A 55,812-nucleotide genomic window follows, 5' to 3' on the forward strand; every position below is an offset into this window, starting at 1 on the left:
ATTCGGATCCGGATGGTGGCCGCCGAAATCCGGCAGGGGCACGAAGTTCATCACGCTGCCTTCCGGCGCGCCGAGACGGTGCTCGAAGATTTCCTTGGCGTAAGGCCCGGTCACCGCATGCATGGCATCGAATTTGAGACCGAAACCGCCCTTGATCATGGCGCGGATTGCGTCGAAATTGAACAGGCTTTCCATCAGCTCGGCATAATCGGCGACAGGATCGAAGATGACGACTTCGGTGTCGCCGATCCGGCTCGTGCCGATCGTGTCGATATCAATATCGGCCACATTGGCAATCTTGTACTGGTCGATCACTTTCGAGCGGGCGAAGATCGCCTCGGTGATCTTTTCCGGTGCCGGTCCGCCGTTGCCGATATTGTATTTGATGCCGAAATCTTCATTCGGGCCGCCGGGATTGTGGCTTGCCGAAAGTATCATGCCGCCGAAAGCCTTGTATTTGCGGATCATGTTGGAGGCGGCAGGCGTCGAAAGAATACCGCCCTGACCTACCATGATGCGCCCGAAGCCATTGGCGGCGGCCATCTTGATGAGCTTCTGGATCACTTCGCGATTATAGAAGCGTCCGTCGCCGCCCACCACAAGCGTCTTGCCTTCAAACCCCTCCAGCACATCGAAAACCGACTGGATGAAGTTTTCGGCATAATTGGGCTGCTGGAATACAGGAACCTTCTTGCGCAGGCCTGAAGTGCCCGGTTGCTGGTCCTGAAAAGGTTTGGTCGCGATCGTCTTGACGGTCATATCTTTCCCGTTCGATTCAATGAATTAAGCAGTCAATGTGTTGGCATTTGCGGTCATTGCAAGACAACATAGATCAAACTTATTGATTGAAAATAACAAAGCGTGTGTTTGTGCAGCGATGTGCTACAAATTTATCCGATGACCGACACGAACCACCATGGCCATGACGCCCGCGACATCATGCGCCTGAAACGCGACGATGCCACCGGCCTCGAAGCCGTTGCCGCGCGTTTCCACAGCCATGCCTATGACATGCATTTCCATGACGAATGGCTCGTCGGGGTGACCCATGAGGGCGTACAGGACTTTTTCTGTCGCGGAAAACGGCGGCAGAGCACGCCAGGGCGAGTGATTCTCATCGAGCCGGGCGAACGCCACGACGGGCAGGCGGTCGCGGCGGACGGTTTTGCCTATAACATGCTTTATATGCCGCAATCGCTGGTCAGAAGCGCGATGGGTGGCAATGATGCGCATATCGGTTTTCGCGAGACGCTGGCCGATGACGGACAGTTGTTTCATGCGGTCGCCCGCGCCTGCGAGGCAATCTTCCTCGAAGCGCCGCGCCTGATGATTGAAGACTGCCGCGATCAGGTGACGAACCATCTTGCCCGACATCTGGCCCGGCATCTTGGGCAGGACGTGACAGAAAAAGGGTCGGCTCCGCATCCGGTCGCAGCACGCGCGATGGACTATCTGCGGGCGCGCTTCGACGAGGAGTTCGGCCTCGATGAACTGGCGGAAGCGGTCGGGGCCGCCGACCGTTTCCAGCTTTCACGCGGGTTCCGGCGTGAATACGGCACCTCGCCACATGCCTGTCTGGTGCAGTTGCGCCTTGCTGAAGCACGGCGCCTGTTGCGCGAAAAAGTGGCGCCAGCAGAAGCATCCGCGCTCAGCGGATTTGCCGACCAGAGCCATATGGGGCGCTGGTTCCGCCGCGCCTATGGCATGACGCCTGCCGCTTATCGCAAGGGACGCACAAACGTTCCAGAAATTGCAGCGAAAAGCCGTTAGGCCTGTCCTCGAAAAGAGGAAAAGCTCATGATTTTCGATACAAAAGTAGCCATTCTTGTCCTGCATGATCTGCCTGTCTGGCAGAAGCTGAACGTGACTGCCTTTATCGCGACCGGCATATCCGGCGCTGTGCCGCACGCCATGGGCGATCCTTATGAGGATGCGGCAGGCCGCAAGCATACGCGTCTGCTCGGCCAGCCGATGCTGATCTTCTCGGCAACACCGGACGTCCTGCAACGGGCATGGCAGCAATCGATCCAGCGCGATCTTATCCGTGCGCCCTATGTGCGCGCCATGTTCGAGACCGGGCATGACGTCGCCAACCGCGCTGTATTCAAGGCGGAAAATGCCGACGCACCCGATCTGGTCGGCCTTGCGCTTTACGGCCCAAAGAAAGATATCGACAAGGCGATCAAGGGAACTAACCTGCATCCTTGAACAGGACGCTCTGGTCGAACAGATAGCGGTTGGAAAGCGGCAGGCTTGCCGCGCCCATCGCCTTGGCATGCACACCAACCTTGCCCTCGATGATCTTCGGCGCGCGCAGGCCCTGCAAGTCGAGGCATGAAAGCTCCACGCGGGTCGCTTCCACGATGCGGTGACGCACATTACCCGGCAACCAGCCATCGATGACGGCGGCGGGAAAGTCGATCACGGAGGCGGCAGCTACCGTTGCATGGGCCAGCCCGCGTGCGGCAAGCGCTACCCATTCGTCGAGCGGCGTGCCAAAGTTGCGCCAGTTTTCCGGTGAAAGCCACAGATCGTCGGAGGGCAGGTGCCGCTCCTGCAACATGCGTTCGAGGACGAACAGCGAAGCCGTATCGATGAGCTGCAAGGTTTCGCCGCGCTCCCACGTGCCGCGCATCCGCATCGGCATGGAGCCGAGCGCGCCCGCATTGCCCGTGCGGCCCGGATAGAGTGTGTTGTTCAGCACCACACCGCCGCCGATGAACGAGCCGATGAAGAAATAGACGAAGTCGGTGAATTCAGGCCCGCGACCAAAGGTCAGTTCCGCACCACAAGCTGCCGTTCCGTCATTCTGCACGAAGACCGGAAACGAAAACGCCTTGGCGAAATCGCCGACGAGATCGGCGCCGAGCCATGCATCCAGATCTTCGGCAGGTGCACCCACTTCCTCGACCCAGTTCCACAATTCGAAGGGTAATGCGATGCCGAGCCCTGCAATGCGGTCGCGCTTGGCCGGTTCGAGGGCTGCCGTGAAAGCGGCGACGCTCTCGACGGCGAAGCGACGGATTTCACCCGGTACAGGCCAGCGATAGGTAATGTGCCGCCGTTCGCGGATCGCTCCCAGAAAATCCATCAGGATGATTTCCGCGCTGCGCCGCCCGATCTTGAGACCGAAGGAGAAAACCCCATCGGCGGCAAGGCGCATCGGCATGGAAGGTTGGCCGACACGACCGCGCACCCGTTCGCCCTGCGTAATGAGGCCGTCTTTTTCCAGCGCACGAATGATGACGGAAACCGTTTGTGCCGAAAGTCCGGTCAGGCGCGCAATTTCGGCGCGGGCCAAAGCGCCATGCCGGCGCACGAGCGCCAGAACCAGCCGCTCATTATAGGCGCGCACGCCGATCTGGTTTGAACCGCGATTGACGCTCGCGCCCGGCCCGGCGAATTGCAGCATGGCAGGACCCGGAGTGCCGGAAAGGGTGCTGGAAAGCGTATCGGCAGACCCGTTGTCTGGTTCGCCTTCAACTTTATGCCTGACCATAGCCTCTCCCAGATTCCGTGCCATGGAATGCAATCTCGAAATGCAGCCATGGAATGCCGGAATTCCTAAACCAACCATCGGAGGAGAAAAAGCCCTCATTGTGAGGGATATAAAATAAAAACAAACGCTTAAGATGGACCACGTAATGAAACGACCAGCCTGCCGTTCGCTTTGCCGGTCCTCTCTCCTCCGTCTCCCAGAGTGACACAGCATATTAATAAATCAAGTGGATTTATTAATTGACTCTGTTTTGAAGCCGTGTTTTGCTTCTCTTCTGCCGGGGGAAGAGGACCGGTTTCAATCTGGGAGGAGTCCATGAAGAAGACAGTTCTGTCGGCAGCCTTTGCTGCCTTAGCGCTTGGCGCTGCCGCGTTGCCTGTTGCTGGGCCAGCGAATGCCGCCGATGTCGGCGCGTGCCTCATCACAAAGACCGATACCAATCCGTTCTTCGTCAAGATGAAGGAAGGCGCTATCGCCAAGGCGAAGGAGCTGGGCGTCAATCTCAAGACCTATGCGGGCAAGATCGACGGCGATTCCGAAAGCCAGGTTGCAGCTATCGAAACCTGCATTGCTGATGGCGCCAAGGGCATTCTCATCACGGCTTCCGACACCAAGGGCATCGTGCCATCGCTGCAGAAGGCACGCGATGCGGGCCAGCTCATCATCGCGCTCGATACGCCGCTTGAGCCTGCCGATGCGGCGGACGCAACCTTTGCAACCGACAATTTCCTGGCCGGTGAGTTGGTCGGCAAATGGGCAGCGGCAACACTCGGTGACAAGGCCAAGGATGCGCGGGTTGCCTTTCTCAACCTCACCGCGTCGCAGCCGAGCGTCGACGTTCTGCGGGATCAGGGTTTTGCCACCGGTTTCGGCATCGACCCGAAAGACAAGACCAAGCTCGGTGACGAGGATGATCCGCGCATTGCCGGTCGCGACCTGACCGATGGCAACGAAGAAGGCGGACGTCGCGCGATGGAAAACCTTCTCCAGAAGGATCCGAACATCAATGTCGTCCACACCATCAACGAACCTGCCGCCGCCGGTGCCTATGAGGCGCTGAAGGCCGTCGGTCGCGAAAAAGACGTGCTGATCGTTTCCATCGATGGCGGCTGCCCCGGCGTGAAGAATGTCGAGGCCGGTGTGATCGGCGCGACCTCGCAGCAATATCCGCTGCAGATGGCCGCACTCGGCATCGAGGCGATCAAGAAGTTTGCCGATACGGGTGAAAAGCCGAAGCCGACCGAAGGCAAGGACTTCGTCGATACCGGCGTGTCGCTTGTCACCGACAAGCCGGTGGAGGGCGTTCCGTCCATCGACACGAAGACCGCACTCGACAAGTGCTGGGGCTGATCCCCTTTCTGAAACTCGGACCCGGCAGATCGGAAGATTTGCCGGACCTTTCTGCAGGTGAAGGCAGGAGACAGACATGAGTGAGCCACAGGCGGCTTCCGCTGCACAAAAACCGTCTATGCAGGACTATGAAAAGACGCTGGCGCAGAGCGCGGCTGATGTCGCCTCTTTCGATGCGGGCGACCAGTCGCTGCTTTATCGGATGCGGAATTTCCTGCATCACAATCCCGCTGCCGTGCCGCTGATCGTGCTCGTCCTGTCGCTGCTGGTGTTCGGCATCACGCTTGGCGGCAAGTTCTTCTCCGCCTTCGCACTGACCCTCATTTTGCAACAGGTCGCCATCACCGGCATCATTGCCGTGGCGCAGACGCTTGTGATCCTGACCGCAGGTATCGATCTTTCGGTCGGCGCCATCATGGTCCTGTCGTCGGTGGTGATGGGCCAGTTCACCTTTCGCTATGGGCTTCCCGCCGAACTGTCCATTCTTTGTGGCTTTGCCACGGGCGCGCTGTGCGGCTTCATCAACGGCTTTCTCGTGGCCTATGTCCGCCTTCCGCCCTTCATCGTGACGCTTGGCATGTGGCAGGTTATCCTTGCCACCAACTTCCTCTATTCCGCCAACGAGACGATCCGCGCGCAGGAAATCACGGCTGAGGCACCCATCCTGCAATTCTTCGGCGAGAGCATCCGCTTTGGCGGCGCGGTCTTTACCTATGGCGTCATTGCGATGGTGCTTCTGGTTCTGCTGTTCTGGTATGTGCTGAACCACACCGCCTGGGGACGGCACGTCTATGCCATTGGCGACGATCCCGAAGCGGCACAGCTTTCCGGTGTCTCGGTCAAGCCGATCCTCATGTCGGTCTATGTGCTGGCCGGTATCATCTGCGCGCTTGCAGGCTGGGCGATGATCGGCCGTCTCGGTTCGGTATCGCCGACCGCAGGCCAGTTCGCCAATATCGAATCCATCACCGCAGTGGTGATCGGCGGCATTTCGCTGTTCGGCGGACGCGGTTCCATTCTGGGCACCATGTTCGGTGCGCTGATCGTCGGCGTGTTTTCGCTGGGGCTGCGCCTGTGGGGCACCGATCCGCAATGGACCTATCTCCTGATCGGTGTTCTCATCATTGCCGCCGTCGCCATCGACCAGTGGATCAGAAAGGCTGCCGCATGAAAACGAACACCACGCCTGTTCTGTCTGGCAAAGGTCTGGTCAAGCGCTATGGTCGCGTCACCGCACTCGATCATGCCGACTTCGATCTCTATCCCGGCGAAATCCTCGCGGTCATCGGCGACAATGGCGCGGGCAAGTCCTCGCTCATCAAGGCGCTGTCCGGCGCGATCAAGCCGGATGAAGGGGAAATCCTGCTCGACGGCAAGCCGGTCAGCTTTCATTCACCGATGGAAGCGCGACAGGCGGGCATAGAGACGGTCTATCAGAACCTTGCCCTGTCGCCCGCGCTTTCCATCGCCGACAATCTGTTTCTGGGCCGCGAAATCCGCCGCAAGGGACCGCTTGGCTCGCTGTTCCGCATGCTGGATCGCGGTGCGATGGAAAAGATCGCGCGCGAAAAACTGTCCGAACTGGGCCTGATGACGATTCAGAACATCGGACAGGCGGTGGAAACCCTTTCGGGTGGCCAGCGTCAGGGCGTTGCGGTGGCGCGCGCCGCTGCCTTTGGCTCCAAGGTGGTCATCATGGACGAGCCGACTGCCGCGCTTGGCGTCAAGGAATCGCGCCGCGTGCTGGAACTCATTCAGGACGTGAAGCGGCGCGGCATGCCCATCGTGCTCATCTCGCACAACATGCCGCATGTGTTCGAGGTTGCTGACCGCATCCACATTCACCGGCTCGGACGCCGCCTGACGGTCATCGACCCGAAGGAATATTCCATGTCGGATGCCGTGGCGCTGATGACCGGGGCGATGAGACCGAAGGAAGCGGCTTGACCACTTGCGCTTGAACAGGGTTGCTGCGCCTTTAACACGGTGACAGGACGAATCACGGAAACCGGACATGACGCCTATTGAGCGCGAAGCCCTGCCTTCGGAAATTCTTGCACGGCTGGCGGAAACCGACGGGCGTCTGATCGTGGCCATTGCTGGCCCGCCGGGAGCCGGAAAATCCACCATTTCCGACTATCTGCTCCATGCCATCAACAAGGGCGGCGAAACGCCGTCCATCGTCGTGCCCATGGACGGGTTTCATCTTGATGACGGGATTCTCGATCAGCGTGGATTGCTGAGCCGCAAGGGCTCGCCGCCCACTTTCGACTGCGCCGGATTTGCGGTGTTGCTGCAGCGACTGAAACAGGCAGAGGGCGAAATCTTCATTCCGGTTTTCGACCGTTCTCTGGAGCTGTCCCGCGCTGCGGCATCCGTGGTCGGCCCGGAGCATCGCGTGCTTCTGGTCGAAGGCAATTATCTGCTGCTCGATCAGCAACCATGGGCGCAGATTGCTCCCTTTTTCGACATGACGCTCTATCTGGATGTGCCCTTTGCAGAGCTGGAGCGCCGCCTGAACGAGCGCTGGCTCAGCTTCGGCTTCGACGCCGAAACCGCCCGAAACCGCGCCCTTTCCAACGACATTCCCAATGCCGAACTCGTGGTAGCGCAGTCGCGCAAGGCGGATTTTGTCGTGGTCTCGGACGGGCGATAACAGGGAATTGCACCTTTCAAGGGTTGCGGCGATGCGCTTGCGTCTGCATGATGGGAAAAATCGCTTCATCAGTTTCCGACCGGAATAGTTCCCCATGACGACTTATGTTTTTGCGCCGCCCCCGCAGCCTTTTTTGCCTGTGAAGGGAACGGACGCGCGCTTTCCCGTGCACCGCATCTATTGCGTCGGCCAGAACTATGCCGATCACGCCATCGAAATGGGCGGTGATCCGACTCGCAACCCGCCTTTCTTCTTCCAGAAGAACCCGGACAGCCTCGTGATCGAAGGCGGTGATTTCCCTTATCCGCCGAAGACCGAGGACGTGCATCACGAGATCGAACTTGTGGTGGCGCTGAAGGCCGGCGGTACCGACATTGCTGTCGAAAAGGCGCTGGACCATGTTTATGGCTACGCCGTTGGCATCGACATGACACGTCGCGACCTGCAGGCCGTGGCCAAGAAGGCCGGGCGCCCGTGGGAAGTCGCAAAAGCTTTCGAGCACTCTGCACCCTGTTCGGCCATCGTGCCGGTGTCGGAAATCGGCCACCCGGAAAAGGCTGCGATTTCGCTCGCCATCAATGGCGAAACCCGCCAGTCGGGCGACCTCAACCAGATGATCTGGAAGGTGGCGGAAACCATTTCCTACCTGTCTTCGCTCTTTGAGCTGCAACCCGGCGATCTTATCTTTACGGGTACGCCTGCGGGCGTCGGACCGGTGAAGCACGGCGACCGTCTGGAAGGCAAGGTCGACGGCGTGGCAACCCTCACCGTTACCGTAGTCTGATTCTCTTCACGTGGAGGAGCCTGAATGAGCATCTATCTTCCTGATGACGTGCACGACGCTCTGGAGCGCTTCATCGCCGAAAAGCATCCTGGTCTCAACCAGACCGAGGCGATGACCCTTATCCTGCGCAAATGGCTGGTGCGTGAGGGCTATCTGTCGGCGGAGCCCGAACACGGCACACCGCCGGATGAACTGAACGCGACCAATGACGATTGAACAAGGCAGCAATTGACTATGGCCAAACAGCCGCCGGAAGGAGCGGGTCGCAAGACCGCGCTCGGGCGACGCCTTTTGATTCTCATGATTCTGGCAATTGTGCTCGTGATCGCGCTCGTCTGGATGAGCATTTATCTCTTCGATCCAAACGGCGGTCTGGACTTCGATGATCTCGGTATTTTTGCTTTTGATTTCAATGTGGTAGATGCAGTGTCGTCGCGCATTTTGTGAGTGCGTTAATCTTTTTGTTACCATTTGAAATATTCATTTTGGCAGAGCCCCGACGTTTAGCGCTTCCGTTTGCCGTCTTTTGCATGGTACATGATCCTCATCGACCGAAAGAATATTGACTGAAACGGGCGCTTTCCGATGTCCGTAAAGCCAAGAGGATCTGGATGGCATTCGAGGACATCAAGGCGGAAATTGCGCTGCTTTTCGAGCAAATGGTGAATCAGCCGCAAGACGCTCATGAAATCCGTGAAACGGTTCGCGAGAAGCTCAATACGCTGCGGGCCAGTGGTTTGCCTCTGCCTGAAGATCTGGTCGAGCTTGAAAAACGCATCGAAAAAGATTTCGATTCCTGAGAACGGATCCGGTCATGCGTTACGCGCTTTCCTCTTCTTCCTCCGCTGGTCTGGTCCGCAAGGGCCTCATGCTTCTTGGTTGTGCCGTGGCGCTCAGCGCCTGCAACACCACCAATGACGGCAAGCCCGTGAAAACGGCGCTGATCACGCAGACCGATACTTCCAGCCAGACCGCTCCCGCAGCGGGCAGCGCTGCCCGTGCCACGGCCAATACCGCAGGCACGGCGACTGCCGATGCGGGCGCTGCTGCCGGAACGCAGACTGTCGCAGCCGTGACCGATCCTTCCGATCCGGTCCTGCCTGCCGTTGTTCCCATTCCCGGCATTCGTGGCCAGTCCGAACCGATGATGGCCTATGCCGGTGCGCAGGCTGCCGCTTCGCCGGCATCCGTTGCTGCCAATATGGCGTTTGAGACGCCGGATCATGCGCCGGAAGAACTCGATGCGCTGATCACCAAATATTCCGTCGCCTATGACGTGCCGGAACGCCTTGTGCGCCGGGTCGTGCATCGCGAAAGCCGGTTCAATCCGGGCGCCCGCAACGGACCTTATTGGGGGTTGATGCAGATCAGCCATCCGACTGCGCGCGGCATGGGCTATACGGGCGCGGCCAAGGGTCTGCTCGATGCGGAAACCAATCTGAAATATGCGGTTCGCTATCTGTCCGGTGCCTATAAGGTCGCCGGCGGTGACGAAAGCCAGGCAGTCCGCTATTATGCGCGGGGCTATTATTACGATGCCAAGCGCAAGGGACTGTTGCAGGAAACCGGCCTCGACGGAAGCTGGAAGCGCAACGGCCCGACCCGTGACGCAGCCGCCTCCATCCAACCGGCATCCTTGCCGGAAGGCGGGGCAGCACCGCTCCCCGGCGTCGCTCCCATTCAGGCTTCCTACGCATCGGCGGGGCAATAAACTAACTGTCATCTTGACGCTGCAAAGTGATGGCAGTTTCCTGTCCTGAACCGACGACAGGGAAATTTCATGAATGTAAGACTGCCTCATCCAGTCAAATGGAAATATGACCGGGCCGAATTGTGGGCCGATGGCGTCATCCATGTTCTGGGTGTCGGGCTGGCGCTTGCAGGCGCCATTGCCATGCTGATCTATTTCCTGCCGAACATGCCTGCAGCGACCTCGATTTCGTCGGGTGTCTATCTCGCAAGCCTTCTGGCAGCGCTCGGCATTTCGGCTGTCTACAATATCTGGCCGGTTTCGCCGACCAAATGGTTCCTGCGCCGTTTTGACCACTCGGCGATCTATCTTCTGATCGCCGGAACATACACGCCTTTTGCCATGCATATGGGCGGCCGCGCTCTGCCGCTGCTTCTTTTCGTCTGGAGCGTGGCTTTCGTCGGCATCATGCTGAAACTGTTCATGCCGGGTCGTTTCGACCGGCTGTCGATCCTGCTTTATCTGGCGCTCGGCTGGAGCGGCGTCATGGTCTACGACACCATGGTGCAATCGCTGCCGCCAGCCGTTTTCTGGCTGATTGCAGCCGGTGGCATGGTCTATTCGTTGGGGGTGATCTTCCATGTCTGGGAGCGCCTGCGGTTTCAGAATGCCATCTGGCACGGCTTTGTCGTGGTGGGCGCGGCACTGCATTATTGTGCGGTGTTTTTCGTTGGCGCATGGAACTGAAGCCCGCTCTATTTCGGCTCTGACGGTCTGCAAATGGCGCACTTCTGCGCTTCCGGTGCTCATGTACCTTAATGTACATTCCGCTCCGGTTCTCGAATTGCACCATTTTCGTCGCGTCATAGCCAAAATAGCGAACGGGCTTCGGAGCGCGTGATTGTTCAATGAAAGTCTCGCGAGTTCGGCATGATTTTTACATTCCGCGGATGATGCGCCATCTGGGATGGAGCGACGAGGCGCTGCGCTTCGCGTCCGCTCATTTCGATCAATGCTGTCGAACGGTCCTGCAGCTTTGACGCCACCAGATGCACGACCCCTTCGGGGCTGCGCTGGAGGCGACCTTCGATATGGATCAGCCGCGCACCCATCACTTCGCGGCGAAATGCTTTCATGATCTTCGGCCAGACGACAATATTGGCGATGCCGGTTTCATCCTCGATGGTGAGGAACACCACACCCTTGGCGCTGCCGGGGCGCTGGCGGACGGTGACGACGCCCGCCACTTTCATGCGGCGTCCGTCGGCACCTTCCTGCACTGCGCGACAGGTTGAAACGCCTTCCGCTGCCAGACCCTCGCGCAGATATTGCAGCGGGTGCCCTTTCAGCGAGAGCCGCGTCGTCTCGTAATCGGCAATCACATGTTCGGATGCAGTCATTTCAGGAAGCTTTGTGCGCGGTTCCTCCGCCAGTTCGCTGGTTGCGGCGGCGCGGAACAGCGGCAGTGTTTCGTTATTGGGCAGACGGCGCACGGCCCACAGTGCTGCGCGGCGGTCGATGTCAAGCGAGCCGAAGGCATCGGCATCAGCCAAAAGCGTGAAGGCGCGCCGGTCGAGCCGGAGCCGTCGATGCATGTCCTCGATGGTACGGTAAGGCTCCTGCCGGTCGACAATCAGGAGTTCGGTGTCCCGTTTGGAAAACCCGTCGATCTGGCGGAAACCGAGCCGGAGCGCCGGTCGGATATCGAGCGTATCCTCCAGCATATTATCCCAGTGACTGAAGTTCACATCGACGGGCAGCACCATCACGCCATGTTCGCGGGCATCGCGCACAATCTGGGCGGGGGCATAAAAACCCATGGGCTGGGAATTCAGAAGTGCGGCGGCGAATACTTCCGGATGGTGGCACTTGATCCACGCGGAAATATAGACCAGATGGGCAAAGCTTGCCGCATGACTTTCGGGAAAACCATATTCGCCGAAACCCTTGATCTGGTTGAAGCAGTTTTCGGCAAAGGTCCGGTCGTAGCCACGATTGACCATGCCTTCGATCATCTTTGTCTCCATCGTATGGATGGTGCCCATCTTGCGGAAAGTGGCCATGGCGCGGCGCAACTGGTTGGCCTCATCCGGTGTGAATTTTGCAGCCTCCATGGCAATGCGCATCGCCTGTTCCTGAAACAGCGGCACGCCCTTGGTCTTGCCGAGAATTTGTAGCAACTCGTCGGGCGGCCCGTACTCCGGCGCTGGCGATGGCAAGGTGCAGGGTTCCTGTCCGTTTCGCCGCCGCAGATAAGGATGCACCATATCGCCCTGAATGGGACCGGGCCGTACGATGGCAACCTCGATGACAAGGTCATAGAATTTACGCGGGCGCAGCCGCGGCAGCATGTTCATCTGGGCGCGGCTTTCCACCTGAAACACGCCGAGTGAATCCCCCTTGCACAGCATGTCGTAGACGACTGCATCTTCGCGCGGCAGATTGGCCAGCGTCAGCTTTTCGCCGCCATAAAGCTGCGGCTTGTGCTGGTGAATGAGGTCGAAAGCCTTGCGGATGCAGGTGAGCATGCCGAGCGACAGCACATCCACCTTCATCAGCCCCACCTCGTCGATATCGTCCTTGTCCCATTCGATGAAAGATCGCTTGTCCATTACCGCCGGGCCGATGGGCACGGTCTCGTCCAGACGGTCGCGGGTGAGCACAAAGCCGCCGACATGCTGCGACAGATGACGCGGAAAGCCGATCAGCGTGATGGCCAGTTCCACCGCGCGCCGGATGATGGGATTGTCGGGGTCGAGACCCGCCTGTCTGATATGCTGCTTGTCGATGCCGCCGCCCGATATGCCCCAGACCGTATTGGCGAGCGCTGCCGTTACATCCTCAGTCAGCCCCAGCGCCTTGCCGACATCGCGAATGGCGCTGCGGGACCGATAGCTGATGACGGTTGCGACAATGGCCGCGCGATCTCTAGTGTAGCGGTCATAGACATATTGCATCACCTCTTCGCGCCGCTCATGCTCGAAATCGACGTCGATATCCGGCGGTTCCTTTCGCTCGACCGAAAGAAAGCGTTCGAACAGGAGGTCAACCTGTGTCGGGTCTACACCGGTGACGCCAAGGCAGAAGCAGACAACGGAATTGGCCGCCGAACCGCGCCCCTGACACAGAATGCCTTTCGAGCGGGCATAGCTCACAATGTCATAAACCGTGAGAAAGTAAGCCGCATATTGCAGCTTTTCGATCAGCGCCAGTTCCTTGTGGATCAGCGCCTGCACCTTCGGCGGGACGCTGTTAGCGCCGTAATGACGGGCGGCACCTTCCCAGGTGAGATCATGCAGATGCTGCTGCGGCGTCTTGCCGGGCGGCACCGGCTCGTCGGGATAATCATATTTTAGCTCATCAAGCTGGAAGGTGATGGGCGCGACGAAATCAGCGGTGGCCTCGACGGCCTCAGTGTAGTCGCGGAACAGCCGCATCATTTCCTTGGGCGGCTTCAGATGGCGTTCGGCATTCTTTTCGAGAAGTCGTCCGGCTGCGAAAACAGTCGTGTGGTGGCGGGTTGCCGTCAGCACATCCTGAAGCGCGCGGCGGTCAGGATGATGATAAAGCACGTCATTGGTGGCGAGCAGCGGCACATTGGCTTCGGCTGCAAAGCGGGCGATGCGTTCGGCCCGGCGCCCGTCATGGCCCTGATGCGGCATGGTGAGCGTCAGCCAGACCGAGCCGGGGGCAGCTTGCGCAATCTCGGTCAGGCGCGCGGCAAAATCCGGCTCGTGGTCTTCAGGCGCAAAGACCGCGATCTGGAACTGCCGGGCGCGAAACAGCAGATCACTCCATTCGAGGTGGCATTCGCCCTTGATGGCGGCGCGTGCCTTGCCCTCCGTCAGCAGGCGGCACAATTGCCCATAGGCCGGACGATCACGCGGATAAATGACCATATCCGGCGTGCCGTCGGTGAAGGACAGGCGGCAGCCGATGAAAAGCCGGAAATCACTTTTCTTGCGAAAATCCTTCCATGCCGCATGTGCCCGCACCACACCGGCCAGCGTGTTGCGGTCGGCAATGCCGATACCGGACAGGCCGAGCTCATGCGCACGCGCTACCAGTTCCTGCGGATGCGAAGCGCCGCACAGGAAGGAAAAATTGCTGGCAGCAGCCATTTCAAAATAGGGTGTCATCACGCGAACAGTCCGTGTAAAAACCAGCGCGGATGATTGGCGCCGTCATAAAGGCCTTCGCGGAAAATCCAGAAGCGCTGGCCGTTCTCGTCTTCCACCCGGTAATAATCGCGCAGTTCCGGAACCGTGTGACCGATTGCGAGCCACCATTCCGGTTCGATCCTTTCCGGCCCCTCGGCAAGGCGCACATGATGGCGCACCCGCCGCCACAGGAAAAACGAAGGCGGACTGTCGGGCACTTCCGCCACGCTTTCGATCAACTGCGGCGGGCGAAACAGTTTTATGGGGCGCGCAGGCGGGTCACCGGGAAGCATTGGTGCACTCTCATAATCGGCTTCGCCCTTGCCATCCGTGTATAGGGCAGGGCGCAGGCCGAAGGCCCGTTCGGGAATATGCGTGTTGCGCGAAAAGGAGACGAGAACGCGGTTCTGTCCAAGCCGCGCTGAAAGCCGGTCGACAAGCTGACTAAACCCCGCTTCATCTTCCTCATGCTGGTCGAGCCCCGTCTGGCGCTGGGCGATTGGCGCGCTGCGCAGTGCTGCCAGCCGGATCATGTCGAAGCCGAAACCGGCGTCGAGCGGGTCGGTCAAGGCGTTGAGCCTTTCACGCGCAAGACGCAGGAAAACTTTGTCGCTGCGCAAGGGCTGGCCGGTCTCGATGTGGATATGACGCACTTCGCCATCGACACGGAAGAAGGAGGCTTCAATCAGAAGCGCGCCTTTGCCCTCCGGTTCAAGCTGTGTAAAAAGCTCCTGCGCCAGTTCCTGCAAGATGCGTTCGACCAGTTCCATTGCGGTAACCGGCTCTGACAGGCGGCGCTCGACGGTACTGAGCGGCATGATGCGCATGGGGGAAATCGGCGCGCGCTCCTGCCGCGCCAGCCGGTCGAGTTTGGTGGCAAGATCGGTGCCGAAGCGGGCGGTGAGTGCGGCACGCGGAAGCCCCATCACATCGCCGATGTGTTTCAATCCGGCGCGCTTGAGGCCGGTTTCGGCAGCTTGCGTCAGTTCAAGCGCGGAGAGCGGCAGGCGGGGAAGCAGCCGGTCGGCCTCCGCCCTGCTGAAAACACCGCCCTTCGTTCCCCGTGCCAGAAGCCGCGCGGCAAAACTGTTATCGGCAATCGCCGCCTGAACGCCAAGCCCGGTCCGTTCCAGACGCCGGATTGCATCCACACGCATGGCGTCGAGCCCGCCAAAAAGATGCGCGCAGCCGGTTATGTCGAGCATAAGCCCATGCGGCTCATCGAAGGCGACAAGCGGCGTGTAGCGTTCGCACCAATGGGCAAGACGCTTGAGCAATGCCGCATCATGTTCCGGTGCTGTCGTTGCCACTTCAAGCCGTTCCACGCGGGCGCGCGCATCCGTCAGTGCCATACCGGGAAAAAGGCCGAGCTTTGCCGCTCCGGCATCCACTGCTGTCAGGCGCAGCGCATTGGCCGTGCGTTCGGTGACGACAAGTGGCAGTTTCTGTTTGTCCTCATGCGGAGCGGAGCGGCGAAGCCGGTCGGTCGGCAGAAACGGAAACCAGAGGGCGAGAAACAGACGTTCTGCCATCCCGTTCTCTTGTACCAAATTCAAGGGTTTCATTGTTCCATTCCATGATCCATTGCCCGCATGTGCCGTGGCGATTGCGCTCCAGAACCGCCGAAAAGACAGGCTTGCCGGGTGCATTTGCTCCACTTGAACGGGACGGCGCGGGCGCTACCCGCCAGCGGCTGACGGCAGCGCTCTGCACGCCTGTCCGGTGGCTCCTGAGCAGAATGACGGGCAGCTGCGCGGTTTCGGTTGCCAGAAGCAGACGACGCGAAGCGGTTAGGTCGAGGCATTTCGGCTGGCCTGTCACCGAGGCGACGACACCGGAAACAAGATGCGAAGCCTTGCCGCCGGTTCCGGCTTCCAGCGCATCGTTTGCCGCCTTCAGGACATCCTGTGCCGTGGGGCAGCGCACGATCAGAAGTCGCGACGGATCGATCCCGAAGGCATGAAGTCCCGGCGGATAAAGCCCGCCATATTCACTTGCAGCACTTTCTTCCTCGATCCAGATAATCGGGCGACGAGGCTCTATGGCGCGTTCTGCGGCGCGTTCTGCCGCACGGGCGGCAAAGGCGAGCGCAAAGCCGGTCGCAGCCATATGCACGCCGGGGTTTTCGGCAAAAACCTCATGCAGCGCGTCGCCTGCAAGGCCATGCGGAAAGGCAGCATCCGCTCCGGCAAGGCCGAGCGTGAAACTGCGCGCCCGCCCGAAGCCCGTTTGCCCCTGATTTGCAAAACTGCCTTGCGGATCGTTGCCTTCAATGGTCGTAACCATGCGCCGCAGCGCCGCGATGTCGATGCCGCTCACGTCTAGATTCCATCTTTTTGTTCTCTATATGTTCTAGTATTGAATCGAGCGAGGCAAGAGTCAAGCGGGATCAGAAATCAGTCCAGTGGACTGATTTCCTTGCGTAGGCGTTTCACACTTTTCGGGATACGCTCTATCATCGCGATAGTGGTTTTGGATTAGGCGGCGTCCCTGAAAGGCACGCCTGCCAGTTGCGCCAGATGGCCGGGAAGGTCGGTGCCTGCACCCGCTGCATTGATCGTGTTGAAATAATCATGCCAGCCGGTGGCGGTGATCCCGGCAATCAGCATGTCGAGAGCTGCTTCATCCGGGAAACGCCAGATGGCGAAGAAACTCTGGCTGGGCGCAAAAGACTTTGTCGCGTCAACGGGACCCAATGCCAAAGCCTCGATACCGAGCGCGCCAAGCCCGCCCATACCCGCGTCGACTTTCTCAAAAAAGGCCTGCCTGCCTTCAGCATCAAGCGTGTGCCAGCTCGATTTCGGGGAATAAAGCTCGGCGAGGTAATAGGTCATGTCATATCCCTTAGGGTTTCATTGATCTTGAAAGAGCGACCGGCATCGGTGCGGCTCCAGATGCGGCGCAGCAAGGTGCTGAGAAGCTGCTGTTCACCTGATGAGAGATCGCTCATCAGGCTTGCAATCCATGCGGTATGTTGTTCGAAAAGCTGTTGCGCCAGCAGCCCCCCTTCGGATGTCAGCCGGACAGTCAGCTTGCGGCGATCCTGCGTGTCTGCATGGCGCTTGAGGAAACCATCACGCTCCAGCCCATCGAGCAGGCCGGTGATGGTGGCGCGCGTGACACCTGCGCGTTCTGAAAGCTCGTGCGGCGAGAGGCCGTCGGGCGCATTGTGCAGCAGAAACAGCAGGACGAACTTGCCTTCCGAAAGCTTGTGCGGTGCAAGCCGGTTGGCGCAATCCCGGTCAATGGCCGCAGCAAGTGACAAAACTTCAAAGCAGGCTTTCAGCGCGTCGGTGGACGGGCTGTGCCGGCGTTCCATTTCGCTCAGAAGGGCGTGGTGCTTTTGCTCGATTATTTCCATACGGCGACTTATAGTATGGCACCATACTAAATGCAAGTGACTTTGATTGCTTGAGCAGGAACAGTGGAGAGCTTGATCGATAGATATATACGGTTTATATATGATCCGTATATGAACTATATGGTCTGGACAATGCTATGGGTATCGTGAAAATCGGCGATGAACTGCATGAGGAACTGCGCAAGGCGAGTGACGTCATGTGCCGTTCGATCAATGCGCAGGCTGAATACTGGATGAAGATCGGCATGCTGGCACAAGCCCATCCCGACCTGTCGTTCAACGAGATCGTGCAGATGCAGTTGCGCGCAGCACAGGTCGAGCTGCCCGTTCTTACTGTGCAGTCGTCATGACCAAAACCCCTACCGAAGTGGAAAAGATGGCGGCATCCGGCGCGCTGCTCGCCTCCGTTTTTACGCTTCTCGACCGCACGCCGCTGGCGGGCATGACCACGATGCAGGTCAACGATCTGGTCGAGGATTATATTACCCGCGAATTGCAGGCACGGCCTGCCAGCAAGGGGCAATATGATTTTCCCTATGTGCTGAACAGTTCCAAGAACGAAGTCGTCTGCCATGGCATGCCGTCGAATGACGAGATCATTGAAAACGGCGAGATTATCAACTTCGATATCACGCTGGAAAAGGACGGCTATATCGCCGATTCCAGCAAGACCTACATGGTCGGTGACGTTGCTCCCTTTGCCTCGCGGCTGGTCCGTGTGACCTATGAGGCCTTGTGGAAGGGGATTGCTGCCGTGCGACCCGGCGCGACGCTGGGCGATATCGGCCATGCCATCGAGCGTCACGCCAAGCGGCATGATTACAGCATCGTGCGGGAATATTGCGGCCACGGTATCGGCCGCGAGATGCATGAGGAACCGCAGGTTTTGCATTTCGGCAAGCCGGGCACCGGCGTTCGTCTCCGCGAAGGCATGGTGTTCACCATCGAGCCGATGCTCAATCAGGGAACGGCCAAGGTGAAGACCGAAAAGGACGGCTGGACGGTGGTGACGCGTGACGGAAAACTGTCAGCGCAGTTTGAGCATACTGTCGCAGTCACCTCAAATGGCGTGCGGGTGCTGACCTTGCGCCCCGGCGAGGAAAAGATGCTCGCGGGTATAAGACACGCCGCTTGATCTCATGCGATCCTGCCGGTCATCCAGAGCACGAAGACAATCGTCCCGCCCACACTCATTCCAGCGGCAAGAATAGTCCCTGCGATGGCGGGCGCGAGTTTCAGGAAAGAAATATGGGGCGTTATTTCCAGCCGGAAATTCGCCTTGATGTTTTCAGGCGTCAGGCAGGTGATTTCGTAGTCGCCGGGTGTCGTGCAGTCGAAATAACCCAAAGCGTGAGAAGCATTGCCGCGCATGTCCGTCCGCCGGACGCTCAACAGAAAACGGCTTGTGGAATGATAGGCAATAAGGGCGCCAGATGCGCGCGCCTTGATCGCGAACTGCGTTGAGAAATAGGCTGTTCCGGTGAGAACGGTAAACGGCGGAAACACGATGCTGATCGCGTAGCGCCCGGCTTTCGGCAAATGAAAGATATGTGGCCGGGCGTTACCCGCAAATTGGTGACGGACATCCGGCACGATCATTTTCCACAGAATGGGTATGCAGCGGATCAGTAGATAGATGCCGAGCAGAATGCAGACAGGCAGGGCCGGATAGAAAGACAAAATTCACGTCCCGCTCTAAAAACAAAAGCCCGCCGGAAGGCGGGCTTTTGTCCGGATTGGATATGCTTATTTGCGATCGCGCGCAGCAAGCGTGCGCAGGCGCAGTGCATTGAGTTTGATGAAGCCTGCGGCGTCCTTCTGGTCGTAAGCACCCTGATCGTCTTCGAAGGTGACGAGCTTGTCGGAATAAAGCGACTTGTCCGATTCACGGCCGATCACCATCACATTGCCCTTGTAGAGCTTGAGCGTGACTTCGCCTTCGACATGGCGCTGGCTGTGATCGATTGCCGCCTGCAGCATTTCGCGTTCCGGCGAGAACCAGAAGCCGTAATAGATCAGTTCCGCATAGCGCGGCATCAGCTCATCTTTCAGGTGCGCCGCACCGCGGTCGAGCGTGATCGATTCGATGGCGCGGTGTGCTGCCAGCAGGATCGTGCCGCCCGGCGTTTCGTAGACGCCGCGCGACTTCATGCCGACGAAGCGGTTTTCCACGAGGTCGAGACGACCGATGCCATTGTCGCGGCCATAGTCGTTGAGCTTGGCAAGAAGCGTCGCAGGCGACAGGCGCTCGCCATTGATTGAAACGGCATCACCTTTTTCAAAGCCGATCTTGATGATCGTTGCCTTGTCGGGCGCAGTTTCCGGCGAAATGGTGCGCATATGTACATATTCCGGTGCCTCGACAGCCGGATCTTCCAGAACCTTGCCCTCGGACGAGGAGTGCAGCAGGTTGGCGTCGACGGAGAACGGCGCTTCGCCCTTCTTGTCTTTCGCAACCGGGATCTGGTGCTGTTCAGCGAATTCGAGCAGATGCGTGCGGCTCTTGAACGACCAGTCGCGCCATGGGGCGATGATCTTGATGTCCGGGTTCAGCGCATAGGCCGAAAGCTCGAAACGAACCTGGTCGTTGCCCTTGCCGGTCGCGCCGTGCGCGATTGCGTCGGCGCCGGTCTTCCTGGCGATTTCGATCAGGTGCTTGGAGATCAGCGGACGGGCAATCGAGGTGCCGAGCAGATAGACGCCTTCATAGACGGCATTGGCGCGGAACATCGGGAAAACGAAATCGCGCACGAATTCTTCGCGCACGTCCTCGATGAAGATTTCCTTGATGCCCAGCATTTCCGCTTTCTTGCGGGCTGGCTCAAGTTCTTCGCCCTGACCGAGATCGGCAGTGAAGGTCACAACTTCTGCGCCGAGTTCCGTCTGAAGCCACTTCAGGATGATCGAGGTGTCGAGGCCGCCCGAATAGGCGAGAACGACTTTCTTAACGTCTTTCCACTTGCTCATAATAAACTTCCGTCTCATCAGGCGCTCCAGAGCGGCGCCCAAAATTTGTCCGTAGTTCTTTTAGCAGTTGCCAAGCCGCGTGCAAGCCGAGACTTATCGCGAAAACTCATGCGGATTATACCAGGGCGCTGAGATGCTAACGCATCACGCCCTGAAAATGCTCAGTCGCCGCACGGGCTTAACCAAAACTCGATGAGTCAAACTCATCGAGTTTTGGTATTACGTGATCTGTGGTTCGCCGACTTCATAAACAACGAGATTGCGGTCGCCAATACCAAGCCCAGGCCAGGCCGCACGCCATTCGGCAATATGGGCGGAGGCAAAATGCCGGTCGAGCGAAGCACGGTCGCGCCACATCTCCTTCACATGGATGAGACCCGGTTCGAGAATATCTGCGGCATAGCCATAGTCCACACAGCCATCCTCCGCCCGACTGGCGGAGATCATGCGCTGCATGGCTTCACGCGCTTTGGCGAGGTTTTCCGGCGGCAGGCGGACGGTCCCCACGATCAGCAGCATTTCTGTCTCCATTCCACTGTTTCATTTGCCCGGAAATTATTCTAGCGTGCGCCATCTCCTGGAGCACATTTCGATGTCTTTTCTGACAAACCTGACCTTCATTCCCGAATGGACGATTTTTGTCCAGTTCGCGATAGCAACCGCGATCCTTTCCATCACGCCCGGCCCCGACATGACGCTTTTCGTCGGGCGCGCCCTGTCCGAAGGCAAGGCCGCAGGTTTTGCCTGCATGGCTGGCGCCAGCACCGGCATCGTCATTCACACAACCATGGTGGCGCTCGGCCTTTCGGCGCTGATTCTGGCGTCTCCCGCAGCCTTTACGGCGCTGAAAGTGGTGGGCGCGGGCTATCTGGTCTGGCTGGCCGTACAGGCGATCCGCAAGGGATCGGCCTTCTCGCCGGAAAAGAATGGCGGCAAGAAGCATACGCTGTTCCAGAACTGGCTGACCGGTCTTGGCATCAACCTTCTGAACCCGAAGATCATCCTGTTCAACATGACTTTCCTGCCGCAGTTCGTCTCCGCGCATGACCCGCATGCCATGGGTAAATTGTTCTTCCTCGGCCTGTCGTTCATTCCGATGGCGCTGCCCTTCACCATTCCGATGGTCGTGGCGGCAGATCGTTTCGCCGGGCTCCTGAAAAAGAACCCGACCGTGACGCGCATCGTGGACTGGATGTTTGCGGGCGTATTCTCGGCCTTCGCGCTGAAGATCATCACAGCACAGGCAAAGTAAATCCTTATTCAGCCGGCCGGGATAAAAGCCGTCCGGCATTGCGCCCTGCCAGCAGCCAGTAGACGAAGCTGCCGACGACGCCGGCACCTGCAATGGCTGCGATCCAGAGCGAGCTTTCCGGCACGCTCCGGCCATCGCTGAATGGAAGCGATGCGCCTGCGGCGGCAAGCCCGATCAGGGCGCCCGCAACGCAATAGAACAGGGACGATTTGTAACCGCGCGCTTCAGCCAGAATGATGAGGATGAGTGCGGGCACAAAGCTGAATCCGCCAGCCATGGCTGCAATGGCAAAACCGCCAACGAAGACGGCGCTCCAGAAGCTGGTGGCTGCAAAGAGCGAACCGGCATCCGCATCGCTTGCCATCATGACGAAATCATTCATGAAGGAACCGATCCCGAGGGTGCGGAAAAGGATGGCGGCGAGAAACCAGCCTGCCGTCAATACACCGCAGCAATAGCCGAATACCACGATGGCGAAGCGCGTTATGTAATCGAAAGTATCGTTCAAGCGCGCTCACTAATCGGTTTATTCACCCCGTTATTCACCATGCCCGGCAATCATCATGGCTTCGAGTGCAAGGCGCTCGCTCTTGCGCATGCGCTCCGATTCCGACTTAAGCTGGCCGCAGGCTGCGAGAATGTCGCGACCGCGCGGGGTGCGGATCGGCGATGCGTAGCCAGCTGCGTTCACATAATCGGCAAATTTCTCGATCTGCTCCCATTCCGAACACTGGTAATTGGTGCCAGGCCACGGGTTGAACGGGATCAGATTGATCTTGGCCGGAATGCCCTGCAAAAGCTTCACCAGCAGCTTGGCATCATCAAGGCTGTCATTGATGTCCTTCAGCATCACATATTCGAAGGTGATGCGCTTGGCGTTGGACAGGCCCGGATATTCGCGGCAGGCCTTGATGAGCTGTTCTAGCGGATACTTCTTGTTGATCGGCACCAGAATGTCACGCAGTTCGTCGCGCACGGCGTGCAGCGAAATGGCGAGCATGACGCCGATCTCGTCACCGGTGCGATAGATTTCCGGCACGACGCCGGAGGTCGAAAGCGTGATGCGGCGCTTGGAGAGAGACAGGCCGTCGCCATCGGAGGCGATCAGCAGAGCCTTCTTCACTTCCTCGAAATTATAGAGCGGCTCGCCCATGCCCATCATCACGATATTGGTGATCTTGCGACCTTCGGCGGGAACCATGGCGCCGTCGGGCGTATCCTTGTCCGGGAAATCGCCGAGCCGGTCGCGGGCGGTCAAAAGCTGCGCCAGAATTTCTTCAGAGGTCAGATTGCGCACCAGCTTCTGCGTGCCGGTATGGCAAAACGAGCAGGTCAGCGTGCAGCCGACCTGAGAGGAAACGCAGAGCGTGCCACGGCCTTCTTCGGGAATGTAGACGCTTTCGATTTCGACCGGACGGCCTGCGCCGCGCGGCGGAAAACGGAACAGCCATTTGCGGGTGCCGTCCTGCGAAATCTGTTCTTCGACCACTTCAGGCCGCGCAATGGTGAAATGCTGCGCCAGCATGGCGCGCAAATCCTTGGAAATATTGCGCATGTCGGCGAAATCGGAAACGCCGCGCACATAGAGCCAATGCCAGAGCTGGCTGATGCGCATCTTCACCTGACGCTCGGGCACACCGGCCTTGATCAGCGCTTCGGCCATTTCCTCGCGCGACATGCCGATGAGCGACGGCTTTGCCTCCAGGCTGGCGCGCGCATGGCGGGCAAGCTGGTCGCGCGTATCATCAATGGTAAGGTCGAACGAAATGGACATCTGTTTTCAACTGTTGGAGACGACGGCTGAAGCGCGTCGATAAGCTTCGCCAGATAATCTGGCCCGAATGCATGGATAAATAGGGTCCGTCACTTGGCTTTGCGACCCCTGTTGCGCGCGCTCTTAGCACACAATATCGCATTCGTCATCCCACATGAAATCCGGCCACATGAAATCCGGTCTGCTATGCATGACGGCGGGGAGCAAGGCTGCAAAAGAAAAAGCCGGGCGCAAGCCCGGCTTTGAAAGTTGTCCGATCGCGAGGATTACTTGCACTTCTGGATGGCTTTCAGCGCATCCGAAATACCCTTCAGCGAATAGGTATAGTTGGTCTTGGTGCCGCGCTTCGACTGTGCCTGCACCTTCATTTCCGAACCGCCGCGCATGGCTGCGATGAGCTGCGGCTCTTCCGCTGCATTTTCCATCCAGCCGGACTTGCCGTTGACGAACATGTTGAAGTTGCGGTTGCCGATGGAGACGACGACCTTGGCATTGGTATTGAGGTCGTAACCGGCCATGAATTGCGGTTCGAACGAGATGTTCTGGCCGGGCTTCTGGCTCACGAGGAAGAAGTTGTCACCGTGATCGACATTGGCCGGAGCCTTCTGGGTCGGTACGGAGAGGACATAGCAGACCTTGCCGTTGCCCGACTGATAGCTGTAGGCGCCCCAGGCATTGAACTGGCTGATCTGGCTCGGGGTCTGGGCGAGTGCCGAACCCGCCATCCCAATCATGAACACAGAAGCCGCGACGATCGATTTTCCAAGCATTGGTTTTTACCGGTTCTCTTTCGTTTGCTTCAAACTTGAATATCGGGATGCCGCCGTTCATCACGCCGTCCCGCTCAGTTGCCGATTAAATTGCCTTAATCTGGGTTACCAAACGGTGAAGTTTCGAAAGAAAACTTGAATGAGCAGCTAAGTCGCCCCGCCATCCCTTGGCTCCACTTGAATTAAAAGAAAGCGGCGAGAGTGTGTTCGTGGGGATAAGGCAATAAGGCAGCAGGGGATTAAGGCAATATGTTGAAGGGGAATAGGATGTCGGAACTAGGGAAATAAGGAAAAAAGCGGGGGCAATTGAAGCAAAGTAGCCAGAATCACATAGCTGTGATCAGCCGCCGCTATTCCCTTGCTCCCTCATCCTCAAGTGCCTGTCGCGCGGCCAGCCGGTGCGCCGGTGTGATATGGGCACGAACGGCTGTCAGCGCTGCCATCAGCACAGCAACGTCATCTGTGAAGCCGATACCGGCCAGAATATCGGGAATGGCGTCGAAGGGCAGGACGAAATAGGCGAGCGCCGCCATCAGGGTCATGCGCACACGGGTTGGGGTCCTCTGGTCGAGCGCGCAGTAATAGGCTGCCACCACCTCATCCATGAATGGCACCATGCGACCGGCGCGGCGCGCGGCCTTCCAGAATCCGTTCTTCACCCGTTCGCTGCGCTTCTTGAATTCGCTCTCGCTGCCGGGTTCGAGGATTTCACCGATTCTGACGTCATCCATTCTCGTTCAACTCCTGTCGTCCCGATTCCAATCGTCGAATGCGGGTTCTGACCGGTAAAAAATGGGGAGTTTGTATCGCTCTTGCAAGGCCAGTTCGATTTCCCCGTAGTCCTATCCTGCAAGAACCATCAGCTACAACGCCCCCGTCAAATCCCCAAAATACAGATTCGACCGGATTGCTCACCAAACGGCTTGGACCGCGCTGGAGCGATGCCGAACGAATGGAGGTTTTGATGCATTTGACCGGCTATGGGGAAAATTTCATCCGCAGCGACCGTTCAACACGGCTGTTTCGCGGCAACCAGCTACTGGCTGCTGGAAGCGAAGATAATTACATCACCGTCGATCTGTCGGAGGCGGGATGCTACGATGCCGCCGTCTATCTGCGGTTTCTCTTCGGAGCCGGAATTTCGCTCAACACTTTGCGCGGCACATCCAGCCAGAACTGGATACCGATCCTGAATTTCAGGGCGGGCGAACAATGGAACGGTTATTCGGCGCTGCCCTTCGGCAGAGCAATCGGCTTCTATGATGTTCAGGCGGGACATATTTTCCATGCCGCCATTTCGCTTGGCGATGTCCATATCCGCGGCGTCCATGGCGGCAAACTCGGGCAGAACTGGCAGGATCGCATCAATCTTACCCGCGTTCTACCCTATTCCAGCCGCAATCCAGATGGCAGCTTTAATTATGATCGCCGGAAGATTTACGTCTATATTTCAATGCTCTAAATTCAGGCTATCGCATTCATCTTGCGCGCAAGCTTGATGTCGAGTTCCGTAATGCCGTTCTCGCTATGGGTGGCGAGCGTAACATCGACGCGGTTGTAGACATTGAACCATTCGGGGTGATGATCGAGCTTTTCCGCATGGAGCGCTGCGCGCGTCATGAAGCCAAAGGCGGCATTGAAATCCTTGAACTTGAAGCTCTTGGCAATCGCCTCGCGTCCGTCGACCTTCTGCCAGCCATCCAGTTCAGTGAGCGCTTCGTTCAGTTCATTTTCTGTCAGCCGGTTGCGTGCCATCGTCTTTTGCCTATGTTGCGGTTCCTGAACTAACTTATCATGAGCGCGAGAGTTCCGTGATCGTATCCGTAGCCGCACAAGCCCCGACCAGCATTCTTTTCGTTTGCGCAGGCAATATCTGCCGTTCTCCGCTTGCCGAAGGCGTGATGGGGCATGTGCTGGAAAAGCGGGGCATCCGCCATGTGCTGGTCGATTCTGCCGGAACCAATGGCTATCATACCGGCGAGGAGCCGGACGAGCGCTCCATCAGCGTTGCAGCGCATCATGGTCTCGATATTTCCGCACAGCGCTGCCGCCAGCTCATCGCCGGTGATTTCAGCCGTTTTGACCTGATCCTTGGGATGGACCGTTACAATATGCGGATGATCGCTGAGCGCAGGCCCGCAAATGCAAGCGCGCATATCGGGCTTTTCACGGAGATTGCAGAAGGACGGGCAGTTGAAATCCCCGATCCCTATTATGGCGGGGTCGGGGACTTCGAAAAGGTTTACCGGATGGTTCTGGCAGCCTCCATCGCGCTTGCCGACCAGTTCTGGCCGGAACGGGCAACCAAAGGCCAGGCTTCCTCCACGATATAAGGTCCGCCACCGACGGAATCGCGTGACGACATCAGCACGAACCGTCCCACCTTGAAGGGCAGCGTCGCGAAGTTGCCACGTGAGGAGAGATAGCGCACCACATCCTCGATGCGGGGATTTCTCAGCCGCGCCAGTGTCACATGGGGCGTGAACTTGCGCGGGTCAGCGGGAATGTGAAGTCGCCGGCAGATCCGTTCGATTTCCGCCTGCAATGCGTTGAGCTCAGGCGAGGGGGATACACCCGCATAGATGCTGTGCGGCTTTTTGGAACCGAAAGCATTGACACCCGACAGGTTGAGCATGAATTCCGGCCGCCGCACGCGATCAAGCGCATTGGCAACCTCGTCGGCCACGTGGCCTTCCACATCTCCGATAAAACGCAGCGTTATGTGGTAGTTTTCGACATCAATCCAACGTGCGCCGGGAAGACCGCCTCGCAACAACGAGAGCGAAAGCGCGGCGTCGCGCGGGATTTCGAGGGCAGTGAAAAGACGCGGCATAAGGCATCCTCCTCGAAGCGTTCCATGCCAGAGCGCCGGGCATCCAAAGGATGCATAAAGGACACTCTAGCCTAGAGAGTCAGTGCATCGTGCCTGCCGAATTGATTCGGTTAAGTTGATGCAACTGCAGCGAATCAAAGTTTGAGTCCGGGAGCAAGCTGTTTATGCTCCCGACCGGCGTCAGCCTCCCGATGTCCCCTTGTTTTGCATATCTGTCAGGCTCTTTTCGATAGTGGGCATAAAGTTAGACACCATCGTTTCGACGCCCTTTTCATTGGGGTGCATTCCGTCCTCGAGCAGAAAGTCCTTCTTGGTTGCTACACCGTCGAGGAAAAACGGGTAGAGCGGCACGCCATATTTCTGTGCCAGCTTCGGATAGATCGGGTTGAACTTGGCGGCATAGTCCTTGCCCATGTTGGGCGGGGCCATCATGCCGGCAAGAATGACCGAAATGCCGCGCTGCTTCAGGCGCGCCAGCATCTCATCGAGGTTCTTTTCGGTAATGTCGGGTTCGATGCCGCGCAGCGCGTCATTCGCTCCCAGTTCAAGGATGACCAGATCGGTGCCATCGGGAACGGACCAGTCGATGCGCGAAAGCCCGCCCGTGGTCGTGTCACCCGACACGCCCGCATTCTCGATCGAAACCTCGACACCCTTGTCGTTGAGTGCCTTTTCAAGCTGCTGCGGAAAGGCGGCATTGGCCGGCAGCAGATAGCCCGCCATGAGGCTGTCGCCGAAACCGACGATCTTGACCTGTGAAAGCTGCTCGGTCGGCAGTGCGTCTTCGAGGCCGGTCGGATCTTCCTGCGCGCTTGCCGCAATGATGGGGCTTGCCGCCATAAAAGACGCCATCATCGCAAAAATCGGGAGCCATGCCGGAATTGAGAGTTTGAAACGCATCGTCGAAAACCCATATTTGAGGGGCTGTGGGCAAATGGCCCGCCGGACTTCTCTTCAATAATTGGCGCAACATAAGTTCAAATTTGTGGCGCGCTGTTTGGTTCTAAAGATTCATATAGGATAAAAACCGCGTGACGGAACAGGTTGTTGGCTCGATTATCGAACTTGAGAACGTTCATCTAACCCTTGGTCACGCCGCCTCATCGGTGCATGTGCTGAAGGGCGTTTCCCTTCATATATCGCAAGGACAGTCGGTTGGCATCGTCGGACCGTCCGGTTCCGGCAAGTCCACGCTGCTGATGGTTCTGGCAGGTCTGGAGCATGTTGATAACGGAACTGTGAAGATTGCCGGTGAGACGATCAGCCAGATGAGCGAAGATCAGGCCGCCGCTTTCCGTGGCGCCAATATCGGCATCGTGTTCCAGTCCTTCCACCTCATTCCCAACATGACCGCGCTTGAAAATGTCGCCGTGCCATTGGAGCTTGCCGGGCGTCGCGATGCTTTCGAGGTGGCGGAACGCGAATTGCGCGCCGTCGGCCTTGGCGAGCGCCTCACCCATTATCCATCGGAGCTTTCCGGCGGTGAACAGCAGCGCGTTGCGATTGCGCGCGCACTTGCGCCAAGCCCGAAAATCCTGATCGCGGATGAGCCGACCGGCAATCTCGACACCACGACGGGGCGCCAGATTGCCGATCTTCTGTTCGCCAAGCAGCGCGAGAATGGTCTGACCATGGTGCTCGTCACGCATGATCCGGCGCTTGCGGCGCGCTGCGACATTGAAATTCCGGTGCGCTCGGGCCGGATCGAAGAGCCTGCACAGGGCGGCTCCGTTCTCGAATCGCTGGCAGCTGGCGCATGAGTGCTGCAAAGTCGTTCTCGCTTGCTCTCCGCTTTGCGCTGCGTGAAATGCGCGGCGGCCTGACCGGTTTCTATATTTTCCTCGCCTGTATCGCGCTTGGCGTTGCCGCCATCGGCGGCGTCAACTCGGTGGCGCGGTCGGTCAGCACCGGCATTGCATCGGAAGGCCAGAGCATTCTGGGCGGTGATGTCAGCTTCGCGCTCAATCAGCGGGAAGCAACGGCGGAAGAGCGCGCCTTCATCGCAAAACAGGGCAGAATGGCGGAAAGCGCCACCATGCGCTCCATGGCGCGCATGCCCGATGGTTCCGACCAGTCGCTGGTCGAGGTGAAGGCTGTCGACGCGGCCTATCCGCTTTATGGCGAACTGAAGGTTCAACCACAGCAATCTTTGGCCGATATGACCGGCGAGAAGGACGGCACCTATGGTGCTGCCGTCAGCCAGGACTTTCTCAATCGCATGGACCTGTCGCTTGGCGCAAAAGTGCTGCTCGGTTCGCAAGTGTTTGAATTGCGTGGCCTGATCGAGAGCGAACCGGACCTGCTTTCTTCGGGTTTCAATTTTGCGCCGCGCTTTCTGGTTTCGCTGGATGGCCTGCGCGCTTCCGGTCTCATTCAGCCCGGAAGCCTTGTCGATCATATCTACAAGGTTGCCCTCACAGATGGTGCGCCGGATGCAGCAATTGCCGAAGTCAGGCGGCAGGCCGCTGCCGATTTCCCCGATGCAGGCTGGAACATCCGTTCCCGCACCAATGCCGCTCCGGCGCTGAGCGCCAATATCGAGCGCTTCTCGCAATTCCTGACACTGGTGGGCCTGACAGCCCTGATCGTCGGCGGTGTCGGCGTCGCCAATGCAGTGCGCGCCTATCTTGACGGCAAGCGCGGCGTGATCGCCACCTTCAAGTCGCTCGGCGCGCCAGCGCGCTTCGCGGTGTTGGTTTATCTCGTGCAGATTATGGTGATCGGCTTCATAGGCATTGTTCTCGGGCTGATACTGGCGGCGATTATCCCCTATGCCGCTGCCATGGCGCTTGCCAATTATCTGCCGGTCGCCGGTGGCGGCGGTTTCTTTCCCGATGCTTTGGCGCTCGCTGCCGTCTTCGGCCTCATCACCACGCTTGCCTTCGCGATTATTCCGCTGGGCCGCGCACGCGATATTCCGGCGACGGCGCTTTTCCGTGAGCAGGGTTTTGAGCAGCGTGGCCTGCCACCGCTGCTTTACCTTGGATTGGCGGTTCTGCTGATTGCAGCTCTCGCCGGGCTGGCGCTTTACGTCGCCTATGATCGACGCATCGCCGCAATCTTCATCGTTTCGGCCATTGCGGCTTTCGGCGTGCTGCGGCTAGTCGCCGACGGCATCCGCTGGCTTGCCCGCCGGGTTCCGCGCGTGCGCTCGACGTCGCTCCGGCTCGCAGTGGGCAACATCCATCGACCCGGCGCGCTCACGCCCTCTGTGGTGCTTTCACTGGGCCTTGGCCTGACGCTGATGGTGGCAATCGCGCTGATCGATGGCAATCTGCGTCGCCAGGTAACGGAAAACATTCCAGCGCAGGCGCCTGACTTCTTCTTCGTCGATATCCAGAACCGTGACATCGGCGATTTCACCAAGCTGGTCAGCGGCATCGTGCCTGATGGCAAATTGACCTCCGGTCCGATGCTGCGGGGGCGTATCGTTGCCTTCAACGGCACCAATGTGCGCGACATGACCATCCCGCCGGAAGCAGCCTGGGTGCTGCGTGGCGACCGTGGCATCACCTTTTCCGATACAGTCCCCGAAAACTCGACACTGACGGAAGGCGAATGGTGGCCGAACGACTATAGTGGCGAACCACTGGTGTCCTTCGCGGAGCGCGAGGGCAAGGAACTGGGCCTGAAGCTCGGCGACACGGTGACGGTCAATGTGCTGGGCCGCAACATCACCGCGAAGATCGCAAGCTTTCGTCAAGTTCAGTGGGAAACGCTTGCGATGAACTTCGTCATGGTGTTTTCGCCCAATACCTTTGCCGGTGCGCCTGCGACTTGGCTGGCGACGCTCACCATTCCCGATAGCCAGAAGAACCTTGCGCCTGATGTGCTGCGGCAGGTCACCAAGACATGGCCCGCCGTCACGACGGTCAGCGTGACCGATGCGCTCAATGTCGCCAATGATCTGATCAGCCAGCTTGCAACCGCCATTCGCGCTGCGGCTTCCATCGCGCTGGCTGCATCGGTTCTGGTGCTGGGCGGAGCGCTGGCTGCGGGCAACCGCGCCCGTGTCCACGATGCCGTGGTGCTGAAGACGCTGGGCGCCACGCGCGGCACGCTGATCACGGCCTATGTGCTTGAATATATGCTGCTCGGGCTTGCAACTGCGGTCTTCGCACTCGTCGCTGGCAGCGTGGCGGGCTGGTATGTCGTGGTGGAAATCATGAAGCTGAAAGCGAGCTTCCTGCCTGATGTCGCGCTGATGACCGTTGCCATCGCGCTGGTGCTGACTGTCGGTTTCGGCCTGGCCGGGACATGGCGCGTTCTCGGCCAAAAGCCTGCCCAGGTACTCAGGACGATATGAACGATTTGTAATCGTCACGGGCAGAAAAACGTAAGTCATTGGATCGTATGGAGAAAGCGTTTGCATTTCCAGACTGCTGCATCACGTTTTTTTACAGGTGGTACTTGTACGCGAAGGCCGAAATCCCCATAATGTCAGACAGGCATGCTGGGGTCCCGCCAGCGGCGCCTGGCGGCGGCTCGACCTTTTGAGCGCCCCCGACACCGGACGGGACATGGCAAGAGGATTTAAGTCATGGCTGACTTTCGCAATATTCAGGCGCAGCAGAGGCCGGTAGGCGGCGCTCGCGCTGATGCAGGCATCGATCAGGGCCTGCGCAGCTATATGCTCGGCGTCTATAACATGATGGCTATCGGCTTGGCCGTTACCGGCCTTGCCGCATTTGCCGTTGCAGCACTCGCAACGACCACGGACCCGTCCGCAGCCGTCGCCCAGCTCGCCAACGGCAAGATGCTCACCGGTCTTGGTGTAGCGCTCTACACGTCTCCGCTTCGCTGGGTCGTGATGCTTGCGCCGCTTGCGGCAGTGTTCTTCCTGAGCTTCCGCATCGAACGTCTTTCGGTCTCGACCGCTAACGCCGTCTTCTGGGGCTATGCAGCTCTCGTCGGCCTGTCGCTGTCGTCGATCTTCCTGGTCTTCACCGGCCAGAGCATCGTTCGCACCTTCTTCGTGACGGCTGCTTCCTTTGGCGCGCTGTCGCTCTACGGTTACACGACCAAGCGCGACCTGTCCGCCATGGGCTCGTTCCTGATCATGGGCCTGTTCGGCCTGATCCTGGCATCGGTCGTCAACATCTTCCTCGGCTCCACCGCGCTGCAGTTCGCTATCTCGGTGATCGGCGTTCTGATCTTCGCAGGCCTCACCGCCTACGACACGCAGTCGATCAAGGAAATGTACTACGAAGGTGATTCTTCGGATGCGCATGGCCGCAAGGTCGTAATGGGCGCGCTGCGTCTCTATCTCGACTTCATCAACATGTTCACCTTCCTGCTGCAGTTCATGGGCAACCGTGAATAGTCGACTGAAGAGTGATGGAACAAAAGGGCAGCGGAAACGCTGCCCTTTTTGCTTTTGTCCATATGAATACTGATGCATGGTAGAAGCCTTATCAAAACACTTTACTCCGGTTCCTCCCATGCCCGTCATCCGTAATTTCCAGCCCGCCGATATCGAAACGATCACCACAATCTATACGGAAGCCGTTCTGACCGGCGCCGGATCTTACGAGATCGAGCCGCCTACAGTGGACGAAATGGTGAAGCGTTTTGAGGCATTCGTAGAGCAGGGCTTTCCGATCCTCGTCGCAGAGGAGGACGGCCAGGTTCTGGGCTATGCCTATGCGAGTTATTTCCGCGTCAGGCCTGCCTACCGCTGGCTTGCGGAGGATTCGATCTATATCGCCCCGGATGCGAAGGGAAAGGGTATCGGCAAGCTTTTGCTGCGGGAACTCATCGACCGTATTGCTGCATTGGGGTTCCGGCAATTGCTGGCGATCATCGGCGATGGCGAACACAATATTGGTTCGGTCAAGCTGCATGAGAGCCTTGGCTTCACCCATTGCGGACGTATCGAGGGTTCCGGCTTCAAGCATGGACGCTGGCTGGATACGGTGTTGATGCAGTTACCGCTCAACGGCGGGCGTTCAATCGAGCCGGGGACGCCGCCGCTTTCATGATCCTGTAGTCGCTGCCGAAATCAGCTTTCGACGAGCTTGAGGCTCTTGTCGAACACGCGCAGCACGCGTTCCAGCTCATGGCCGCGCTTCATGATAAGCCCGCTTGCAGCGATGACCGAGTAAGCGCCCTGTTTCTGCGCCAGCTTCGGATTCTTCTCAATGCGGAAGAGCGGTACTTCGCTTGCGCGGCGAAAGATGGAAAACACCGCACGGTCAGCCAGATGATCAATGGCGTAATCACGCCACGTGCCGGAGGCAACCATGCGGCCATAAATGTTCAGGATTTTGGCGAGTTCATGCCGGTTGAAACTGATGGGAGCCGGTCGCACACGGTCGATAGGCACGACCTTTGGCGAAGCAGACGAGGGAGAAGGGGATGACAAATCCTCATTCGCCACGCTTGACGTATTCATGTCGTTCCTTTCAGCCTTTTGCAGAGCCGGACCGAAGACCGGGCGGGATCAAGAACAAACTGCGCGCAACCGGTTTGGATATTCGGCAATGGCGACGAAGCGAACCGAACCGGCGCATGACAACAGGGTGATGCTTTTGTGAAGCAATTTCAAGGGGAGGCTTTCGCAGGCCGGTTTTCATCGCCAAGTATCTGGCGGGGAAAGCCCCAATAAATAGGGATTATGGGCTCTATATTAGTTATTCACGAAAAGAGAATGCCTGTTTGCAATGGTGATTGTCGGCCACATTTTCGCCTTGTCAGCTTCGCATTCCAGCCTGATTATGGCTTCAGCATCTACACGTTGCCTGAGACGGTTCGGTTCGGGTATGTCCGACCCCAAGCCCCCCGCCCAAAGGACTGCCCGAGCCGAACCAACCTTTTACAGCCCCGCTGAACCAAGTTGCAACACGCGCCCAGATGCCCGACGCTACATCAGCCCAAAATGAGAATCTGTTCGATCTGATCGAAACGCATTTCTTGCTGTAAATCGCGCAAGAGCGATGAGGATCGCAGAAAGCTCAAAGGCCGATCGGCTTCTTCTGCTTGAACATGGCCGCGCCATGGATAGGGCCGAGCGAATTGTCATCGCGCGTTTCCTGCAGCACCACCGCACAGCCTGAAACATCCTTGCGTTTCAGTTCCGACGCCGGGATTTGGATCTTCAGCGGCTTGCCGTCCCACATGCCGATCGTATTGGTATCGCGGACAGTGTTGCGATAGGTGACAGCCTCACCGGCATTCTCACCTTCGGTGATCGGAATGGTCACGGAATCGCGGAAATAGAACAGCACGACATGCACCGGCGCTTCCGGCTTCTTGCCTGCACCGATATCGATGGACAGGCGCCCGTCATCGAGCTGTGTGATCGAAACCGGCACATCCAGCTTGTTGGCCGCAATCTGCGCCTGAATGGCTTCGCTGTCCCGACCATTCACTTCCGTCGTACCATTGATGATGGCTTGCGGCGTATAGATCATGCGCGCATTGAAGGAGTTGCGATAGGCGTTCTGCCGGTCGGTATTTTCCTGGGTGGCAAGCGTGTCGCGCCATCCCATATAATCCCAGTAATTGACATGGAACGACAGCGCCAGAACATTGGGATCGTCGGCATATTTCGCGAAATTCTGGTCAGCCTTGGGGCATGACTTGCAGCCCTGGCTGGTGTAGAGCTCCAGAACGGCGGTCTTCTTGCCGCTGTCTTGTGCCTTGGCCGGCCCCTGCATGGAGATGCAGCCGGTGAATGCCAGCCCCAGAACGGCACAGATGCTACGCCAGCCGGGCAAATGCTCGCCGGTAAGCCATGAACCTGTCCCATAGAAGGGGGCGTGGAGTATCACTTCGTTTCATCCTGCAATAATTGTCGCTGACATCTATTATGTAAGAAGTCCTGCAATCAATAGGAATTCACGTTGCGGTGAGATTCGCAGGCGTTACGTTTCCCATATCTCACCCTTAAGGGGGAATATCACCAAATTAGCCCACAACAGATTGTGCGAGAATGAGACTGGTTGAACATGAGATCGAGCTTGAGAGAAAAAGCCATCGCCATTTGCGATGAGAAGATAGCGAAAAAGGGCGAGCTGGTCGGTATTTCGTTCTATGCTTTCTTTGCCAACAAGAACACGGAGCCGGAATTGCTCATGGAAGCTGCCGAGTGGTGGATCAAGACCCATACCCTTGATCACTTTGAAAAAGCAGTAAAAATCAGAGAAATGATCCGCTCAGGCCGATAGTTCCCGTGTCTAATCTAAAATAAAAAAGCCGCCGGATTTCTCCGGCGGCTTCTGAATTTCAAGCGCGTGCTGATTAAGCAGCGAGATCGCGCAGAACTGTCTGCAGAATGCCGCCGTTCTTCATGTAGTCGAGCTCGTCCAGCGTATCGATGCGGCAGATGAGCGGAACCTTCTTCACTGTGCCATCAGCAAAAGTGATCGAAGCGTCGACTTTCTGGCGCGGACGTACATCGGCAAGACCTTCGATGGTGACCATTTCGTCGCCCTTGAGGCCCAGTGTCTGCCAGCTGGTGCCTTCCTCAAAGACGAAAGGCACAATGCCCATGCCGACGAGGTTGGAGCGGTGGATACGCTCGAAGGACTGCGCGATCACGGCCTTGACGCCGAGCAGGTTGGTGCCCTTGGCAGCCCAGTCACGCGAAGAACCGTTGCCATATTCGACGCCTGCGAAGACGACGAGCGGCACGCCCTCGGCCTTGTACTGCATGGCAGCATCATAGATCGAGGTTTCTTCCTTCGACGGATAGTGGATGGTGTAGCCGCCTTCACGTCCGTTTTCGCCCAGCATGTGGTTGCGAATGCGGATGTTTGCGAAGGTGCCGCGCATCATCACTTCATGGTTGCCGCGACGTGTGCCGTACTGGTTGAAGTCGGCAACGCCGACGCCATGGTCGATGAGGTACTTGCCAGCTGGCGACTGTGCCTTGATGGAACCGGCAGGCGAAATGTGGTCGGTCGTGATCTTGTCGCCGAAGAGACCCAGAATGCGGGCACCCTTGACGTCACCGATCGTGCCGGCCGACTTGCCCATGCCCACGAAGTAAGGCGGGTTCTGCACATAGGTCGAGTTGTCGTCCCATGCATAGGTCTGACCTGCAGGAACCTGAACGGCCTGCCAGTTTTCGTCGCCCTTGAACACGTCCGCATATTTCTCCGAGAAGATCTTGCGGGTGACGTTCTTGGCGATGAATTCCTGGATTTCCTGAGAGGAAGGCCAGATGTCGCGCAGGAATACCGGGTTTCCGTTCTGATCTTCGCCGAGCGGCTCCTTGGTCAGGTCCTTGGTGACCGTACCGGCAAGAGCGTGGGCGACGACGAGCGGCGGCGAAGCCAGGTAGTTTGCCTGCACGTCCGGCGAAACGCGGCCTTCGAAGTTACGGTTGCCGGAAAGAACGGCAGCCGCGATCAGGCCCTTTTCGTTGATCGTCTTGGAGATTGGAGCAGGCAGCGGACCGGAATTGCCGATGCAGGTCGTGCAGCCGAAGCCGACGAGGTTGAAGCCGAGCGCATCGAGATCCTTCTGGAGGCCAGCGGATTCGAGATAGGCGGCAACGACCTGGGAGCCAGGTGCCAGCGAGGTCTTGACCCAAGGCTTGGTCTTGAGACCCTTGGCAACTGCGTTGCGGGCCAGAAGGCCGGCAGCGATCAGCACGCTCGGGTTCGAGGTGTTGGTGCACGACGTGATGGCGGCAATCGCCACATCACCATGACCGAGGTCATAGTCTTCGCCTTCAACGGCATAACGCGCGGTCTGGCCGGTGGTCTTCTTGTACTCGTTTTCGAGCGAGGTTGCGAAACCGGAACCGATGTTTTCCAGCGCGATGCGGCCTTCCGGACGCTTCGGACCGGCCATAGACGGAACGACGTCGCCCATGTCGAGTTCGAGAATGTCGGTGAAGACCGGATCGGCAGCACCCTTGTCGCGCCACATGCCCTGTGCACGGCAATAAGCTTCGACGAGTTCAATGCGATGCTCGTCGCGGCCGGTCGTGTTCATGTAGTTGAGCGTTTCGCGGTCAACCGGGAAGAAGCCGCAGGTCGCGCCATATTCCGGACCCATATTGGCGATGGTTGCGCGATCAGCCAGCGTCATGTTTTCGAGGCCTTCGCCGAAGAACTCGACGAACTTGCCGACGACGCCCTTCTTGCGCAGCATCTGCGTGACGGTCAGAACGAGGTCGGTCGCGGTCACGCCTTCCTTGATCTTGCCGGTCAGGCGGAAGCCGACGACTTCCGGCAGAAGCATGGAAACCGGCTGGCCGAGCATGGCCGCTTCAGCTTCGATGCCGCCAACGCCCCAACCCAGAACGCCAAGGCCGTTGACCATGGTGGTGTGGCTGTCGGTGCCGACGCAGGTGTCGGGATAGGCAACGGTTTGCCCGTCTTCTTCCTTGGTCCAGACAGCCTGGGCCAGATATTCGAGGTTCACCTGATGGCAGATGCCGGTGCCCGGAGGAACGACGCGGAAGTTCTTGAATGCCTGCTGGCCCCACTTGAGGAAGCGGTAGCGTTCGCCATTGCGCTGATATTCGAGGTCCACATTGGCCTTGAATGCGCTTGGATTGCCGAATTCGTCGACGATGACCGAGTGGTCGATGACGAGATCGACGGGAACGAGCGGGTTGATCTTTTCCGGATCGCCGCCGAGAGCCTTGAGGCCGTCGCGCATGGCTGCAAGGTCAACGACGGCAGGAACGCCGGTGAAGTCCTGCATCAGCACGCGGGCCGGGCGGTAGGCGATTTCTGCGCCTGCGGAACCGCGGTCGTTCAGCCACTTGGCAACAGCTTCGATGTCCGACTTCTTGACGGAGCGGTCGTCCTCGAAGCGGAGCAGGTTCTCGAGCAGAACCTTCATGGAGAATGGAAGCTTGGAAACGCCTTCGAGGCCGTTCTTTTCGGCTTCGGTCAGGCTGTAATAAACATAATCCTTACCACCTACGGTAAGGGTTTTGCGGCATTTAAAGCTGTCGATGTGCGACACTGCGTTCGTCCTTCATGCTACTGGCCGGAAAACCAGGACGAACGCCTCTGCTGCGTTTCAAGGACGCGCCAAGGTGCGGGTGCAGTCATTTCCGCTGTCCGTCCCGATGCCTGCGTCCTTGAGGGCAACAGGTTGAGATCGGCCAAAAATGGTTTCCACGCCGACCGCTGGCGTGGTAGCCCTCATATAGAGAGTTTTCTAAAACGATTCCAGACAGAATATCGTGAATTCGGCCCCTTGCGGCGAAATGTTGCGATGCCTTTCCATAGATCTTCCGGGGTTCCGGTTCTATTGGTCTGGCAATTATCTATCGGGGCTTAGAGGGTATAAAATGCGGCTTGAAGCCGAAAATCTGGCGGGCGAGAGAGGCGGGGAAACGATTTTCGCTGGCCTGTCTTTTGCTCTCAGTGAAGGCGAGGCGCTGGTGGTGACTGGCCCGAACGGCTCGGGCAAGTCCACGCTGCTGCGAATCATCTGCGGCCTGCTTCTGCCAGAAGCCGGAAAGGTGGAACTTCGCGAGGATGGCACAGTTTTGCCGGTGCGCGCCGCCTGCCATTATCTCGGCCATCAGAACGCGATGAAACCGGCGCTCAGCGTGCGTGAAAACCTGTCCTTCTGGCAGAAGTTCAATGGTGCTGCGCAAACGGAGATCGATGAGGCGCTGGAAGCCGTCGATCTGCCCGGCGTGGAACATCTGCCGTTCGGCTATCTGTCGACGGGGCAGAAGCGCCGTGTTTCCATCGCCAAGCTTCTGGTCAGTCATCGTCCGCTCTGGATCGTCGATGAACCGACAGCCGGTCTGGACAAGGCGTCGGAAACCCGCTTTGCGGAAATCATGCGCGGACATATGCGGGAGGGCGGCATGATCATCGCTGCAACGCATATTCCTCTTGGCCTTGAAGGTGTCACCTCGCTCGACATGGCTGCCTATTCAGTCGAGGCTGCCTGATGCTGGCGCTTTTCCTGAGAGATTTGCGCCTCAGTTTCCGCGCTGGTGGTGGCGCGCTGATCGGAATCCTATTCTTTCTGGCCGTGATTTCGGTGATGCCCTTCGGCGTCGGGCCTGATCTCAATCTTCTCGCACGCATCGGCCCTGCCATGCTGTGGATCGGCGCGTTGCTGGCAACGCTACTGGGGCTTGACCGGCTGTTTCAGGCTGACCGGGAGGATGGTTCGCTCGACCTGCTGCTGATCGGCGCGGACAGTCACATGCTGGCCTTCACGGTTTTTGTGAAATGCGTGGCCCATTGGGTGGCAAGTGTGCTGCCGCTGGTAATCGCATCGCCAATGCTCGGCCTGTTCATGAACATGGATGCATCGGCAATCGGCGCAACATCGCTGACGCTTCTGGTGGGAACACCCGCCATCGCCTTCATTGGCGCTGTGGGTGCAGCCCTTGCAGTGGCGCTGCCGCGTGGCGGGTTGCTGGTGTCGGTGATCGTTCTGCCGCTCACCATTCCGGTGCTCATTTTCGGTGTATCAGCTTCGCATGGAGCGACCGTAGACAATGCGCCCTTTCTGGCGCCATTCCTTATTCTTGCAGCACTCACCCTGTTCTTTGCCGTCCTCGGGCCTCTGGCCGCGAGCGCGGCACTGAAAAGTTCGGCGGATTGACGCAGTTGATTACGGTCAATTGAACGGCACGGGGGTGGAAGGTAAGTATAGGCCATGGAAAAAGACATGACCAAAGACGCCGTTAAAACCACGAGCTGGCTCGATCTGGCCAATCCCACGCGGTTCCTTGCCTTTGCAGGCAAGGTGTTGCCATGGCTGGCCGTGCTTTCGGTGCTGTTTCTGGCGGCTGGTCTCTTTATGGTCTTTTTCCTGTCGCCGGAAGACTACCAGCAGGGCATGACGGTTCGCATCATGTATATCCATGTGCCTTTCGCATGGCTTTCCATGATGTGCTATTCGATCATGGCTGTTTCGGCGCTGGGCACGCTGGTCTGGCGGCATCCGCTGGCCGATGTGTCGATCCGCGCCGCCGCTCCGCTCGGTGCCGTCTTCACCGCGCTTGCGCTTGCCACCGGTTCGCTCTGGGGCAAGCCGATGTGGGGCACATGGTGGGTGTGGGATGCGCGACTGACTTCGGTTTTCGTGCTGTTCCTGATGTATCTCGGCATTATTGCGCTGTCGCGCTCCATGGACGATCCGGCAAAAAGCGCCAAGCCTGTGGCCGTGCTCACGCTGGTCGGCTTCATCAATATTCCGATCATCAAATTCTCGGTCGACTGGTGGAACACGCTGCATCAGCCAGCCTCTGTTTTCCGCATGGACGGCCCGACCATCGACGCATCCATGCTACGCCCGCTTTTCGTGATGGCCATCGGCTTCTCGCTTCTGTTCTTCACACTGCATATGATGGCCATGCGCAATGAAATCTGGCGCCGCCGCGTGGCGTCGATGAAGAAGCTTGCCGCACGGAATGCCGACCGCAATCGCAAAGCACAGGAGGGTGCAGTATGAACCATCTTGGCTATGTTCTCGCCTCATATGGCATCACGGTCGCGGCACTCGCCGTCACCATCGGCTGGATATTGATCGATCAGCGTATCCAGAAAAACGAACTGAAGCGGCTTGAGGCGCAGGGTGTGCGCCGCCGTTCTGCAAAAGCCCCCGGTAAAGCACAATGACCGAAACGACCGAGAAGCCAGCCGCGCCGAAAAAGCGCTCCACATGGGTTGCCCTGCTGCCGCTGGCGATTTTCGTTGGACTGGCGGCGGTGTTTGCAGTCCAGCTTCTGTCGGGCAAGGACAATACGACGATCCCTTCCGCTTTGATCGGCAAGCAGGCACCGCAGACGAACCTGCCGCCCGTCGAGGGGCTGGTGCGTGATGGCGTGCCTGTGCCCGGCCTCAACAGCGAAGATTTTAAGGGCAAGCTGACACTGGTGAATGTCTGGGGATCGTGGTGCGTTCCCTGCCGTCAGGAGCATCCGCTCCTGATGGAAATCGCCAAGGACGAGCGCGTCCGCGTGGTTGGCCTCAATTACAAGGACCAGCCGGAAAATGCGCGCCGTTTCCTCGGCGATCTCGGCAATCCCTTTGCAGCAGTCGGTGCCGACCGCGCCGGGCGCTCAGCCATCGAATGGGGCGTCTACGGCGTGCCGGAAACCTTCCTCGTCGATGAGACAGGCAAGATCGTCTACAAGCATGTCGGGCCGTTTACGCCGGAGTCAGTGAAGAACGATCTGATGCCAGCGGTGGAGAGGGTGCTGAAAACTGATTAAGAAGGTTTATGGTCGTACAGTTCGCGAAAGAACTCATTATTATCAAATTTCGAGAAAGCTTCTTTTAGTGATGGGATATGATTATTAAAGGTTTCTCTGAATTTAATAGATAAATTGAATGTATCTATCGAGTTCATGCGCTTTTGAATAAATCTTAGGTGTTGATCATTCCTAGCATAAGCGAGTCGTTGACTTGATGAAGCGATCAAACCATTAAATTTGCTTCGGACGGTCTGTGGAGGAGCTGCTCTCAATTGAGTAATTATCTCCTCACTTTGATGTGCAAAGAATAAATGGTGAGGGGAGATCGGGCAGGCCAGCCAACCTTGAGAACTGTTAAAAGGTGCATCGAAAATAACTGGTCTATCTGAGGTTATAAAATCATAGTTACGTACATAAAGTACGAACCATATCATTTTGAGAATTCCATCAATTATTCTTTTGTTGGACATTATCTCTGGCAATTTCAGCATGGCTTCCTGCGGCGCAGATGCAATTATTTCATTGCTAACTTGATCGAATTAATCGTCCGAAGTACGTCGAATACGATCATATAGGGCCTCAAGTGTTGGTATGATTGACTCGTAAAGATCTTTCAACGAGGCCTTAAAAGTCAAAATGTCATCCGGCATTCTCAACATTAAAGTCGCGATATACTGAACCCAAGCATGCCGCTGTGCTGAGGTAAGTGATTGTTCAGACAATAACAGTTTTTGCGCTTCTGCGGCTCGGCTGTCGATAGGAGACAGAAACTCCGTTTCGATTTTTTGCGCAGCGTCATCAGGAAGACCGTCTATAGCATACAAACGATTGATATAGCCCGTTGCTGCTGGGTGAACTCGTCGCGGTTTTACTACGTTACCGTAAGGTCTGCCGAATTCAACGAGAGTATCTGTTTCGCCAGTCCATTGTTTGAGATAAAAAACCGGAAGAAAATGATGCTTCTTTGGGGGTGCCATAGTTTCTATCTAAATCCTAAAAACGGATTTGAATATTCTATTTGAAAGACACTTCCAAAAATAAACCCTTCCCACATGGAGTAGGAAGGGTTTTGTTTTTGTAAACAGATATTTCATCAATCCGGCAATTTTCGCACCGCGCCCTTGGCAGCGCTGGTTGCCATGGAAGCATAGGCCTTCAGCGCGGTCGAAATCTTGCGCTTGCGTGTCTCTGCTGGCTTCCAGCCTGTTTCATTCTGCTCGGCGCGGCGTTCGGCCAGCGTTGCATCATCAACAGCCAGATGGATCTTGCGGTTCGGAATGTCGATATCGATGATATCGCCTTCGCGCACCAGACCGATCGTGCCGCCTTCGGCTGCTTCCGGCGAAACGTGACCAATCGAAAGACCCGATGAGCCTCCCGAGAAACGTCCGTCGGTGATCAGCGCGCAAGCCTTACCCAGACCCTTCGACTTCAGATAGCTGGTTGGATAGAGCATTTCCTGCATGCCGGGGCCGCCGCGCGGGCCTTCATAGCGGATCAGCACAATGTCGCCAGCCTTGATCTTGCCGTTCAGAATGCCGAGCACCGCGGTATCCTGACTTTCAAAGATGCGGGCAGGGCCGGAGAACTTGAGGATGGAATCGTCCACGCCTGCCGTCTTCACGATGCAGCCGTCTTCGGCCAGATTGCCGTAAAGCACGGCCAGACCGCCATCCTGACTGAATGCATGTTCCTTCGAGCGGATGACGCCCTTTTCACGGTCGGTGTCGACGCTGTCGAAACGGCGTTCCTGGCTGAAGGCAACCTGTGTCGGCACGCCGCCGGGCGCAGCCGAATAGAACTTGTGCACCATATCGCTGTTGGTGCGGGTCACGTCCCAATGATCGAGCGCCTTTGCAACCGTTTCGCTGTGCACGGTTGGCAGATCGGTATTGATCAGGCCTGCCTTGTCGAGCTGGCCGAGAATGCCCATGATGCCGCCTGCGCGGTGCACATCTTCCATGTGAACCGTGTTGTTGGCAGGCGCGACCTTGCAGAGCACCGGCACGCGGCGCGACAGGCGGTCGATATCGGCCATGGTGAAATCGATTTCGGCTTCCTGTGCAGCTGCAAGCAGATGCAGAACCGTATTGGTCGAACCGCCCATGGCAATGTCGAGCGTCATGGCGTTTTCAAAAGCCGGGAAGCTCGCAATTGAGCGCGGCAGCACGCTTTCGTCGTCCTGCTCGTAATAACGGCGGGCGAGATCAACAACCAGATGACCGGCTTCGACGAAGAGGCGCTTGCGGTCGGCATGGGTTGCGAGCGTCGAGCCATTGCCCGGCAGCGACAGGCCGAGCGCTTCGGTGAGGCAGTTCATCGAATTCGCGGTGAACATGCCCGAACAGGAACCGCAAGTCGGGCAGGCTGAACGCTCAATCGCCTTGACCTGATCGTCGGTGTAGCTGTCATCAGCGGCTGCAACCATCGCATCGACGAGGTCGAGCTTCTTGACCTGATCGTCCCAGACGACCTTGCCTGCTTCCATCGGACCGCCGGAAACGAACACGACCGGGATATTGAGGCGCAGGGCAGCCATCAGCATGCCGGGGGTGATCTTGTCGCAATTGGAAATGCAGACCATCGCATCGGCGCAGTGCGCATTGACCATATATTCGACCGAGTCGGCGATGAGTTCACGCGACGGCAGCGAATAGAGCATGCCGTCGTGACCCATGGCGATGCCGTCATCGACCGCAATGGTGTTGAATTCTTTTGCCACGCCGCCAGCGCTTTCAATTTCGCGCGCGACGAGCTGGCCGAGGTCCTTCAGGTGCACGTGGCCGGGCACAAACTGGGTAAACGAGTTCACCACGGCAATAATCGGCTTGCCGAAATCCTCATCCTTCATTCCGGTGGCGCGCCATAGGCCGCGCGCGCCGGCCATGTTGCGACCGTGGGTGGTTGTACGCGAACGATAAGGAGGCATTTTCAAACCTTTTAGGAACTATTCCAATGTGTAACGTCGATATGACAGAACCGTTCCCGCTGAGCAAAGCGCAAATTGCCCCATACTATCGGGGCTGAACCATTCGCAGACTTGCGGACAACGGAAAGGGTTCCGGCGTGCGACAGCTTTCGCAGGCACAGACACGGCAATCTAGCACGTTATTGTTATAATGCAAAAGATATTGCGCTGAAAACGTAAGGAAGTTGCTCAACCTTAAGATGGTGCGTCAGCCATGGCGGCATCCAGCAGGGCATTCGCCGTTTTCATCCGCTGTTCCGCGGCAAGGCGAAACTCTTCCGGCAGGCGGTCTGGATGATTGCTGGCGGCAAAGCTGCGCCGCCGCCGTTGCAGTTCGGAGCGTTTCAGGCCGGAATGCAGGTCCAGCTCCTGGCGGATTGCATCCGGCGACTGCTTCTGCATCCGCGCTTCTATCGCCTGTCTTTCCTGTTCAGGCTCGGGCGCAGCCTCCGGCACGCTCTCAATATCGAACAGGCTTTCAAGATCGTCCGGCTGGCGGGGTGTTGCTGGCGTATCGCCGAAACCCACGGAATAGACGGCGGAAGCAAACCCGAATTGCGGCGGGCGGGTGTTTTCCTCGGGGCTTGCGTCGGCCTCGACTTCCTTCAGAACCGTTGCGAAATCCGGGCGGTTCCGCAGCATCAGGCTTGCTGCACCCTATGCGACGAAAAGGCGGAAGCCAGAGCGCGCGTCAGCCGGGATGGCAGCACAGGCTTCTGAAAGACCGGTATTCCGGGATAACGTGCCGCAAGGCGCGCTGGAAGGCCACCGCCGGTATGGATGACCACGAAGACATCGCGGCTCTTCAACCGGTCCAGCACGGCTTCCACATCGCCATCGGCGAGGTTCACATCGAGAATGGCAGCATCAACTTCATTGCGATTGATGATATCTATTGCTTGCCGGACGGTGCCGACCGGACCGAGAACGGTTCCGTTCGCATCCTCGACAGTCGCGGCGACATCGAGGGCGACGAAAATCTCGTCTTCCACCACCAATACCCGCCGCTGTCCAAGATCGTTCATCACTTGTCTCGCTGCCTCCCTTTTTGAGGTAAGCCCTTCACGCAAGAAATGCGCGAGCGCAAGCAGAGGTTCCCTTCGCCGGCATGATAATTCGTTAATGGTGAATCAAACCTTTACCGGTTTTGGAGGCCGCGATGTCAGAAGGCGGTGAAGGTCAGCGTCGTCAGTGAACGGATGATGTTGGGAATGTTGAGAACATTCTCGTTGATGAACTTGCCGATATCCTGATCCTCGGCAATGTAGATCTTGGCCAGAAGGTCGAATTCGCCGCTGGTGGAATAAAGCTCGGAGACGATTTCGCGCTGAAAGAGCGTATCGGCAACTTCGTAGGTCTTGCCGGGGGCACACTGCAGTTGCAGGAAAACGGGCTTCATGTCTCTTCCTTTCGCGACGGGACTGCGTGGCGGATATCACAGCAGTGTTTGCAGGTTACAAACACGGACAGCCCGCCGAAATCAAGAGCGAAAGCATAGCGGATGGCGATGTTTGGCGCAGCAGGTTTGTCCTCCACGCATGGCTGGTTCACGCGGAGGTTTTAATTTACTCAATTGTAATTTTCTTGAGAGGGCGCAATAAGACTTCTCCCAGAAATTGTAATTTGCGCGTCCGATTTATATGAAATTTGTACTTCCCGCCGTTTTGCTGCTGTTCGCGTTCGCCTTTTTCTCGGCGTGGCTTTCCGATCGCGGTCGCCAGTTTCTGGCGTCCTGCGGCGCTTGTTTCCTGCTGATCGGCCTCGCAATGCTGGTCCAGCTTGGTGATTTCCCTTCGGACGACAATCTGAACACGGTGCTTTCTGCCGCATTTTATGTCGGAGGCACGCTGGTTGGCGGCTATGGCATTTTGCAGCGAAGCGGGCTGCGGCTTACATCTGCCTTCTACATATTGAGCTTTGCCCTCATCGTCGGCGGTGTCTGGTATTATTGCTATATTGAGCCCGATCTTATGTCGCGGGTCTATGTGCTCAATCTGGGCATGGCCACGTTGATCCTTTCTTTCGCATGGCAGGCGCGGCGGCTGTTCAAGGGGCCGCTGGTGGACAAGCTGCTGCTGGTCATGCTCGTTCTGGTGGCATTGCAATTCGTGCCGCGCACGCTTCTGACCGCCCGCTCCCTGCTCGGCGATGTCGATGGCAACGATTTCGCAACGACTGTTTTTTGGCAATGGACGGTGTTTTCCACCGCTATAGCAGCGGTTGTCACCGGCTTCGCCTTGCTGGCCGCTGCCGGTTACGACCGTATCGGCGAACTGTCGCATGAACGTGACAGCGATCCCTTGACCGGGCTCCTCAACCGGCGCGGACTGGAAATGCGCTACGATGCGCTTTCACAGACGAAAAAGGGCGTGCCCGGCTGGGTTGCCGTTTGCGATATCGATTACTTCAAGGCGCTGAATGATGCCTATGGCCATGCGGCGGGCGACGCGGTTTTGAAGGAATTCGCTGGAATCCTGCGCAAGCTCATCGGCGAACGGCCACTGATTGCGCGTACTGGCGGCGAGGAGTTCGTGATCTGTGTCGACGACATGCATGCCGATAATGTCTTCCAGCTTATGGAAGGCGTGCGGCAGAACATCGAGAGGCACCGGTTCCAGCGCCTCGCAAAGGAAGCCAGCGTCACATGCAGCATAGGCTGTGTCCGTCTGCCGGAGCAGGGTGATTTCTGGCAGGCGGTCGATAAAGCCGACAAAATCCTCTACGCCGCCAAGAAAGAAGGACGCAACCGCACCTATGTGGAAGGGTTGAACCCGAACAGCGACGGATAGTTCACAGAGCGGACGAATTTTGGGGATGGCGGTTTTTACGGGTGGCCTTCGATAACTTTCCGGTGATGATCCGCACATTGCCGCAAATCATGCTTATTATCGCCGCCGATAATGTGAGTACCGAGGAGTTCCCGAAAGTCCGATGAAATTCAAATCCCTTGTGTTGCCTGTGTCCGCTGTTGTTGGTCTCCTCTCGTTCGGCCCGGCGGTTTCCCCGTCTTTTGCAATGAATGCTTCCGAAAAGGCCCAGCTCGAGAAGCTCGATCCGGCAACCCGCCTTGAACAACGTTGCGACGTGGAAGCAATGGAACGCATCACGCGGGAACAGAAGTTTTCGGTCGACAAGGTTCTGGCATATGCCTTCTCCGATCCCGTGACCACGAAGAATTCGATCGAGGCCGATGGCGCTGCCTTCCGCAGCCGCGAGCACTGGTACAAGCTGTCCTTTGTCTGCAAGACGGATGAGGAACATATCAATATCGTTTCGTTTCGCTACGATATCGGCGATGAAGTGCCCCAGAACCAGTGGGACAAGCACTACCTCGTCCCATAACAGGGTCGTCTATTCTTCCGAGTCGTCCGAACGGCAGGCTGACAGCAGCGTCACTTCCTTGGCGGTGTGATCGGCCTCGAGATGGCTCAGCACAGCCTGACCGTCCTTGTCGCTCCAGCGGTAGCTGTCCTGCTCATCGATGGCGACATATTTCTTGAGACTGTCATGCCATTGCAGCGCGATCATCTTGCCTTCCGCATCGAGAACCGCAAAGCCGGGTGCACTGCCATTGCGGATATAGGTGACAGGCACGACGACCCCACGTTCGCAGATGTAATCGACCCGCTCGATGGGGTTTGCATCCTGAGCCTGCGCCGAAACAGAAGGCGCGAAGAGCATTGCCGGGCCTGCTATAACCGCGAAAAGGGTGCAAATGGAACGCTTGCCATATGCCATGGTGAAAAATCCTCGGGTCAGCCAATCGATACAGGGAAAATAACTCTTCGGCGGCCCGGTTCAAGAGCGATCATATCGCGCGGTAAAGTTGCAACCCGACAGCAAAAAATAATCAGCCTGCGACCGATTTCCTGCAACCGAAACAGGTTTCGCCCGTTATCAGCCTGCCGGTCGCGAGATTGGCGGAGGCCCGGATGAATACTTGCCCCCCGCAACCCCAGTCCGGGCCTCACTTCCGAGGTTGGAAAGATTGTATCTGAAATTATTGGGATTGTTCGTACTCATAGCAGGCACTTATATCGGGTGAGCTTGATTTAGAAATTTATACTGAAGCCTGGTGATCCCATATGACGCTTAATCTGATCGTGGCTTTTGTTGTTACCGGATTGCTCCTTCATTTTTTCAATTGGCGTAAGACCGGAATCGTTCTGATCGGCCTTGCGGCCATCTTTTACGGTGCAATTGCTTCGGCAATTCTTCCCGACACGCTGATGAGCCGCCTGCAATCGGCCTATTCATCGCAATTGCAGACGCAGCTTGAAGACAATACTGCCTTCATCGTCTTCGGCATGGGAACCCAGACAGTCGATGGCGACGGTCAGAAGGTGGTCGAACCACTTGCCGTCTCCTACGGGCCGATTTTGGCGGCGGTCGCCATGAACCGACAATGTGTCGAGAAGGGTTTTCGCTGCAAGTTCATCGCCAGCGGCGCCGATGTAGCCGGAACGGGTGTTTCCGAAGCCGCATCAATCGCCACGCAGCTGGAAAAGGCCGGTGTCGATCCCGCTTCCGTCCTGCTTGACGAGAAAAGCCGCAACAGCTGGCAGAACTCCAGGAACGTGGCAGCAATCCTGCGCGAGATCAGACCGGCGAAAGTTGTTCTGCTACAGGCTGCGCCGATGATGAAGCGCGATCTTCTTTATCTGGCACATTTTGGTGTGAAGCCTGAGCCGGTTGCGGCCGGTTATCTGACCGGGTCGCATACCAACATGTCTTCGCCGGGCCCGTCTTTCCTCATGACCGATCTGGCGCTTCACGAGGAGATCGGAGTCTGGCGCTATACGCTCTACAACTTCATGGGCTGGAATGAGCCGAAGCAGCCTCCGCTCCAACTGGGGCAGGCCACGAGCAGCCTCCCCACCCAAACTTCACCGGCTGCCGGACCGGTGTCGGCTCAATGAGTTAATGATACTATCACCGGCGTGTTTCGACACGCCGGTGGAAAAATTATCTCCGAATTCTCCGACAAAATGAGTAGATTTTTCGAAGTCGTTTCAAATAACGACCGGCTTGTGGCATCCTGTCTTCAAAGAGCTCTGATACTGTCTTGGCCAGTGAAACATGGAGGCGGTCATGAAGATATCGAGATTCTCGCTCACTTTGGCAGCATTGGTGGCTGCGGCTTCGCTGACCGGAACGGTTCAGGCAAGCTTTGCCGATCAGACACTTCTGAACGTGTCCTACGATCCGACGCGTGAACTTTACAAGGATTACAACGCCGCTTTTGCCGCCCACTGGAAGGCAGAAACCGGCGAAACCGTCACCATTCGCGCTTCCCATGGCGGGTCGGGCAAGCAGGCGCGTTCGGTGATCGATGGCATCAAGGCCGATGTGGTGACGCTGGCGCTTGAAAGCGATATCGATGCTATTGCCGCACTTTCAGGCAAGATCGACAAGGACTGGCGCAAGCGCCTGCCCAACAATTCGGCTCCCTATACGTCAACCATCGTCTTCCTTGTGCGCAAGGGCAATCCGAAGGGCATCAAGGACTGGGGTGATCTGGTGAAGGACGGCGTCGAGGTCATCACGCCGAACCCGAAGACCTCTGGCGGTGCCCGCTGGAACTATCTCGCCGCATGGGCCTGGGCCTACAAGCAATACGGTGGCGACGAGCAGAAGATCAAGGATTACATCGGCGAACTGTTCCGCCATGTCCCGGTGCTCGATACTGGTGCGCGCGGCTCGACAACCACTTTCGTGCAGCGTCAGCTCGGCGATGTGTTGCTTGCCTGGGAAAACGAAGCCTATCTCTCAGTGGCTGAATTTGGCGAGGATGCATTCGACATCGTTGTTCCGCCGCAATCCATTCTGGCTGAACCACCGGTCGCGGTGGTGGACAAGAATGCCGAGGAAAACGGCACCACCAAGCTGGCGCAGGCCTATCTTGAATATCTGTATTCGCCGGAAGGTCAGGCGCTTGCCGCCAAACATTTCTACCGTCCGTCGAAGCCTGACATCATCCCTGCCGACAAGCAGCGCAAGTTTCCGGACTTGACGCTGGTGACGATCGATGATCCGATTTTCGGTGGATGGGCCAAGGCACAGCCCTATCATTTTGGCGATGGAGGAACGTTCGACCAGCTCTACAAGCCGGGAAAATAATCCGGAGTTCGAGAGCAATCAGTAACAATAAGTACTGAAGAGGGAACAAACCAACGCATGTCTTCGCTCCCTGCACGGGCCAGAGCAGGGTCGCACTTCAGAAAGCCGAGCGTCATTCCCGGTTTCGGGCTGACGTTCGGCTTCAGTGTTGCCTATCTGACCCTTCTCATTCTCATTCCGCTTGCGGCATTGGTGCTGCGTTCCACCGAAGTCGGGTTTTCCGGCTTCTGGCGCCTCGTCACCGACGAGCGCACATTGAAAGCGCTTGAAACGAGCTTTGGCACCGCCTTCATCGCGGCGCTGGTCAATGTGGTCTTCGGCGTCATCCTCGCCTGGGTTCTGGTGCGTTATCGCTTTCCGGGGCGCCGCTTCGTTGATGCCATCGTCGATATTCCCTTTGCGCTGCCGACGGCAGTGGCCGGTATTGCGCTGGCCGCGATCTATGCGCCGAATGGCTGGATAGGCAGCCTGCTGGCTCCGTTCGGCATTCGCATCGCCTTTTCGCGGGCGGGCATTATCATTGCGCTGATCTTCATCGGTCTGCCGTTCGTGGTGCGCACGGTCCAGCCGATCATGGAGGAAATCAGCCGCGAGGTCGAAGAGGCGGCGGCAACGCTTGGCGCATCCCGGTTTCAGACCATCTGGCGGGTGCTGCTGCCGAGCCTGCAACCCGCCATCCTGACCGGCTTCGCGCTCGCCTTTGCACGCGGCGTCGGCGAATATGGCTCGGTGATCTTCATTGCGGGCAATACGCCTTATGTCTCGGAAATCGCGCCGCTTCTGATCGTGATCAAGCTGGAGGAATATGATTATGCCGGGGCGACGGCGCTCGCCACGGTGATGCTGGCGCTTTCCTTTGCGATGTTGCTTTTCATCAATCTCATCCAGTCGTGGACACGGAGGAAATATGGTCATGGCGAATGAACCTGTCTCTGCCGCTCCTCGCAACAGCCGAAGCGCTGTCACGGAAAGCCCGGCGACGCGCATCACGCTGATCGCTCTGGCGCTGGCATTTCTGGCCCTGTTCCTCATCCTGCCGGTGATAGCGGTTTTCGTGGAAGCCTTCCGCAAGGGGGCAGGCGAATATCTGGCCGCACTGGTCGAGCCGGATGCCTGGGCTGCGATAAGGCTCACCCTCATGGTGGCGGCCATTGCCGTGCCGCTCAATCTGGTCTTCGGCATTGCAGCTGCGTGGGCAATCGCGAAGTTCGAGTTCAAGGGCAAGGCGCTGCTGACGACGCTGATCGATCTGCCGTTTTCCGTGTCGCCGGTCATTTCCGGTCTTGTTTTCGTGCTGCTTTTCTCAAGTCACAGCCTGCTTGGGCCGTGGCTGTCACGGCACGGCATCGAGATATTGTTCGCCGTTCCGGGCATCGTGCTGGCGACGGTGTTCGTCACGTTTCCCTTCGTCGCGCGCGAACTGATCCCGCTTATGCAGGAACAGGGAACCGGCGATGAAGAGGCGGCGATTTCGCTTGGCGCCAATGGCTGGCAGACGTTCCGCTATGTGACGCTGCCCAATATCAAATGGGGGCTGCTTTACGGTGTGCTGCTCTGCAATGCCCGTGCAATGGGCGAGTTCGGCGCTGTTTCCGTTGTCTCTGGACATATTCGCGGTCTCACCAATACGATGCCGCTGCATGTGGAAATCCTCTACAACGAATATAACTTCGTCGGTGCATTTGCGGTGGCGTCGCTGCTGGCTTTCCTGGCGTTGTTGACACTTGCCATCAAGACAGCGCTGGAACTGCGTTATGGCGATGAACTGGCTGGCAGCGGAAACGGGCACTGACATCTAAACGAGCAATTGGCCGCACGGCGGCAGAAGTAAAGCATAGTCCTGCTATGGCAGACGGAAGGATTGGGAATGGAAGTTCGTGTTGCCGGTGTGCGTAAGGAGTTCGCTCGCTTCCCGGCGTTGCATAATGTCTCGCTGGATATTCGTTCCGGCGAGTTGATCGCTTTGCTGGGACCTTCCGGTTCGGGCAAGACCACGCTTTTGCGCCTGATTGCCGGGCTGGAAACGCCGACCGAAGGTACCATCTTCTTCGGCGACGAAGACGCCTCGCAGAAGAGCGTTCAGGAGCGCAATGTCGGCTTCGTCTTTCAGCATTATGCGTTGTTCCGTCATATGACGGTGGCGGACAATATCGGCTTCGGTCTGAAGGTGCGTCCAAGCGCGACACGTCCGTCGAGTGACGATATTCGCAACCGCGCGCTGGAATTGCTCGATCTCGTTCAGCTACAGGGACTGGAGAAGCGTTATCCGGCGCAGCTTTCCGGTGGTCAGCGCCAGCGCGTGGCGCTTGCCCGCGCCATGGCGATTGAACCGAAAGTCCTGCTTCTCGATGAACCGTTTGGCGCGCTTGATGCGCTGGTGCGCAAGGAACTGCGCCGTTGGCTGCGCGAGATTCACGACAAGACCGGCCATACGACCGTTTTCGTGACCCACGATCAGGACGAGGCGCTGGAGCTCGCCGACCGCGTGGTGGTGATGAGCCAGGGGCGTATCGAGCAGGTCGGTACGCCCGACGAAGTCTATGACAATCCGAATTCCCCGGGCGTCTATGGCTTCATCGGCGAGTCCAGCACGCTTCCGGTACGGGTCGAAAAGGGCGAGATCTGGCTGGTGGATCGCAATATCGGCCTGACAGCCCAGGATGTGGCGGATGGCGATGCGCAGCTCTTCTTCCGTCCGCACGATGTTGAATTGCTGGACGGTTGCGGCGGCTGCATCGCAGGCACGGTGGTGGCGAGCCGTCGCTCGGGCGGCAAGCGGCGTGTCGAACTGGAAGTAGGCGGCGCACGCGAGCGGGTGGAGATCGAAATTCCAGCCGAACATCCAGCCGCGGAAAAGAGTCGCATCGCCTTCCGACCGCGTTACTGGAAGCTTTTTCCTGCCAGTGAAACCGGTTCCTGATCGTCACTTTCCGGTGAAGTGAAATACGAGGCCCGGCAGATGCGCGGTGATTCCCGCAGACCTGCCGGGCTTTTCTCTATCGACGGGCGTGGTGGGGCCGCGCTGAAATTTTCCGGCAGGTTACCTGCGGTAGTATTATTTTTATTTTCAATATGTTAGGGTTGCAGGAAACGGGGTGTTCCATAACGCAACATTAATGGGCGGAAAGAATTGTGCGTTGCGATTCAAACGGTTTGAATATCAGCACATTGCGCCGTCGCATTTTGGCCAAATGCGGTCGACATTCAGGGAACCGATCACGGATACTGCCGTTTCCCTGAAATGAAAATTCGGAATAATGTCAGTATCCACCCGCCGCAGATAACTCATTTCCTTCGGAAAGGCTGTTAAGGCAGATGCCGGAATTGTCTTCTTCGCTCTCCAATTCAACCTCTACCGAGAATAAATCGCCGATGCAGAAACCTTCGATGGAACCCAAATCCAGCGAGCCCGATGCATCGGGCCGGATTCCGCCCGAACAACCATCCCCCATCAGGGCCTTGTACAAAACCGAGGAAGAGCTTGGCGCGCTTGCCGCTGCCGTGGCGCGGGGCGAAGACATTCCGCTGCCGGGCTATATCGCCTTCCCGTTCGACCAACGCCTGTCCGAAAACGGCAAGCTGATCCTGCATGCCTATCGCGCCTCCGATGCCGCATCGCGTGCGGGCGAGACCATCACGCCAGCCGCGCAATGGCTGCTCGACAATCATTACCAGATCGACAAGAACGTGCAGCAGGCCCGCCGCGACCTGCCACGCCGCTTCATCCGTCAGCTGCCGCTCTACAAGGCGCCGGTTGAGAAATATGAGGGCATGCCGCGCATTTTCGCGCTGGCCTGGCTTTATGTCGCCCATACGGACAGCAATTTCTCGCTGAAGACGCTGACGGCCATCGTCAAGGGTTTCCAGACTGTCGAGCCCCTGAAGATCGGTGAATTGTGGGCGCTGCCTTCTGCGGTGCGCTATTTCTTGATCGAGAATGCACGCCGTCTGGCGCTGCGCGTCGACCGCGCGCGCATCATGCGCAATCTCGCCAATACGGCCGCCGACCGCATCGTGGTTGCCACCGACGGTGCCGAACTGGATTCGGTTCTGGCGCAATATGCCGATGCTGCCCGCGACAGCACTTTCGCGACCCATCTTCTTTATCGCTTGCGTTCCTCATCGACCGACACCACGGCTGCTGCCAGCTGGCTGGAACGGATTCTGGAGCAGGAAGGCAGCAATCCGGAAGACGCCATCGTTGAGGAACATGCCCGGCAGTCTACCGGCGGCGTCACGATGGGCAATGTCATCCGCAGCCTGAAATCCATCGATGACGTGGACTGGGAAACCTGGTTCGAAACCGTCAACGAGGTCGATGCGATCCTGCGTGACCACAGCGATTTCGAGCTTCTGGATTTCCGTTCTCGCAATGCCTATCGCGTGACCATTGAAAAGCTCGCCCGCTATTCGGACATGAGCGAAATCGACATCACATGGGCAGCGCTGAAACTGGCCGAAGACGGACATCGTGCGGAAAAGGCCGGTCATCCTGAAGCCGAGGGCAAGGGCGCAATCGCCTATTATCTGTCCGGCGAAGGTCGCAAGGAGCTGGAAAAGGTTTGTGGCTACAAGGCGCCGTTCGGCGTCAAGGCGCTGCGCTTCTATCGTGGTCTCGGTCTGTGGGGGCTGTTCATCCCGACGGCGATCTTCACGATCCTGATCCTTCTGCTCGTCAATTACTGCATGATCCGCGCCGGTCTTTCGACTGATCTGCGCACGCTGTTCACGCTTCTGGCGATCTTCCCGGCAATGGACGCCTCCTATTCGCTGTTCAATGCGCTGGTGCCGTGGTTTGTCCAGCCGACGCGGCTCATCGGTTTCGAATATAAGGAAGGCTTGCCGGAGGAGGCGCGCACGCTGGTCGCGGTGCCGACCTTCATCACCTCGCGTGATTCCATCGACGAGCAGATTCGCAATCTGGAAGTTCATTATCTCACCAATCCGCGTGGTGAAATCTACTTTGCGCTGGTCAGTGACTGGACTGATGCGAAGCAGGAAATCACGCCTGCGGATATGGAAACCTATGAATATGCGCGCGAGGAAATCGCCAAGCTCAACGAGCATTATACCGGCGACGACCAGCCACGCTTTTTCCTCATGCATCGTCGTCGCCTCTTCAACGAGAAGCAGAATTGCTGGATGGGCTGGGAGCGTAAGCGCGGCAAGCTGCACGAGCTGAACCTGCTGCTGCGCGGTGATCAGGATACGAGCTTTTTCCCGCCGGACGAACGCCTGCCGAAGGAAATCAAATATGTGATGACGCTGGACGCTGACACGCGTCTGACGCCGGAATCCGTCACGCATCTGGCCGGCAAGCTCAGCCATCCTCTGAACCGTCCGATCATCGACGAAAAGACCGGCAAGGTCGTGCGCGGTTACGGCATCCTCCAGCCGCGCGTAACGCCCTCGCTCACCACCGGTGACGAGGCGTCGTTCCTGCAGCGCGTCTTCTCCGTCAATCGCGGTATCGACCCTTATGTCTTCG

At 57.9% G+C, this 55,812-nt stretch carries 62 protein-coding genes (2 of these 62 running past the window's edge); 35 read left to right on the top strand and 27 right to left on the bottom strand.

What is annotated here, in order from left to right:
* Positions 1-759: the 5' portion of an alpha-D-glucose phosphate-specific phosphoglucomutase gene (locus FG152_RS04770; protein ID WP_375849031.1), read on the bottom strand. The gene continues 873 nt to the left of window position 1, outside the view; 759 of the gene's 1,632 nt are visible here — the first part of the coding sequence; the start codon lies at positions 757-759; the stop codon falls past the left edge of the window.
* A 138-nt stretch (positions 760-897) separates the two neighbouring features.
* Here FG152_RS04770 and FG152_RS04775 point away from each other — a divergent pair, with 138 nt between their 5' ends.
* Complete coding sequence (locus FG152_RS04775; RefSeq protein WP_375849033.1) at positions 898-1,770, top strand: AraC family transcriptional regulator; 873 nt, start codon at positions 898-900, stop codon at positions 1,768-1,770.
* A 27-nt stretch (positions 1,771-1,797) separates the two neighbouring features.
* Positions 1,798-2,208 carry a DUF2000 domain-containing protein gene (locus FG152_RS04780; protein WP_029926057.1) on the top strand — a complete coding sequence of 137 codons (411 nt, stop codon included), beginning with the start codon at positions 1,798-1,800 and terminating at the stop codon, positions 2,206-2,208.
* Here FG152_RS04780 and FG152_RS04785 read toward each other — a convergent pair.
* Entirely contained in the window at positions 2,192-3,412 is a 1,221-nt protein-coding gene (locus tag FG152_RS04785; RefSeq protein WP_036595928.1) for an ROK family transcriptional regulator, read from the bottom strand. The genes FG152_RS04780 and FG152_RS04785 overlap by 17 nt on opposite strands.
* Positions 3,413-3,814: 402 nt before the next feature.
* On the opposite strand from FG152_RS04785, the gene FG152_RS04790 reads away from it, so the two are divergent.
* From FG152_RS04790 to trhA, 10 genes are all read left to right on the top strand, one after another.
* Complete coding sequence (locus FG152_RS04790; RefSeq protein WP_498985384.1) at positions 3,815-4,849, top strand: sugar ABC transporter substrate-binding protein; 1,035 nt, start codon at positions 3,815-3,817, stop codon at positions 4,847-4,849.
* Between the two features lie 76 nt (positions 4,850-4,925).
* Positions 4,926-6,020 (top strand): ABC transporter permease, encoded by a 1,095-nt coding sequence (locus FG152_RS04795; RefSeq protein ID WP_375849035.1) that lies wholly within the window; start codon positions 4,926-4,928, stop codon positions 6,018-6,020.
* Entirely contained in the window at positions 6,017-6,796 is a 780-nt protein-coding gene (locus FG152_RS04800) for an ATP-binding cassette domain-containing protein (protein ID WP_010657875.1), read from the top strand. The genes FG152_RS04795 and FG152_RS04800 overlap by 4 nt, the downstream gene beginning before the upstream one ends.
* A gap of 67 nt (positions 6,797-6,863) precedes the next feature.
* Entirely contained in the window at positions 6,864-7,505 is a 642-nt protein-coding gene (locus FG152_RS04805) for a nucleoside/nucleotide kinase family protein (RefSeq protein ID WP_375849036.1), read from the top strand.
* Positions 7,506-7,599: 94 nt separating this feature from the next.
* Positions 7,600-8,289 carry a fumarylacetoacetate hydrolase family protein gene (locus tag FG152_RS04810; protein ID WP_498985387.1) on the top strand — a complete coding sequence of 230 codons (690 nt, stop codon included), beginning with the start codon at positions 7,600-7,602 and terminating at the stop codon, positions 8,287-8,289.
* Between the two features lie 24 nt (positions 8,290-8,313).
* Positions 8,314-8,505, top strand: coding sequence for a ribbon-helix-helix domain-containing protein (locus FG152_RS04815; protein ID WP_010657878.1), 192 nt, complete (start codon positions 8,314-8,316; stop codon positions 8,503-8,505).
* A gap of 18 nt (positions 8,506-8,523) precedes the next feature.
* Positions 8,524-8,736: a hypothetical protein gene (locus FG152_RS04820; RefSeq protein WP_029926047.1), complete on the top strand. Its 213-nt coding sequence runs from the start codon at positions 8,524-8,526 to the stop codon at positions 8,734-8,736.
* 164 nt (positions 8,737-8,900) lie between these two features.
* On the top strand, positions 8,901-9,089 hold the full coding sequence (locus tag FG152_RS04825) for a hypothetical protein (protein ID WP_010657880.1): 189 nt from the start codon (positions 8,901-8,903) through the stop codon (positions 9,087-9,089).
* A gap of 14 nt (positions 9,090-9,103) precedes the next feature.
* On the top strand, positions 9,104-10,000 hold the full coding sequence (locus FG152_RS04830) for a transglycosylase SLT domain-containing protein (protein ID WP_498985389.1): 897 nt from the start codon (positions 9,104-9,106) through the stop codon (positions 9,998-10,000).
* 69 nt (positions 10,001-10,069) lie between these two features.
* Positions 10,070-10,726, top strand: a complete 657-nt coding sequence (trhA, locus tag FG152_RS04835) for a PAQR family membrane homeostasis protein TrhA (protein ID WP_375849038.1) — start codon at positions 10,070-10,072, stop codon at positions 10,724-10,726.
* Between the two features lie 158 nt (positions 10,727-10,884).
* Here the strand turns inward: trhA and FG152_RS04840 are convergent, their stop codons facing one another.
* From FG152_RS04840 to FG152_RS04860, 5 genes are all read right to left on the bottom strand, one after another.
* Positions 10,885-14,118 (bottom strand): error-prone DNA polymerase, encoded by a 3,234-nt coding sequence (locus FG152_RS04840; RefSeq protein WP_498985390.1) that lies wholly within the window; start codon positions 14,116-14,118, stop codon positions 10,885-10,887.
* Positions 14,118-15,659, bottom strand: coding sequence for a Y-family DNA polymerase (locus FG152_RS04845; RefSeq protein WP_375849173.1), 1,542 nt, complete (start codon positions 15,657-15,659; stop codon positions 14,118-14,120). Before FG152_RS04845 ends, FG152_RS04840 begins: the two co-directional genes overlap by 1 nt.
* Positions 15,595-16,458 (bottom strand): ImuA family protein, encoded by an 864-nt coding sequence (locus tag FG152_RS04850; protein WP_375849041.1) that lies wholly within the window; start codon positions 16,456-16,458, stop codon positions 15,595-15,597. The genes FG152_RS04845 and FG152_RS04850 overlap by 65 nt, the downstream gene beginning before the upstream one ends.
* 158 nt (positions 16,459-16,616) lie before the next feature.
* Positions 16,617-16,973 (bottom strand): DUF6616 family protein, encoded by a 357-nt coding sequence (locus tag FG152_RS04855; protein WP_071632863.1) that lies wholly within the window; start codon positions 16,971-16,973, stop codon positions 16,617-16,619.
* A complete protein-coding gene (locus FG152_RS04860) occupies positions 16,970-17,500 on the bottom strand; it encodes a MarR family winged helix-turn-helix transcriptional regulator (protein WP_071632864.1) in 531 nt (176 codons plus the stop codon). The genes FG152_RS04855 and FG152_RS04860 overlap by 4 nt, the downstream gene beginning before the upstream one ends.
* A gap of 137 nt (positions 17,501-17,637) precedes the next feature.
* On the opposite strand from FG152_RS04860, the gene FG152_RS04865 reads away from it, so the two are divergent.
* A complete protein-coding gene (locus FG152_RS04865) occupies positions 17,638-17,850 on the top strand; it encodes a ParD-like family protein (protein WP_454502815.1) in 213 nt (70 codons plus the stop codon).
* Positions 17,847-18,635, top strand: coding sequence for a type I methionyl aminopeptidase (gene map / locus FG152_RS04870; protein WP_454502816.1), 789 nt, complete (start codon positions 17,847-17,849; stop codon positions 18,633-18,635). Before FG152_RS04865 ends, map begins: the two co-directional genes overlap by 4 nt.
* A 2-nt stretch (positions 18,636-18,637) precedes the next feature.
* Here map and FG152_RS04875 read toward each other — a convergent pair whose 3' ends face one another.
* From FG152_RS04875 to FG152_RS04885, 3 genes are all read right to left on the bottom strand, one after another.
* A complete protein-coding gene (locus FG152_RS04875; protein ID WP_235817683.1) occupies positions 18,638-19,180 on the bottom strand; it encodes a hypothetical protein in 543 nt (180 codons plus the stop codon).
* Positions 19,181-19,246: 66 nt separating this feature from the next.
* A complete protein-coding gene (locus FG152_RS04880) occupies positions 19,247-20,467 on the bottom strand; it encodes an argininosuccinate synthase (protein WP_040129026.1) in 1,221 nt (406 codons plus the stop codon).
* Between the two features lie 219 nt (positions 20,468-20,686).
* Positions 20,687-20,986: a putative quinol monooxygenase gene (locus FG152_RS04885; RefSeq protein WP_342061613.1), complete on the bottom strand. Its 300-nt coding sequence runs from the start codon at positions 20,984-20,986 to the stop codon at positions 20,687-20,689.
* 73 nt (positions 20,987-21,059) lie between these two features.
* Between FG152_RS04885 and FG152_RS04890 the strand changes: the two genes are divergently transcribed.
* Positions 21,060-21,719: a LysE family translocator gene (locus FG152_RS04890; RefSeq protein WP_010657892.1), complete on the top strand. Its 660-nt coding sequence runs from the start codon at positions 21,060-21,062 to the stop codon at positions 21,717-21,719.
* Between the two features lie 4 nt (positions 21,720-21,723).
* Here FG152_RS04890 and FG152_RS04895 read toward each other — a convergent pair whose 3' ends face one another.
* The 4 genes from FG152_RS04895 to FG152_RS04910 form a co-directional block, all read right to left on the bottom strand.
* Entirely contained in the window at positions 21,724-22,227 is a 504-nt protein-coding gene (locus tag FG152_RS04895; protein ID WP_454502817.1) for a hypothetical protein, read from the bottom strand.
* A 30-nt stretch (positions 22,228-22,257) separates the two neighbouring features.
* The gene (rlmN, locus tag FG152_RS04900) at positions 22,258-23,493 is read right to left on the bottom strand and encodes a dual-specificity RNA methyltransferase RlmN (RefSeq protein WP_498985393.1); all 1,236 of its coding nucleotides are present in this window, start codon (positions 23,491-23,493) and stop codon (positions 22,258-22,260) included.
* 266 nt (positions 23,494-23,759) lie between these two features.
* The gene (locus FG152_RS04905; protein WP_010657895.1) at positions 23,760-24,263 is read right to left on the bottom strand and encodes an invasion associated locus B family protein; all 504 of its coding nucleotides are present in this window, start codon (positions 24,261-24,263) and stop codon (positions 23,760-23,762) included.
* 350 nt (positions 24,264-24,613) lie between these two features.
* Positions 24,614-24,994 carry a YkvA family protein gene (locus FG152_RS04910; RefSeq protein ID WP_010657896.1) on the bottom strand — a complete coding sequence of 127 codons (381 nt, stop codon included), beginning with the start codon at positions 24,992-24,994 and terminating at the stop codon, positions 24,614-24,616.
* Between the two features lie 233 nt (positions 24,995-25,227).
* Here FG152_RS04910 and FG152_RS04915 point away from each other — a divergent pair, with 233 nt between their 5' ends.
* Positions 25,228-25,725, top strand: coding sequence for a hypothetical protein (locus tag FG152_RS04915; protein WP_454502818.1), 498 nt, complete (start codon positions 25,228-25,230; stop codon positions 25,723-25,725).
* A gap of 2 nt (positions 25,726-25,727) precedes the next feature.
* Here FG152_RS04915 and FG152_RS04920 read toward each other — a convergent pair whose 3' ends face one another.
* Positions 25,728-26,018: a 4a-hydroxytetrahydrobiopterin dehydratase gene (locus FG152_RS04920; protein WP_010657898.1), complete on the bottom strand. Its 291-nt coding sequence runs from the start codon at positions 26,016-26,018 to the stop codon at positions 25,728-25,730.
* Positions 26,019-26,074: 56 nt separating this feature from the next.
* Between FG152_RS04920 and FG152_RS04925 the strand changes: the two genes are divergently transcribed.
* A complete protein-coding gene (locus FG152_RS04925; RefSeq protein WP_375849044.1) occupies positions 26,075-26,596 on the top strand; it encodes a low molecular weight protein-tyrosine-phosphatase in 522 nt (173 codons plus the stop codon).
* On the opposite strand, the gene thpR is transcribed toward FG152_RS04925, so the two are convergent.
* Together thpR and FG152_RS04935 are read right to left on the bottom strand one after the other, a co-directional pair.
* Entirely contained in the window at positions 26,506-27,096 is a 591-nt protein-coding gene (gene thpR / locus FG152_RS04930) for an RNA 2',3'-cyclic phosphodiesterase (protein ID WP_010657900.1), read from the bottom strand. The genes FG152_RS04925 and thpR overlap by 91 nt on opposite strands.
* 180 nt (positions 27,097-27,276) lie before the next feature.
* Complete coding sequence (locus FG152_RS04935; RefSeq protein WP_071632868.1) at positions 27,277-27,996, bottom strand: arylesterase; 720 nt, start codon at positions 27,994-27,996, stop codon at positions 27,277-27,279.
* Between the two features lie 131 nt (positions 27,997-28,127).
* Here FG152_RS04935 and FG152_RS04940 point away from each other — a divergent pair, with 131 nt between their 5' ends.
* The 4 genes from FG152_RS04940 to FG152_RS04955 all read left to right on the top strand — a co-directional run bounded on the left by FG152_RS04940 (position 28,128) and on the right by FG152_RS04955 (position 33,077).
* Complete coding sequence (locus FG152_RS04940; protein ID WP_454502819.1) at positions 28,128-28,856, top strand: ABC transporter ATP-binding protein; 729 nt, start codon at positions 28,128-28,130, stop codon at positions 28,854-28,856.
* Positions 28,853-31,402 carry an ABC transporter permease gene (locus FG152_RS04945; protein ID WP_498985395.1) on the top strand — a complete coding sequence of 850 codons (2,550 nt, stop codon included), beginning with the start codon at positions 28,853-28,855 and terminating at the stop codon, positions 31,400-31,402. Before FG152_RS04940 ends, FG152_RS04945 begins: the two co-directional genes overlap by 4 nt.
* A gap of 234 nt (positions 31,403-31,636) precedes the next feature.
* Positions 31,637-32,419: a Bax inhibitor-1/YccA family protein gene (locus FG152_RS04950; protein WP_011982324.1), complete on the top strand. Its 783-nt coding sequence runs from the start codon at positions 31,637-31,639 to the stop codon at positions 32,417-32,419.
* 118 nt (positions 32,420-32,537) lie between these two features.
* The gene (locus FG152_RS04955; protein WP_071632870.1) at positions 32,538-33,077 is read left to right on the top strand and encodes a GNAT family N-acetyltransferase; all 540 of its coding nucleotides are present in this window, start codon (positions 32,538-32,540) and stop codon (positions 33,075-33,077) included.
* Positions 33,078-33,097: 20 nt separating this feature from the next.
* Here FG152_RS04955 and FG152_RS04960 read toward each other — a convergent pair whose 3' ends face one another.
* On the bottom strand, positions 33,098-33,490 hold the full coding sequence (locus FG152_RS04960; RefSeq protein WP_010657937.1) for a DUF2794 domain-containing protein: 393 nt from the start codon (positions 33,488-33,490) through the stop codon (positions 33,098-33,100).
* 559 nt (positions 33,491-34,049) lie between these two features.
* On the bottom strand, positions 34,050-34,784 hold the full coding sequence (locus tag FG152_RS04965) for a DUF1223 domain-containing protein (RefSeq protein ID WP_498985429.1): 735 nt from the start codon (positions 34,782-34,784) through the stop codon (positions 34,050-34,052).
* A gap of 261 nt (positions 34,785-35,045) precedes the next feature.
* On the opposite strand from FG152_RS04965, the gene FG152_RS04970 reads away from it, so the two are divergent.
* Positions 35,046-35,264, top strand: coding sequence for a DUF6500 family protein (locus FG152_RS04970; protein WP_010657940.1), 219 nt, complete (start codon positions 35,046-35,048; stop codon positions 35,262-35,264).
* A gap of 73 nt (positions 35,265-35,337) precedes the next feature.
* Here FG152_RS04970 and acnA read toward each other — a convergent pair whose 3' ends face one another.
* Positions 35,338-38,025, bottom strand: a complete 2,688-nt coding sequence (gene acnA, locus FG152_RS04975; RefSeq protein WP_071632872.1) for an aconitate hydratase AcnA — start codon at positions 38,023-38,025, stop codon at positions 35,338-35,340.
* 331 nt (positions 38,026-38,356) lie between these two features.
* Here acnA and ccmA point away from each other — a divergent pair, with 331 nt between their 5' ends.
* From ccmA to FG152_RS05000, 5 genes are all read left to right on the top strand, one after another.
* A complete protein-coding gene (gene ccmA, locus FG152_RS04980) occupies positions 38,357-38,974 on the top strand; it encodes a heme ABC exporter ATP-binding protein CcmA (RefSeq protein WP_071632873.1) in 618 nt (205 codons plus the stop codon).
* Positions 38,974-39,639, top strand: a complete 666-nt coding sequence (ccmB, locus tag FG152_RS04985) for a heme exporter protein CcmB (protein WP_011982329.1) — start codon at positions 38,974-38,976, stop codon at positions 39,637-39,639. Before ccmA ends, ccmB begins: the two co-directional genes overlap by 1 nt.
* 66 nt (positions 39,640-39,705) lie before the next feature.
* On the top strand, positions 39,706-40,491 hold the full coding sequence (locus FG152_RS04990) for a heme ABC transporter permease (protein ID WP_375849048.1): 786 nt from the start codon (positions 39,706-39,708) through the stop codon (positions 40,489-40,491).
* A complete protein-coding gene (gene ccmD, locus FG152_RS04995; RefSeq protein WP_010657945.1) occupies positions 40,488-40,658 on the top strand; it encodes a heme exporter protein CcmD in 171 nt (56 codons plus the stop codon). Before FG152_RS04990 ends, ccmD begins: the two co-directional genes overlap by 4 nt.
* Positions 40,655-41,254, top strand: a complete 600-nt coding sequence (locus FG152_RS05000; protein ID WP_454502821.1) for a DsbE family thiol:disulfide interchange protein — start codon at positions 40,655-40,657, stop codon at positions 41,252-41,254. Before ccmD ends, FG152_RS05000 begins: the two co-directional genes overlap by 4 nt.
* Here FG152_RS05000 and FG152_RS05005 read toward each other — a convergent pair.
* From FG152_RS05005 to FG152_RS05030, 6 genes are all read right to left on the bottom strand, one after another.
* Positions 41,251-41,727 (bottom strand): DUF4238 domain-containing protein, encoded by a 477-nt coding sequence (locus FG152_RS05005; RefSeq protein WP_454502822.1) that lies wholly within the window; start codon positions 41,725-41,727, stop codon positions 41,251-41,253. The two genes, FG152_RS05000 and FG152_RS05005, sit on opposite strands and share 4 nt — an antisense overlap.
* Before the next feature lie 48 nt (positions 41,728-41,775).
* Positions 41,776-42,213, bottom strand: coding sequence for a DUF4238 domain-containing protein (locus FG152_RS05010; protein ID WP_454502823.1), 438 nt, complete (start codon positions 42,211-42,213; stop codon positions 41,776-41,778).
* 116 nt (positions 42,214-42,329) lie between these two features.
* Positions 42,330-44,165, bottom strand: a complete 1,836-nt coding sequence (gene ilvD, locus FG152_RS05015; protein ID WP_071632879.1) for a dihydroxy-acid dehydratase — start codon at positions 44,163-44,165, stop codon at positions 42,330-42,332.
* Positions 44,166-44,399: 234 nt separating this feature from the next.
* Positions 44,400-44,846, bottom strand: coding sequence for a hypothetical protein (locus tag FG152_RS05020; RefSeq protein ID WP_375849051.1), 447 nt, complete (start codon positions 44,844-44,846; stop codon positions 44,400-44,402).
* Entirely contained in the window at positions 44,846-45,229 is a 384-nt protein-coding gene (locus FG152_RS05025; RefSeq protein WP_011982335.1) for a response regulator, read from the bottom strand. The genes FG152_RS05020 and FG152_RS05025 overlap by 1 nt, the downstream gene beginning before the upstream one ends.
* A 137-nt stretch (positions 45,230-45,366) precedes the next feature.
* Positions 45,367-45,603: an Lrp/AsnC ligand binding domain-containing protein gene (locus FG152_RS05030; RefSeq protein ID WP_010657951.1), complete on the bottom strand. Its 237-nt coding sequence runs from the start codon at positions 45,601-45,603 to the stop codon at positions 45,367-45,369.
* A 241-nt stretch (positions 45,604-45,844) separates the two neighbouring features.
* On the opposite strand from FG152_RS05030, the gene FG152_RS05035 reads away from it, so the two are divergent.
* Both FG152_RS05035 and FG152_RS05040 read left to right on the top strand, forming a co-directional pair.
* A complete protein-coding gene (locus tag FG152_RS05035; RefSeq protein WP_375849053.1) occupies positions 45,845-46,993 on the top strand; it encodes a diguanylate cyclase domain-containing protein in 1,149 nt (382 codons plus the stop codon).
* A gap of 142 nt (positions 46,994-47,135) precedes the next feature.
* Positions 47,136-47,546 carry a DUF930 domain-containing protein gene (locus FG152_RS05040; RefSeq protein WP_071632882.1) on the top strand — a complete coding sequence of 137 codons (411 nt, stop codon included), beginning with the start codon at positions 47,136-47,138 and terminating at the stop codon, positions 47,544-47,546.
* A gap of 9 nt (positions 47,547-47,555) precedes the next feature.
* On the opposite strand, the gene FG152_RS05045 is transcribed toward FG152_RS05040, so the two are convergent.
* Complete coding sequence (locus FG152_RS05045) at positions 47,556-47,942, bottom strand: hypothetical protein (protein WP_010657954.1); 387 nt, start codon at positions 47,940-47,942, stop codon at positions 47,556-47,558.
* Positions 47,943-48,289: 347 nt separating this feature from the next.
* Between FG152_RS05045 and FG152_RS05050 the strand changes: the two genes are divergently transcribed.
* The 6 genes from FG152_RS05050 to FG152_RS05075 all read left to right on the top strand — a co-directional run.
* Entirely contained in the window at positions 48,290-49,123 is an 834-nt protein-coding gene (locus FG152_RS05050; protein ID WP_029925981.1) for a YdcF family protein, read from the top strand.
* Between the two features lie 172 nt (positions 49,124-49,295).
* Positions 49,296-50,324 (top strand): sulfate ABC transporter substrate-binding protein, encoded by a 1,029-nt coding sequence (locus tag FG152_RS05055; protein ID WP_010657956.1) that lies wholly within the window; start codon positions 49,296-49,298, stop codon positions 50,322-50,324.
* 57 nt (positions 50,325-50,381) lie between these two features.
* Positions 50,382-51,248, top strand: a complete 867-nt coding sequence (gene cysT / locus FG152_RS05060) for a sulfate ABC transporter permease subunit CysT (protein ID WP_010657957.1) — start codon at positions 50,382-50,384, stop codon at positions 51,246-51,248.
* Complete coding sequence (cysW, locus tag FG152_RS05065; protein ID WP_010657958.1) at positions 51,238-52,116, top strand: sulfate ABC transporter permease subunit CysW; 879 nt, start codon at positions 51,238-51,240, stop codon at positions 52,114-52,116. Before cysT ends, cysW begins: the two co-directional genes overlap by 11 nt.
* A 75-nt stretch (positions 52,117-52,191) precedes the next feature.
* Positions 52,192-53,244 (top strand): sulfate/molybdate ABC transporter ATP-binding protein, encoded by a 1,053-nt coding sequence (locus FG152_RS05070; protein WP_029925979.1) that lies wholly within the window; start codon positions 52,192-52,194, stop codon positions 53,242-53,244.
* 395 nt (positions 53,245-53,639) lie between these two features.
* On the top strand, positions 53,640-55,812 hold the 5' portion of the coding sequence (locus tag FG152_RS05075; protein WP_029925977.1) for a glycoside hydrolase family 94 protein. 6,491 nt of this gene lie beyond the right edge of the window; 2,173 of the gene's 8,664 nt are visible here — the first part of the coding sequence; its start codon is at positions 53,640-53,642; its stop codon lies off the right edge, out of view.

It is taken from the genome of Ochrobactrum sp. XJ1 (assembly GCF_024701725.1).
GTDB classification, from domain to species: domain Bacteria; phylum Pseudomonadota; class Alphaproteobacteria; order Rhizobiales; family Rhizobiaceae; genus Brucella; species Brucella anthropi.

Coding starts and splice junctions, on each gene's coding strand:
- FG152_RS04775 (WP_375849033.1), top strand. CDS start 898: ATGACCGACACGAACCACCATGGCCATGACGCCCGCGACATCATGCGC.
- FG152_RS04780 (WP_029926057.1), top strand. CDS start 1,798: ATGATTTTCGATACAAAAGTAGCCATTCTTGTCCTGCATGATCTGCCT.
- FG152_RS04785 (WP_036595928.1), bottom strand. CDS start 3,412: ATGCTGCAATTCGCCGGGCCGGGCGCGAGCGTCAATCGCGGTTCAAAC.
- FG152_RS04790 (WP_498985384.1), top strand. CDS start 3,815: ATGAAGAAGACAGTTCTGTCGGCAGCCTTTGCTGCCTTAGCGCTTGGC.
- FG152_RS04795 (WP_375849035.1), top strand. CDS start 4,926: ATGAGTGAGCCACAGGCGGCTTCCGCTGCACAAAAACCGTCTATGCAG.
- FG152_RS04800 (WP_010657875.1), top strand. CDS start 6,017: ATGAAAACGAACACCACGCCTGTTCTGTCTGGCAAAGGTCTGGTCAAG.
- FG152_RS04805 (WP_375849036.1), top strand. CDS start 6,864: ATGACGCCTATTGAGCGCGAAGCCCTGCCTTCGGAAATTCTTGCACGG.
- FG152_RS04810 (WP_498985387.1), top strand. CDS start 7,600: ATGACGACTTATGTTTTTGCGCCGCCCCCGCAGCCTTTTTTGCCTGTG.
- FG152_RS04815 (WP_010657878.1), top strand. CDS start 8,314: ATGAGCATCTATCTTCCTGATGACGTGCACGACGCTCTGGAGCGCTTC.
- FG152_RS04820 (WP_029926047.1), top strand. CDS start 8,524: ATGGCCAAACAGCCGCCGGAAGGAGCGGGTCGCAAGACCGCGCTCGGG.
- FG152_RS04825 (WP_010657880.1), top strand. CDS start 8,901: ATGGCATTCGAGGACATCAAGGCGGAAATTGCGCTGCTTTTCGAGCAA.
- FG152_RS04830 (WP_498985389.1), top strand. CDS start 9,104: ATGCGTTACGCGCTTTCCTCTTCTTCCTCCGCTGGTCTGGTCCGCAAG.
- trhA (WP_375849038.1), top strand. CDS start 10,070: ATGAATGTAAGACTGCCTCATCCAGTCAAATGGAAATATGACCGGGCC.
- FG152_RS04840 (WP_498985390.1), bottom strand. CDS start 14,118: ATGACACCCTATTTTGAAATGGCTGCTGCCAGCAATTTTTCCTTCCTG.
- FG152_RS04855 (WP_071632863.1), bottom strand. CDS start 16,973: ATGACCTATTACCTCGCCGAGCTTTATTCCCCGAAATCGAGCTGGCAC.
- FG152_RS04860 (WP_071632864.1), bottom strand. CDS start 17,500: ATGGAAATAATCGAGCAAAAGCACCACGCCCTTCTGAGCGAAATGGAA.
- FG152_RS04865 (WP_454502815.1), top strand. CDS start 17,638: ATGGGTATCGTGAAAATCGGCGATGAACTGCATGAGGAACTGCGCAAG.
- map (WP_454502816.1), top strand. CDS start 17,847: ATGACCAAAACCCCTACCGAAGTGGAAAAGATGGCGGCATCCGGCGCG.
- FG152_RS04880 (WP_040129026.1), bottom strand. CDS start 20,467: ATGAGCAAGTGGAAAGACGTTAAGAAAGTCGTTCTCGCCTATTCGGGC.
- FG152_RS04885 (WP_342061613.1), bottom strand. CDS start 20,986: ATGCTGCTGATCGTGGGGACCGTCCGCCTGCCGCCGGAAAACCTCGCC.
- FG152_RS04890 (WP_010657892.1), top strand. CDS start 21,060: ATGTCTTTTCTGACAAACCTGACCTTCATTCCCGAATGGACGATTTTT.
- rlmN (WP_498985393.1), bottom strand. CDS start 23,493: ATGTCCATTTCGTTCGACCTTACCATTGATGATACGCGCGACCAGCTT.
- FG152_RS04905 (WP_010657895.1), bottom strand. CDS start 24,263: ATGCTTGGAAAATCGATCGTCGCGGCTTCTGTGTTCATGATTGGGATG.
- FG152_RS04910 (WP_010657896.1), bottom strand. CDS start 24,994: ATGGATGACGTCAGAATCGGTGAAATCCTCGAACCCGGCAGCGAGAGC.
- FG152_RS04915 (WP_454502818.1), top strand. CDS start 25,228: ATGCATTTGACCGGCTATGGGGAAAATTTCATCCGCAGCGACCGTTCA.
- FG152_RS04920 (WP_010657898.1), bottom strand. CDS start 26,018: ATGGCACGCAACCGGCTGACAGAAAATGAACTGAACGAAGCGCTCACT.
- thpR (WP_010657900.1), bottom strand. CDS start 27,096: ATGCCGCGTCTTTTCACTGCCCTCGAAATCCCGCGCGACGCCGCGCTT.
- FG152_RS04935 (WP_071632868.1), bottom strand. CDS start 27,996: ATGCGTTTCAAACTCTCAATTCCGGCATGGCTCCCGATTTTTGCGATG.
- FG152_RS04945 (WP_498985395.1), top strand. CDS start 28,853: ATGAGTGCTGCAAAGTCGTTCTCGCTTGCTCTCCGCTTTGCGCTGCGT.
- FG152_RS04950 (WP_011982324.1), top strand. CDS start 31,637: ATGGCTGACTTTCGCAATATTCAGGCGCAGCAGAGGCCGGTAGGCGGC.
- FG152_RS04955 (WP_071632870.1), top strand. CDS start 32,538: ATGCCCGTCATCCGTAATTTCCAGCCCGCCGATATCGAAACGATCACC.
- FG152_RS04960 (WP_010657937.1), bottom strand. CDS start 33,490: ATGAATACGTCAAGCGTGGCGAATGAGGATTTGTCATCCCCTTCTCCC.
- FG152_RS04970 (WP_010657940.1), top strand. CDS start 35,046: ATGAGATCGAGCTTGAGAGAAAAAGCCATCGCCATTTGCGATGAGAAG.
- ccmA (WP_071632873.1), top strand. CDS start 38,357: ATGCGGCTTGAAGCCGAAAATCTGGCGGGCGAGAGAGGCGGGGAAACG.
- ccmB (WP_011982329.1), top strand. CDS start 38,974: ATGCTGGCGCTTTTCCTGAGAGATTTGCGCCTCAGTTTCCGCGCTGGT.
- FG152_RS04990 (WP_375849048.1), top strand. CDS start 39,706: ATGACCAAAGACGCCGTTAAAACCACGAGCTGGCTCGATCTGGCCAAT.
- ccmD (WP_010657945.1), top strand. CDS start 40,488: ATGAACCATCTTGGCTATGTTCTCGCCTCATATGGCATCACGGTCGCG.
- FG152_RS05000 (WP_454502821.1), top strand. CDS start 40,655: ATGACCGAAACGACCGAGAAGCCAGCCGCGCCGAAAAAGCGCTCCACA.
- FG152_RS05005 (WP_454502822.1), bottom strand. CDS start 41,727: ATGCTGAAATTGCCAGAGATAATGTCCAACAAAAGAATAATTGATGGA.
- FG152_RS05010 (WP_454502823.1), bottom strand. CDS start 42,213: ATGGCACCCCCAAAGAAGCATCATTTTCTTCCGGTTTTTTATCTCAAA.
- ilvD (WP_071632879.1), bottom strand. CDS start 44,165: ATGCCTCCTTATCGTTCGCGTACAACCACCCACGGTCGCAACATGGCC.
- FG152_RS05020 (WP_375849051.1), bottom strand. CDS start 44,846: ATGCTGCGGAACCGCCCGGATTTCGCAACGGTTCTGAAGGAAGTCGAG.
- FG152_RS05025 (WP_011982335.1), bottom strand. CDS start 45,229: ATGAACGATCTTGGACAGCGGCGGGTATTGGTGGTGGAAGACGAGATT.
- FG152_RS05030 (WP_010657951.1), bottom strand. CDS start 45,603: ATGAAGCCCGTTTTCCTGCAACTGCAGTGTGCCCCCGGCAAGACCTAC.
- FG152_RS05035 (WP_375849053.1), top strand. CDS start 45,845: ATGAAATTTGTACTTCCCGCCGTTTTGCTGCTGTTCGCGTTCGCCTTT.
- FG152_RS05040 (WP_071632882.1), top strand. CDS start 47,136: ATGAAATTCAAATCCCTTGTGTTGCCTGTGTCCGCTGTTGTTGGTCTC.
- FG152_RS05045 (WP_010657954.1), bottom strand. CDS start 47,942: ATGGCATATGGCAAGCGTTCCATTTGCACCCTTTTCGCGGTTATAGCA.
- FG152_RS05050 (WP_029925981.1), top strand. CDS start 48,290: ATGACGCTTAATCTGATCGTGGCTTTTGTTGTTACCGGATTGCTCCTT.
- FG152_RS05055 (WP_010657956.1), top strand. CDS start 49,296: ATGAAGATATCGAGATTCTCGCTCACTTTGGCAGCATTGGTGGCTGCG.
- cysT (WP_010657957.1), top strand. CDS start 50,382: ATGTCTTCGCTCCCTGCACGGGCCAGAGCAGGGTCGCACTTCAGAAAG.
- cysW (WP_010657958.1), top strand. CDS start 51,238: ATGGCGAATGAACCTGTCTCTGCCGCTCCTCGCAACAGCCGAAGCGCT.
- FG152_RS05070 (WP_029925979.1), top strand. CDS start 52,192: ATGGAAGTTCGTGTTGCCGGTGTGCGTAAGGAGTTCGCTCGCTTCCCG.